Genomic DNA, 57,671 nt, shown 5'->3' with positions numbered 1-57,671 from the left:
ATGATATCTCCGATGAGGCTATTTTAGCGGCAATGGCGGGAACTCAAGGAACTGGTCGTCGTTTTGACCATTTAGGTGAATTCGATACTGGTAATGGTGTTGCGATGCTTGTCGATGATTACGGACATCATCCCACAGAGGTTGGCGTTACGATTCAAGCAGCGCGTTCTGGCTGGAAAGAGAACCGATTGGTGATGATTTTCCAACCTCACCGTTACAGTCGAACTCGTGATTTATACGATGATTTTGCTAACGTGCTTGAGCAAGTGGACGTATTAATCATGCTAGACGTTTATGCGGCGGGTGAAAAACCGATTGCAGGCGCAGATGGCCGAGCCTTGTGTCGGACCATTCGTAGCCGAGGAAAGATCGATCCTATTTTCGTACCAGACGCTCAAACCCTGCCTTCCGTGCTGGCTAATGTGCTTCAAGATGGTGACCTAGTGTTAACACAAGGTGCGGGTGATGTTGGTAAAGTAGCAAAACAGCTGGCGGCTCTTGAGCTAAATATTAATAGAATGCAGCAAGTGTCGTGAGATCCTACACAATGCGTGTTTGAGTCCCCAGATTGAGAAATTGATTAGATTGAGCTTGAAATTCTTACTATCAATGTTTGATAGTTTGAATAAGCTCAGTATAATCCCAAGGTTAAAGTAAGTGCTTTTACCTCTATTACGAAACGATAGGGAATAGAATTGCAAGCTAAGAAAAGGGATCGCGGACTTTGGTAGAAAGTGCTTTAAGTGAAGGCCGTTCAGTATCCAATTACCCACTAGTAAAAGAGCACGCTTTTGGCGCGACTTTTTTGCTGGTGGTTTTACTATTAATTGGCTCTCTTCTTTATTCAACATTAAGTTGGATGTGGGATGATCAACGACTCCCACTCTCAAAAATAGTATTGCAAGGTGATTTGAGTTACGTAACGGCACACGATGTACAGCGTGCTTTTGCTCAGTTGGATCATATTGGCACCTTTATGTCGCAAGATATTGATGCATTGCAATCGAGTGTTCAGGCTATTCCATGGGTGTCACAGGTATCCATTCGTAAGCAATGGCCTGACACAGTGAAAGTATTTTTAACGGAATATCACGCTTCTGCTATCTGGAATGGAAATGAACTGTTAAATGAATCTGGTGATGTATTTAATGGTGATGTTGGCCAACTGAAAGGTGAGCGAGTTAAGCTTTATGGACCTGACGGTACAAGCCAGCAAGTATTGAATATTTGGCAAGAGAATAACCCTCGCTTTCAAAGTTTAGGGTTAGCAATTACCTCTCTTGTGTTGAATGAGCGTAGAGCGTGGCAAATTATTTTAGATAATGGCATTCGTCTTGAATTAGGCAAAGAGTCGTTATCAGAACGTATTGAGCGATTTATCTCACTTTATAATGAATTAGGCGCAAAAGCTGAACAAGTGAGCTATATCGATCTTAGGTATGATACGGGAGCTGCCGTTGGTTGGTTTCCTAAGCAAGACTTAGAACAAGAGAGTACAGATGACTAAGACCACAGATGACAACATTATTGTTGGTCTTGATATAGGCACTGCAAGTGTTTCGGCTCTAGTTGGTGAGGTCCTACCTGATGGTCAAATAAACATCATTGGTGCAGGAAGTAGTCCTTCTCGAGGGATGGATAAAGGCGGCGTTAACGATCTTGAATCCGTTGTTAAATCGGTACAAAGAGCGGTCGACCAAGCAGAGTTAATGGCAGAATGCCAAATTAGTAATGTATTTATCTCCTTGTCGGGTAAGCATATTGCAAGCCGTATCGAGAAAGGGATGGGGACCATATCTGATGAGGAAGTTTCTCAGGATGATATGGATCGCGCCATACATACTGCCAAGTCAATCAAAATTGGGGAAGAACTGCGTATCCTGCACGTTATTCCCCAAGAATTTACGATTGACTACCAAGAGGGAATTAAAAACCCGCTTGGTTTGTCTGGTGTCCGTATGGAAGTGAGTGTTCATCTTATTTCCTGCCATAATGATATGGCGCGGAACATTATTAAAGCAGTGGAACGTTGTGGACTAAAAGTTGAACAGCTAGTGTTCTCCGGTTTGGCCTCAAGTAATGCCGTTATTACCGAAGATGAGCGAGAGCTGGGTGTCTGTGTTGTCGATATTGGCGCTGGTACAATGGATGTGTCTATTTGGACTGGTGGTGCATTAAGGCATACTGAAGTTTTTTCTTACGCTGGTAATGCGGTCACAAGTGACATTGCATTTGCGTTTGGCACCCCTGTCAGTGATGCTGAAGAGATTAAAGTTAAATACGGCTGCGCATTAAGCGAATTAGTGAGTAAAGATGACACCGTTAACGTCCCAAGCGTTGGTGGGCGTCCTTCTCGTAGCTTGCAAAGACAGACATTATCAGAAGTTATTGAGCCTCGTTACACTGAGTTAATGGGCTTGGTTAATCAGACGATTGATACTGTTCAAGTTAAATTGCGCGAAGATGGTATTAAGCACCATTTAGCTGCTGGTGTCGTCTTAACGGGTGGCGCAGCACAAATTGAAGGATTGGTGGAGTGTGCAGAACGCGTATTCCGCAATCAAGTTAGAGTAGGTAAACCTCTAGAAGTTAGTGGTTTAACCGATTACGTTAAAGAGCCGTATCATTCTACGGCTGTTGGCTTACTTCATTATGCAAAAGATAGTCAGATCAATGATGATGGTGAATATAGTGAGCCTAAGCGCTCTTCTGTATCGTCAGTGTCAGGAATATTCGGCAAGTTGCGTAACTGGATACAAAATGAGTTTTAACCTGAGTTGCAGGGAAAACGGAGACAACACATGTTTGAACCGATGATGGAAATGTCAGACGATGCAGTAATCAAAGTCGTTGGAGTTGGTGGTGGCGGCGGTAATGCTGTAGAACACATGGTGCGAGAGTCTATTGAAGGCGTTGAGTTCATCAGTGTAAACACAGATGCGCAAGCACTGCGTAAAACAAGCGTAAATAGCGTTATCCAAATTGGTGGCGACATCACTAAAGGCTTAGGTGCTGGTGCAAACCCGCAAGTTGGACGTGATGCAGCTCTTGAAGACCGAGATAGAATTAAAGAAATTCTGACTGGGGCCGATATGGTATTTATAGCCGCTGGTATGGGTGGTGGTACTGGTACTGGTGCTGCTCCTGTTATTGCTGAAGTGGCAAAAGAGCTAAATATCTTAACAGTTGCCGTTGTGACTAAACCTTTCAGCTTTGAAGGCAAGAAGCGTTTAGCCTTTGCAGAGCAAGGTATTGAAGAACTGTCTAAGCATGTTGACTCTTTGATTACTATTCCAAATGAGAAGTTGCTTAAAGTTCTTGGTCGTGGCGTGACGCTACTTGAAGCATTTGCAAGTGCCAATGATGTACTTAAAAATGCGGTTCAAGGTATTGCGGAGCTTATTACGCGTCCTGGTATGATCAACGTCGATTTCGCGGATGTTCGTACAGTGATGTCGGAAATGGGCCACGCAATGATGGGTAGTGGTATTTCTCGTGGTGAAGATCGCGCAGAAGAAGCAGCAGAAACTGCAATCTCAAGCCCATTACTAGAAGATATTGATTTAGCTGGTGCTCGTGGCGTACTGGTTAACATTACCGCTGGTTTAGACATGCGTTTAGATGAATTTGAAACTGTGGGTAACACAGTGAAAGCATTTGCATCTGATAACGCAACGGTGGTTATCGGTACTTCTCTAGACCCAGATATGACAGATGAAATTCGCGTTACTGTTGTTGCAACGGGTATCGGTACAGAAAAAAAACCTGATATCACATTAGTTGCAGGTGGAAAAGCGAAAGTGGCAGCAGTGTCACAACCGCAAGCGCCAGTACAACAAGCTGCGAAAGTAGAAGAAAAACCGGCACAACCTTTGCAAGAAAAAGTAGAGGTAAAACCACAGCCGACATCGCCAAATATGAGTCAACCTTCAGTGAGTGCGGGTCAAAGCGCAGCACCAAAGGCTGAAAAAGAGAGTGGATACTTAGATATCCCAGCATTTTTACGTCGTCAGGCTGACTAATTAGTAACCATTAATTTGACACTGTTCAAAATTATGGTAGCATTCGCGGTCGGTTAGCTAACCGATCGTGATTGTAGCACTGACAAAGAGGCAAGCAGATGATCAGACAACGTACTCTGAAAGAAATAGTGACAACAATCGGTGTGGGTCTCCATTCCGGTCGTAAAGTGACACTTACTCTTCGCCCTGCTGCTGCAAATACGGGTATCATTTATCGTCGTACTGACCTAAATCCACCTGTTGATTTTCCAGCAGATCCGGCGTCAGTTCGTGACACTATGCTATGTACAGCATTAGTTAATGATGAAGGCGTACGCATTTCCACGGTAGAGCACCTTAGTGCTGCACTTGCTGGTATGGGTATCGATAACATCATTATTGAGGTTGATGCACCTGAAATTCCAATCATGGATGGCAGTGCAAGTCCGTTTGTTTACTTGTTACAACAAGCTGGAGTTCAAACGCTCAATACTCCAAAGCGATTCATTCGAATTAAAAAGCCGGTACGTTTTGAAGACGGTGACAAATGGGCTGAATTTGTTCCATTTAATGGCTTCCGAATGGATTTTGAAATCGACTTTAATCACCCTGCGATTGAATCAGACGAACAACGCATGTTGTTTGACTTCTCTTCTCAAGGTTTTGTTAAAGAGATTTCTCGTGCTCGTACATTTGGTTTTATGCGTGATATTGAGTACTTACAATCACAGAACCTATGTTTAGGTGGCAGCTTTGATTGTGCGATTGTCCTAGATGAATATCGAATTTTGAATGAAGAAGGTCTTCGTTACGAAAATGAATTCGTTACTCATAAAGTTCTAGATGCTATCGGTGATTTATACATGTGTGGACACGCTATTATTGGTGAGTTCCGAGCTTATAAATCAGGGCATGGTTTGAATAACCAATTATTAAGAGCTGTGCTTGCTGACCAAGAAGCTTGGGAATGGGCTACTTTTGAAGAAGAAGCTGGTTCTCCAGTTGCATTTGCAGACCCTAATATGGTTTTAGCGTAAGTAGCACAAATTGAATTTAAAAAAGCCAGGTGTTGAAGCCTGGCTTTTTTGTATCTGAATCTTTATAGCGAAAATCGTTCCATGGCTATTTGTTTTTTTCTGCCATTTGAGCAATTTTCTCAAGGCGAGCTTTTATTTTCGGTGGTGCCATTTCTGCGATCATTAACAGAGAACCTGCTGCCGCATCAGAAATAGGTGGGCGAGACGGTTCCTTGTTTTCATGCTTCTCCTGCATCGTTCTATAAAGTGCTGGGTTTATTTTCACTTCAAGTCCAATTAGTCTGGCAAACCCCATATTTCTCAGTTGACTTAAAATCATCAGCCGATCGTAGTTTATCTTCATCTTTATCGATGCACTCGCAACTTCGATAACAAGATTACCGCCACGTAAGTTTGCGGCCCTACATTGGTTTGCAGTTCCTTTAGGTAAAATATCACGCAAGGCATTATTGATGGTCATTATCTCGGCGGCATGCTCTTGTAATTGGCTGAATCGAGATTCTGAAATGAGCGTTTGAGTAAGGGTTGGCCGATGATCACGCATGAAATTACTCATAAATAGAAGAGATATACGTGCAGTTTAGACGAGGAAGGCTTGTTGGTACACTGTTGTTGCAATCAAAGTTTGTCTATTCATTCGTCAATCGAGCATAAAAGTACAAAGTGCTTCAAACTATTGGGTTTAGCGATGGTTGTTCAACTCAAAATTACTTACACTACTGAGTACAAAATTCAGAATGAGCCTTGAAAATCAAAGTCTGTATCACAATATCAGTGAGAGATGATTTATCTCAGTATCCTTAGTTTAAAACTGGTAGAGACTGAAGGCATTAATACTAGATCGAAGACGATCTAAGAACGAGAGATCCACAGCAAATGATTACTAAGTTACTGACAAAGGTAATTGGCAGTCGCAATGACAGAACACTGCGCCGCCTTAGAAAAATCGTAAAAGAAATTAATAACTATGAGCCAACGTTTGAAGCATTATCTGACGAAGAGCTTAAAGCGAAAACGATAGAATTCCGTGCTCGCCTAGAAAAAGGTGAGAGCTTAGATAACCTGCTTCCTGAAGCTTTCGCAACGGTGCGTGAAGCATCAAAACGTGTTTATGGCATGCGCCATTTCGACGTTCAGCTTATTGGTGGCATGGTACTAAACAATGGCCAGATTGCAGAAATGCGTACTGGTGAAGGTAAAACACTTACCGCAACATTACCTGCATACTTAAATGCACTGCCTGGAAAAGGTGTGCATATCGTCACAGTGAATGATTACCTAGCGAAACGTGATGCGGAAACTAACCGCCCACTATTTGAATTCTTAGGCATGACCGTTGGTGTGAACGTTCCGAATATGGCTCCACCAGAAAAGAAAGAAGCGTACCTTGCTGATATTCTTTATGGAACAAACAACGAATTTGGCTTTGATTACTTGCGTGACAACATGGCTTTCCGCAACGAAGACCGAGTTCAACGTGCACGTTTCTTCGCTGTTGTCGATGAAGTGGACTCGATTTTAATCGATGAAGCTCGTACGCCATTGATCATCTCTGGTCCTGCTGAAGATAGCTCTGAGCTATACACCAAGATTAACACCCTGATCCCTCATCTTGAATTGCAAGAAAAAGAAGATTCAGAAGAGTATCGTGGTGATGGTCACTACACCATGGATGAGAAATCTAAACAGGTGTACTTAACTGAGACAGGCCAAGAGTTTGTTGAAGAGTTGATGGTTAAAAATGGTTTGATGGAAGAGGGGGATACTCTTTATTCACCAACCAATATCAGCCTATTGCATCATGTTAATGCTGCGCTACGTGCTCACGTACTGTTTGAGAAAGATGTTGATTACATCATCTCTGAAGAGGGCGAAATTGTAATTGTTGATGAGCACACAGGTCGTACTATGCCTGGTCGTCGCTGGTCTGAAGGTTTACACCAAGCTGTTGAAGCAAAAGAAGGTGTGAAGATTCAGAATGAAAACCAAACTCTAGCATCAATTACGTTCCAAAACTTCTTCCGTCTGTATGAAAAACTGTCGGGCATGACGGGTACTGCGGATACAGAAGCCTTTGAATTCCAATCTATCTATGGGTTAGAAACCGTTGTTATCCCAACGAACAAACCTATGGTACGTGATGATATGCCGGATGTGGTGTACCGTACTGAAGAGGATAAATTCAACGCAATCATTGAAGATATTAAAGATCGCGTTGAAAAAGGCCAACCAAGCTTAGTGGGTACGGTTTCGATTGAAAAATCAGAACTGCTTTCTAATGCACTGAAAAAAGCGAAAGTGAAACATAACGTACTTAACGCTAAATTCCACGAAATGGAAGCTGAGATCGTTGCACAAGCGGGTACGCCAAGCGCGGTTACTATCGCAACTAACATGGCTGGTCGTGGTACGGATATTGTACTAGGTGGTAGCTGGCAAGCTCAGGTTGAGAAGTTAGACAACCCAAGCAAAGAGCAAATCGCTGAAATTAAAACCGCATGGAAAATTGTTCACGATAAAGTTTTAGAATCTGGTGGTTTACACATCATTGGTACTGAACGTCATGAATCTCGTCGTATTGATAACCAGCTTCGTGGTCGTTCTGGTCGTCAAGGTGATGCTGGTTCTTCACGTTTCTATCTATCAATGGAAGATTCTCTGCTGCGTATTTTCACATCAGAGCGCATGGCTGGTTTGATTCAAAGCGGTATGGATGAAGGTGAAGCGATTGAAAGCCGCATGTTGTCTCGCTCTATTGAAAAAGCGCAACGTAAAGTTGAAGGCCGTAACTTTGATATTCGTAAACAGTTACTTGAGTACGATGATGTTGCCAATGACCAACGTAAAGTGGTTTATGAGCTACGTGATGAACTAATGAGTGCTGATGACATCAGCGAAATGATTGAACACAATCGCGAAGATGTCTTCACTACTGTAATCAACGAGTACATTGCCCCTCAATCTCTAGATGATATGTGGGATATTGCAGGTCTTGAAGAGCGCATGAAGAATGACTTCGATCTTGAGATGCCAATTCAGGCATGGCTAGATGAAGATGATAAACTTTATGAAGAAGCATTACGAGAGAAGATCTTAAACACGGCAGTTGAGACTTACCGTGCTAAAGAAGAGACTGTTGGCGCAACTGTTTTACGTAACTTTGAAAAATCAGTGATGCTACAAACCCTTGATACGTTGTGGAAAGAACACCTAGCGGCAATGGACCATTTACGTCAAGGTATTCACCTACGTGGTTATGCTCAGAAGAACCCAAAACAAGAGTACAAACGTGAATCGTTTGAGTTATTTGAGGATCTTCTTGAAGCACTAAAACTTGATGTGATCACTATCTTGAGCAAAGTTCGAGTTCAACAACAAGAAGAAGTTGAACGTATGGAAGAGCAACGTCGAGCGCAAGCAGAAGAAGCGGCACGTCGTCAGCAGTTCCAACATAAAAATGCGGATAACCAGTTATCTGATGAAGAGCATGCGGAAGAAGGTCACCAACCTATGGTACGTGAAGAGCGTAAAGTAGGTCGTAATGAACCATGTCCATGTGGCTCTGGTAAGAAATACAAACAGTGTCATGGTCAAATTGCATAATCCATGATCTGTTTTTAATAAATAAAAGAGTCGCTTAGGCGGCTCTTTTTGTAGGTAAAACATAGGAATGTACATGAAACGCGTCCATATCGTTGCAGCGATCATCTTTAACTCAGATAAAAGCCAAGTATTTATCACAAAGCGCCCGGACCACGTTCATAAAGGAGGCTTTTGGGAGTTCCCTGGTGGCAAAGTAGAAGGGGGCGAATCCATCGAGGATGCGATAAACCGTGAATTAAACGAAGAAATTGGTATTGAGATTGTTGAACAATCCTTATTCGAACATTTGGAGTTTGATTACCCGGATAAATCTCTAAAATTTGACTTCATCGTAGTGAGCCAATTTAAACATGAACCGTATGGCAAAGAGGGGCAACAAGGGGAGTGGGTGGCCGTCGAAAACCTAGCTAAGTATGCATTTCCTGAAGCGAATGTTCCAATTTTAGAGCGAGTTATAAAAGAATTTAGGCGGTAGTCATAGGGTTTAAAACTCTAGCACGGAGTAACGCTTTACGTTACATTGTGTTCATCATCACAAAAGGAGAACAACGCAATGGTTCGAATTGCGATTGCAGGAGCAGCAGGCCGAATGGGCCGAAACCTCGTAAAAGCAACACATCATCACTCAGGCGCTGCTGTTGGAGCTGGCTCTGAGCGTCCTGAATCTTCCCTTATTGGCGTCGATATTGGTGAACTCTGCGGTGAGGGGCATTTTAATGTTTCTCTGGTTGATAACTTAGAAAAATCAATTGATCAGTTTGACGTCATTGTCGATTTCACCGCACCAGTAAGTACTCTAGTTAACATCGAATTATGCCGTCAGCATGGTAAAAAACTGGTGATTGGCACAACGGGTTTTTCTGAAGAAGAGAAACAAGTGATCGCTCATGCTGCGAAAGAAATTCCGATCATTATGGCACCTAACTATAGCGTGGGTGTTAACTTAGTCTTTAAGTTGCTGGAAAAAGCCGCGAAAGTGATGGGTGATTATTGTGACGTGGAAATTGTAGAGGCACACCATCGTCATAAAGTTGATGCGCCATCAGGTACTGCGATTGGCATGGGAGAAGCTATTGCAGATGCAATGGGAAATGATCTCAATGATGTGGCAGTTTGGTCTCGCGAAGGGATAACTGGCGAACGTACAAAAGATGAAATTGGTTTTGCAACGATTCGCGCAGGTGACATTATTGGAGAGCACACGGCAATGTTTGCCGATATTGGTGAACGTGTTGAGATCACTCATAAAGCGACTGATCGTATGACCTTTGCTAATGGTGCCATTAAAGCTGCGGTTTGGCTAAATGAAAAGCCTGCTGGCTTCTATACAATGACTGATGTTTTAGGCTTAAATGACCTTTAAGTAGATAATTATGCGCTGAGATCTCTCGGCGCATAGAAATTCCCTACCTTTTTCTCACCACTCTTCTTCATATTTATTCACTAAAATCTCATTATATCCAAGGTTTTTACTTGTTGTTTTGGGTGTTTGGTGTCTATTTTTCGTTATTGTTCTTATAACTTGTATCAAATTATTTAAAGTAACGATTGCGTATTGTCTATTTGTTCTTATGATCGATTGTTAGTGTGTATTTTTATCCCAAATAATAGTTTTACTGGTTTTGAGCTGTTTATTACATCTAAATGTTCTGTTTTGGGGCTTTTAGGGTGAAAGTTCGAATTTCGCGTTAAAAAACCATATTTATTTTCGAGTGAATGTTGACACAAATCACGCTAATCAATAGAATACCGCCAATTTGTCTAATTTCCATAAAAACGCTGGTTAATCGCGTAAAGGAAGGTAGAATTGCAAATTAAATCAACTTTAATGCATTTTTATTCTGGAGGTTGCCTTGAGTAAGTCAGCACTGCTAGTCCTAGAAGATGGGACGGTATTCCACGGTGAGTCCATAGGCGCAGATGGTTCCGCTGTTGGAGAAGTCGTTTTTAACACCTCGATGACGGGGTACCAAGAAATCCTCACTGATCCTTCCTATTCCCAACAAATTGTTACCCTCACTTATCCCCATATAGGCAATACCGGAACCAATTCCGAAGATGAAGAATCCTCTTCTATCCATGCCCAAGGCCTTGTAATTCGCGATCTCCCCCTCATCGCTTCTAATTTCCGTAATGAACAATCCCTTTCTGATTATCTTAAATCACAAAATATCGTTGGTATTGCTGATATCGATACGCGCAAGTTAACTCGAATCTTGCGTGAGAAAGGCGCTCAAAACGGTTGCATCGTTGCTTGTGCTTCTTTGAAAGATAGCCATATCGATGAAGCTTTGGCGCTCGCGAAAGCAAAAGAATTTCCTGGCTTAAAAGGTATGGACCTTGCGAAAGAAGTTACAACAAAAGAAGCGTATCAATGGAAGCAGGGTTCGTGGACGCTTACGGGTGGCCTTCCTGAAGCGAAAGATGATAGCGAATTGCCATACCACGTTGTCGCTTATGACTTCGGAGCAAAGCGTAACATCTTGCGTATGCTTGTTGACCGTGGCTGCCGCCTAACGGTTGTTCCAGCTGAAACGTCAGCTGAAGAAGTATTAGCACTGAATCCGGATGGTGTCTTTTTATCAAATGGTCCTGGAGATCCAGAGCCATGTACCTACGCGATTGAAGCAACCAAAGTGTTCTTAGAAAAAGAGTTACCAATTTTTGGTATCTGTCTAGGACACCAAATACTGGCTTTGGCTTCTGGCGCTAAAACAGTAAAAATGAAGTTTGGCCATCATGGTGCAAACCACCCAGTGAAAGATTTGGATCGTGATATCGTGATGATTACTTCACAAAACCACGGCTTTGCGGCTGATGAAGCGACACTTCCTGAAAACTTGCGAGCAACGCATAAGTCTTTATTTGATGGCTCTTTGCAGGGAATTCATCGTACAGACAAACCAGCCTTTAGCTTCCAAGGTCACCCAGAAGCTAGCCCTGGACCAGAAGATGCAGCACCGCTGTTCGACCACTTTATTGAATTAATTAAATTGCATACAGCGTAAATCGGAGTAGTAGACAATGCCAAAACGTACTGACATTAAAAGCGTTCTTATTCTAGGTGCTGGCCCGATTGTTATCGGTCAGGCTTGTGAATTCGATTACTCTGGTGCTCAAGCCTGTAAAGCCCTGCGCGAAGAAGGCTACCGAGTTATTCTTGTAAACTCGAACCCAGCAACCATCATGACTGATCCAGATATGGCGGATGCGACTTACATTGAACCTATTCATTGGGAAGTGGTTCGCAATATCATCGCGAAAGAGAAGCCAGATGCAGTGCTTCCTACAATGGGTGGGCAAACTGCGCTTAACTGTGCGCTAGATTTAGAAAAGTACGGAGTGCTTGAAGAGTTTGGTGTTGAGATGATTGGTGCAACGGCTGACGCGATTGATAAAGCGGAAGACCGTTCTCGTTTTGATAAAGCAATGAAGTCGATTGGTCTTGAGTGTCCAACGGCTGATACCGCTAAAACAATGGAAGAAGCTTACAAAGTTTTAGATATGGTCGGCTTCCCTTGTATTATTCGCCCTTCATTTACTATGGGTGGTACCGGCGGTGGTATCGCTTATAACAAGGAAGAGTTTGAAGAGATTTGTCGCCGAGGTTTAGACCTTTCGCCAACGAATGAGCTGCTTATTGATGAATCTCTTATCGGTTGGAAAGAGTACGAGATGGAAGTGGTTCGTGATAAAAACGACAACTGCATCATCGTTTGTGCGATTGAGAACTTCGACCCGATGGGTATTCATACCGGTGACTCAATCACGGTTGCTCCGGCTCAAACACTTACGGACAAAGAATACCAACTAATGCGTAATGCTTCTCTTGCAGTATTGCGCGAGATTGGTGTTGAAACGGGTGGTTCAAACGTACAGTTTGGTATCAACCCGAAAGATGGCCGTATGGTTATCATTGAGATGAACCCACGTGTATCACGTTCATCTGCTCTTGCCTCTAAAGCGACTGGCTTCCCTATCGCGAAAATTGCCGCAAAACTGGCTATTGGCTTCACGCTAGATGAGTTAATGAATGACATCACTGGTGGGGCAACTCCAGCATCTTTCGAACCAACAATCGACTATGTTGTGACTAAGATTCCACGCTTTAACTTCGAGAAATTTGCAGGTGCAAATGACCGCTTAACGACACAAATGAAGTCGGTTGGCGAAGTGATGGCCATTGGTCGTAACCAACAAGAATCTCTGCAAAAAGCATTGCGTGGCCTAGAAGTTGGAGCGACGGGCTTTGATGAGATGGTTGATCTAGAAGCACCAGACGCGCTAACCACGATTCGCCATGAGCTAAAAGAAGCAGGTTCGGATCGCATTTGGTATATCGCAGATGCCTTCCGTGCCGGTATGTCGGTGGACGGTGTATTTAACCTTACCAATATTGACCGCTGGTTCTTGGTTCAAATCGAAGACATTGTGAAGCTTGAGCAAGACGTGAAAGCGAGTGGCTTTGCTGGCTTAAATAAAGAGATGTTGAATAAGCTGAAGCGCAAAGGTTTTGCCGATGCTCGCCTGTCTAAGATTCTAGGTGTTGCTGAAAGTGAAATTCGTCGTCTACGTGACCAATATGACATTCACCCAGTATATAAGCGCGTAGATACTTGTGCGGCTGAATTCTCTTCAGATACCGCGTACATGTACTCATCTTACGATGAAGAGTGTGAAGCGAATCCGACAGATAAAGAGAAAATCATGATCTTGGGTGGCGGTCCAAACCGTATCGGCCAAGGTATTGAATTTGATTACTGTTGTGTACACGCTTCTTTAGCACTACGTGAAGATGGCTATGAAACCATCATGGTTAACTGTAACCCTGAAACTGTTTCTACCGATTATGATACCTCTGACCGTTTATACTTCGAGCCTGTTACCTTGGAAGATGTATTAGCGATTGTTCGTGTTGAAAAACCAAAAGGTGTGATTGTTCAGTACGGTGGTCAAACACCCCTGAAACTGGCGCGTGAACTTGAAGCGGCTGGTGTGCCAATTATTGGTACAAGCCCTGATGCCATCGACCGAGCTGAAGACCGTGAGCGTTTCCAAGTGGCTGTAGATCGTTTAGGTCTTTTACAACCAGAAAACGCTACCGTAACGACGATGGAGCAGGCTGTTGAAAAGTCACGTGAAATCGGTTTCCCGCTTGTCGTTCGCCCTTCGTATGTATTGGGTGGTCGAGCAATGGAAATTGTCTACGATGAGCAAGATTTACGTCGCTACTTTAATGAAGCAGTGAGTGTTTCAAATGAATCACCAGTACTACTTGATAGCTTCTTAGATGACGCGGTTGAAGTGGATGTAGATGCCATTTGTGATGGCGAACGTGTTGTTATTGCGGGTATTATGGAACACATCGAGCAAGCGGGGGTTCACTCTGGTGACTCTGCATGTTCTCTTCCTGCTTATACTCTCAGCCAAGAAATTCAAGACGTGATGCGCGAACAAGTTGAAAAGCTTGCTTTCGAATTGGGCGTTCGTGGTCTTATGAATACTCAGTTTGCGGTTAAGAATAATCAAGTCTACCTCATTGAAGTTAACCCTAGAGCTGCGCGTACGGTTCCGTTTGTTTCTAAGGCAACCAGTGCGCCTGTTGCGAAGATTGCCGCTCGTGTAATGGCAGGTCAGTCTCTAGAGTCTCAAGGCTTTACTAAAGAGATCATTCCGCCTTACTACTCTGTAAAAGAGGTGGTATTACCGTTCAACAAGTTCCCTGGTGTTGACCCACTATTAGGTCCAGAAATGCGCTCTACGGGTGAAGTGATGGGGGTTGGTGCAACATTCGCTGAAGCTTATGCGAAAGCGGAACTTGGATGTGGCAATGTTTACCCAGAAGGCGGGCGTGCGCTTCTATCTGTTCGTGAAGAAGACAAAGAGCGCGTAGTCGATTTAGCTTCTAAGCTAATTAAACTGGGTTATCAGTTGGATGCGACTCACGGCACTGCGGTTATTCTCGGAGAAGCGGGCATCAACCCTCGCTTAGTGAATAAAGTCCATGAAGGTCGTCCCCATATTCTTGACCGTATTAAGAATAATGAGTACACCTACATTGTGAATACCGCCGCTGGTCGTCAAGCGATTGAAGATTCGAAAGTACTTCGTCGCGGAGCGTTAGCTGAGAAAGTGAACTACACGACAACGCTAAATGCAGCATTTGCGGTGTGTATGGCGCACCAAGAAGATGACCGAAATACAGTTACTTCCGTTCAGGAGTTACACGCAAAAATTTAAGCAAACGGATAGAGTTTCACTTTTGCTTATTCACTAATAGACAAAGCCCGCTGACATAGCGGGCTTTTTGTTTCTTTGGCCTTACTATCGCTATTTATTCAACGCAAACGTCGGAAGAGATAAGTGCCAGCGAATTGCGCCAAGTCGAATGAATAAGGTAACAAACACGCCTGCTAAAAATGCACTAGAGTTATCGAGGTTCATGGCAAGAGCGATAGTATGTACAGCGCCACCAGCAATACAAGCGGTCGCGTACACTTCACTACGTAAAACCATAGGGACTTCACGAGCTAAGATATCTCGGATAATACCGCCACCACAGCCAGTGATTACGCCCATGATGACGGCAACAAGTGATGAATCTTGATATATTAAAGACTTCTCTACACCAATCCCCACGAACGCAGCGAGGCCAATCGCATCACAAACGGGCAGTACCCACCAAGGTAGACGTTTAGGACGACGAACTAAAATCATCGTGAGTAAACAGGTGATTAAAATTACCCACAAATACGTGTTATCGGTGATCCAAAATACAGGGGTAGCACCAAGGGCCATGTCGCGGATAGTACCTCCGCCAATCGCAGTTACACTTCCAAGTACAATTACGCCAAAAGGGTCCATTTTTAGGCGTCCGGCGAGAATAACACCAGATATGGCAAAGATAGCAGTGCCAAATAAATCAATGAAGTAAAGCAGCATGGAGTCCATGTTACTGATCGCTCTTGTTAAGTTTACGGGACAGGATAGGACGCGAATTGTACGAGATATTTTCTTAAAAAGTTAGCGGTTTTGACGAGTGTATTCGAAGCGAGCGCACACTTCTTTAATTGCGTTTAGTGTTCTTGGGGTTGGTCTATTGATCCAGTCTGAATTTAATGACCACATATGCTGGTTTTTCACTGCGGGGATTTCAGCTTTCCAATTTGCCCATTGGCTTTGATCTTGTATTGCATGTTCAGAAGTGAAGATAACATCGGGTTGCTTTATCACCACTTGCTCAATACTGACTTGGGGGTAAGGCGCAGAACTATTAGCAAAGATATTCTCTCCACCGCAGAAACGAAAAATTTCACTCGGCCAATTACCTTGTGCAACCGTGATGATTGGCTTTTCACTGAGTTGATAGAAGTAGCTAACTGGCTGTGATACTTCATACTGTTGCTTGAGTTTCGCTAACCCTTTTCGGTACTGCTTCGCCGCTTGTAATCCAATATTGGGGTCATCTGAAAATTGACTCATCTGCTCGATGTTTTTTGCGATATCTTCCAATGTTTTCGTTTCAGAGTCGTAAATAGTAAATCCAAATTGACGAAGCTTATCTAGCTCTCTCGGCGGGTTTCCAGCAGGCCAAGCAAGGATTAAATCAGGTTGCAGAGCAATAATTCGCTCGAGTTTTATACCTTGATAATTCGCTACTTTTTCTAGCGATTTTGCCGCGTCTGGGTAATCACTATGCTCACTCACCGCGATCAGCTTATCGCCTAAACCTGCGGCATAGGCAATTTCAGTGGCATGAGGTGCTAGGCTAATGACTCTCTTGATTTTATTACCGTCAGTGGTTGGAGTCGCGGACATTGCAAAACTAGACCACAGTGCATTCGTACCTATGACAAAACAAGTTAATAGAGATGGTCGAGATAAAAGAGAAAACACGCTAGATACCTTGATAGAAAAGCAGCAATAGAGCACTTTGCACGAGGATCCAAATAAGAATTCTCCCCGCGAGTAATTTTTGCAATTGAGATAAATGCAGAGCGGATGGGGCGATACGTCCACCAAGCTTCGCTCTAATGGTTTTCTTATCGTTATAAATAGCAGGGCCGCCTAGAGATAATTCAAGCTTATGCCCTATTGCTGCCATTAACCAACCGGGGCCGGGTAATGGCCAAGTTTTTCCTTGCTCAAGCATGCCTTTAAAAGCGATGGTGGCTTTGTCACCGATGACAATCATTAAGCTGAAAAGGCGTAAGGGGATGAAATCTAGAATCGCCACACAACGAACGACAGGAATACCGAATGGCGAAAATTGATGTCGACTTGGGGACCATGCACGAGCAAGTTCTGCGGTTAGGCGATACATCAGTGCGCCAATTCCACCACCAATGGCATACCAAAATAGAACGCACACTACATTGCGACCATAGCCCATTATGATGGTTTCTGCGCCTGCTTTTCCAAGCCCTAATGTCGATAGGCTTTCTGTTTGACGGTTGACGATAGGGGCCAATAAGCGTCTTGCTAGTTTTTTATCTTCTTTAGCTAATGCTGAGACTAGTTGGTTTGCAAGCTTCTCATTATTACGCCAGTCAATGGCAATCAGTAAAAGAGCTAATTCAAAAAGTTGTGTTTGCCAAACTAACGGTTTAAGTGCCAGCATCACAGCAAGAGCGGGTAGGCACATGAGTAACCAAGCGAGGCTCCCAGATACAAGACTTTGTGAGTAGTTGTTATTGGTGTTGACTTTACTCGCTAGCAGTTCAGCGAATTTATGCCACAGCGTTGTGGGATGAGCGGAGTGCGGGATGGGTAAAATCAGGTGAAATAGCAGTGCTCCCCACATTACGAGGAGCACGCCATTTGCAAACAGTTGGTCAAATAACTCTTGCATCAATTAAGACTTACTTTAGGAGCTCAACCATTTTGAATACCATCTCTGATGAGCTTTGAGCCGCCAAAGGTAGGAATTCTTCAAAGCTCATTGGTGATTCTTTATCTGCTACATCAGAGATTGCACGTACCACAACAAATGGAACTTTGAATTGGTGACACGCTTGAGCAATAGCCGACGCTTCCATTTCAACCGCTACAACCGAAGGGAAGTGCTTACGAATGAATGCTTGGCGCTCAGGAGTGCATACAAAAGCATCGCCAGTACAGATGAGGCCGCGTACCGCGTGCTTATCATCCATTTGAGCCAGCGCTTGTTCAGCAACGGCCATTAGTTTCTCGTCAGCTTTGAACGCTGCAGGTTGACCTGCCATTTGACCGATTTCGTAGCCAAATGCCGTCACGTCAGCATCATGGTGGCGAACTTCAGTTGAAACAACCACATCACCTAAGTTTAGAGATGAGTCAAAACCACCGGCAGAACCTGTGTTTAGAACAACATCTGGTTGGTATTCGCTTAGTAGGATAGAAGTACCTACCGCTGCTGCAACTTTACCAATACCTGACTGAAGCAAAACAACGTCAACACCATTTAGTTGACCAGAGAAAAAGGTACAACCGCCTTTATTGATCTCTTGTGCATTTGAAATTGCGTCTTTAAGGATGGTAACTTCTTGTTCCATCGCACCGATAATACCGACTTTCATAGTGTATCTCTTTGAAAAATGACTGATTGAATTGGGGCGAAGTGTAGCATAAATCATGTGATAAATGACTAGGGAGAGTGATAATTAGTCATGCTCTCCCTTGCTATCATTGATGAATTACTGTGCGAGATTGTCGATGGTTATTTAATAAGGTTTTTACTGAGTAGCTCCGCTCTTAATTGCTCGACTCGTTTTCGATTCACACCAAAATCAGAGTAACCTACACGGGATTCCGATCGCACGATCAGAGTGTCGCCCGTAATTCTGAGTTCTAAATCGTCTACAAATCGCATTATTTTACTGGTCGATTCAATGCGTAGGTAGTCAGTTTCTTTCGTTGCTGTTTTAGCGCCTGGAAGCGTAAGTGCCACCGCTTCGATAGCATCCATCGTTGCATTAGGAGTAAGATGGAAAGGAGCAACTGAAAATTCATCACGACTATCTTGAGTGGATACACAGTTGGGTTTATCACCACATGGGGATGAAGTTCTATCTGTCATGCTGGCTATTCCTTGGCTGCAAGCGGTAAGTGTGGCTAAGCTCAAAACAATAAAGGCTACTTTTTTCATATGATTCCCTGTTTATCACTCCAATATGGTGGATAACGAAAAGGATCCAATGCGGATCCGTTTCGTACAGCTTATTCTTAAGTGGTTCAGATATCTAGATAATCTAGAATTCCTTCCGCCGCTTTGCGCCCTTCATCAATCGCAGTCACAACTAAATCGGATCCTCTTACGGCATCACCGCCAGCGAAGATTTTTTGATGACTGGTTTGATATTGAAACTCTTGTTCAGCAGGGGCCTGAATTCGTCCCCATTGATCAAGATTAACACCAAAAGGCTGTAGCCAATCCATCTTGTGTGGCTGGAAACCAAATGCCATGATCACCACATCAGCATCAATAATATGTTCGCTATCTGCAACGGGCTCAGGTCTACGTCGTCCTGCTGAATCGGCCTCACCTAGCGCGGTTTTTACCACTTTGACACCACAAACTTTCCCAGACGCATCGATCTCTATATTTAAGGGTTGAAGGTTGAATTTGAATTGAACCCCTTCCTCTTTTGCATTTTTTACTTCGCGTCTAGATCCGGGCATATTGGCCTCATCTCTACGGTAGGCACAAATGACGTTCTTCGCGTTTTGACGAATGGATGTACGAACGCAATCCATCGCGGTATCTCCTCCTCCGAGGACAACGACATTTTTACCCGCCATATCGATAAAAGGATCGTCGGTGTGGAGATCCATCACTTTATAAGTATTCGAAATTAGAAATGGAAGCGCATCATAGACTCCGGGAGCGTCTTCATTTTCAAGTCCCGCACGCATGTTTTTGTATGTTCCTACTCCGAGAAAAACCGCGTCGTAGTCATCGATTAAGGTTTGGAGTTGTACATCTTTTCCGACTTCCACGTTCATTTGGAACTCGACACCCATTTCGCTGAAAATTCGACGACGATTTTGCATCACCCCTTTCTCTAATTTGAATGATGGGATCCCAAAAGTCAGTAAACCTCCAATTTCAGGGTAACGATCAAAGACAACGGGTTTTACTCCATTTCGAATAAGAATATCAGCCGCAGCGAGCCCTGCTGGTCCAGCACCAATAATGGCGACTTTCTTATCTGTCATCTCAACATGAGACATGTCAGGTTTCCAACCCATCTCAAAGGCTTTGTCGTTAATATACTTTTCAATATTACCAATAGTGACAGCACCAAAATCATCATTTAGGGTACAAGATCCTTCGCACAGGCGATCTTGCGGACACACTCGACCACACACTTCGGGCAAGCTATTGGTTTGATGAGAAAGTTCTGCCGCTTCAATGATTCGTCCTTCATTAGCGAGTTTCAGCCATTGAGGGATGTAGTTATGTACTGGGCATTTCCATTCGCAATAGGGGTTTCCACAGTCCAAACAGCGATCTGCCTGAGCCGTCGCTTGTTGCTTGGTGAAAGGTTCGTAAATTTCTACAAACTCGATCTTACGAATTTTTACCGGTTTCTTCGCTGGGTCGACGCGTTTGACATCAATAAATTGGTATACGTTCTGGCTCATGATAAGACTCCTTCTATTACTGGGCTTGAACGCGTAGTTCTGCAGAGCTACGGCTTTGATGTCCGAGTAGCGTGCGCAGATCAGCGGCTTGAGGTTTAACAAGGTAGAACTTTGGAATCCATTCATCAAAGTTGGCTAATATGTTTTCGGCGTGTGTTGATCCTGTCTCTTCTAAGTGTTCGGCAATTAAGCCACGTAAATGTTCTTGGTGAATATAGAGATCCGCTAGAGAGACCGCTTCCACAGATTCGTTGTTTACTCGCCCTTGGAAATCTTGGTTTTGATCCATCACATAGGCAAAACCACCGGTCATACCCGCGCCGAAGTTCACACCTGTCGCCCCTAGGATTGCGACAATCCCTCCGGTCATATATTCACATGCGTTGTCTCCTGCACCTTCTATAACAGCGATAGTGCCTGAATTACGAACACCGAATCGTTCGCCTGCGGTGCCGGCCGCAAGTAGCTTTCCTCCGGTAGCACCATATAAGCAGGTGTTGCCAATGATGGTGGCGTCGTTGCAGTTGAATGCCGTGCCTAAATGGGGTTTGATAACGATTTTTCCGCCAGCCATGCCTTTACCGACGTAATCATTGGCATCGCCAGTAAGATACAGCTCTACGCCACCCGCATTCCATACACCAAATGATTGCCCTGCGGTTCCGTTAAGGTGCAGTTTAATCGGTGTTCCAGCCATGCCTTGATTACCATAACGCTGTGCGATCTCTCCTGAGATCCGAGCTCCGATGGATCTGTCGGTATTGATGACATCGTAGTAAAAATTGTTACTCTGTTTTGCTTCTATACTGATTAACGCATCATCTAAAATGGTTTGGTTGAGCTGCGCTTTATCGAAAGGAGCGTTTGGCTCTGTCCAAAATAGTGGATGCCCTTCAGGAGATACAGGAGCTTCGAGTACTGCTGATAGATCGAGCTTACTCTGTTTTGCGGTCATGCCTTGTACGGTTTCAAGTAAGTCGGTACGCCCAATCAAGTCTGTTAGCTTTTCGACACCAAGCTCAGATAGGTGTTCGCGTACCTCTTCGGCCAATCCAATGAAATAATTCATCACCATTTCAGGAAGACCTTTGAAATACTCTCTACGCAGAGTTTCATCTTGGGTTGCCACACCAGTCGCGCAGTTGTTGAGATGGCAGATCCGCAAGAACTTGCATCCCATTGCTACCATTGGCGCGGTGCCAAAACCGAAACTTTCAGCACCAAGGATTGCTGCTTTGATGACGTCTAGACCTGTTTTCAATCCACCATCGACTTGTAAGCGGATTTTGTGTCGCAGACCATTAGCGACGAGCGCTTGCTGGGTTTCAGCTAAACCTAACTCCCATGGACTCCCCGCATATTTCACTGAGGTGAGTGGGCTTGCGGCAGTTCCGCCATCGTAGCCTGAAATCGTGATGAGGTCGGCATAGGCTTTGGCAACGCCAGTGGCGATGGTGCCAACTCCGGGTTCAGAAACGAGTTTGACGGAGATTAAGGCTTTTGGATTCACTTGTTTGAGATCGAAAATCAGCTGCGCAAGATCTTCAATGGAATAAATGTCGTGATGTGGAGGAGGGGAGATTAACGTCACCCCTTGAACGGAATGACGTAATTTAGCGATTTCAGCCGTAACTTTATGCCCTGGGAGTTGACCGCCCTCTCCGGGTTTTGCGCCTTGTGCGACTTTAATTTGTAGTACATCCGCATTGACGAGGTAGTGTGGGGTTACGCCAAATCGACCGGAGGCAATCTGCTTAATGCGTGAATTTTTCTCAGTGCCAAAACGGCGAGGATCTTCACCACCTTCTCCAGAGTTAGAATAGCCACCTAAACGGTTCATGGCGGTGGCTAACGCTTCATGAGCTTCAGGACTCAAGGCTCCAATCGACATGGCAGCAGAATCAAATCGTTTGAATAGTTCAGTGCTCGCCTCAACTTGTTCGAGTGGCAGTGTCTGTCCTGTTTTCTTTAATTGCATTAAATCTCGCAGCATCGCGACTGGGCGAGAATTCACTTGTTTGGCAAAAGCTTTGTAATCGGAAGTCTCTCCAGATTTCACAGCTTGCTGTAGTGTACCTACCACATCTGGGTTGTAAGCATGGTACTCGCCGCCATGAACATACTTTAGTAAACCGCCATGTTCGATACTCTTTCTTTTTGCCCACGCTTTGCGAGATAGGTTGTGTAGGTCTTGTTGGAAATCATCAAAGGTAGCGCCTTGAATACGAGTCGTCACGCCTTTAAAGCAGAGATCTATCAACTCTTGGTGTAAGCCCACCGCTTCAAATAGTTGAGAGCAGCGGTAAGAGGCGATGGTTGAAATGCCCATTTTGGACATGATTTTGTATAGCCCTTTGTTGATGCCATTTCGATAGTTCAACATGACTTGGCTATAACTTTTCGCGATCCCACCTTCGTCAATCACCTTGCCTAAGGTTTCGTAAGCTAGATATGGATAGACAGCGGTTGCACCAAATCCAAGCATAACGGCAAATTGATGTGGGTCTCGCGCAGTTGCAGTTTCTACAATGATATTGGCATCACAACGAAGGTCGGTTTCAGCTAAACGAACTTGCACAGCCCCTACCGCCATCGCTGCTGGGATCGGTAATGTTGCTTTCTCAATATTACGATCTGATAGAACGATAAGAACGGTGCCTTCGCGGACAACTCGTTCAGCTTGATCACATACATGAATGAGGGCTTGCTGAAGATCTTTTTCGTCTGGGTTGTAATTTAGATCAACAATGGTATGTCGGTAGTGTTTATCACTAAGTGCCAATAGTTGCTGCATATCGGAGTGCAGTAACACGGGGGATTCAAAGCTTACTCGGTAAGCGTGTCCATCGGTTTCGCAAAAGACATTCATTTCCTGCCCGACGCTGGTGGCAAGTGACATCACATGCTTTTCACGCAAAGGGTCTATGGGAGGGTTAGTCACTTGGGCGAACTTCTGGCGAAAATAGTCTGTAACCAGTCGCTCTTTAGATGACAATACCGCCATTGGCGTATCGTCTCCCATTGAGCCTGTCGCTTCTTGTCCCATGTCTCCCAATACACGAATGACTTGATCAACCTCTTCATTGCTCATCGCAAATTGTTTTTGGTATGTTTTCAGATGATCGTTATCGAGAGATCGCTCACCGACTTGGTCATCTTTAAGATCTGAAAATGGCGTCAGTTTATGGACATTATTTTCCATCCACTCTCGGTAAGGGTGACGATTTTTTAGATCGTTATCGATCTCACTGGATTGCCATAGCTTACCACGACGAGTATCGACAACGAGTAATTCACCAGGCCCTACACGACCTTTTTCTGATACCTCATCAGGCGTGTAATCCCAGATCCCAACTTCAGATGCGAGAGTGATCAGGTTATCTTTTGTGATCACATAGCGAGCAGGTCGTAGCCCATTGCGGTCTAAATTACAGGCGGCATATCGTCCATCGGAAAGGACTATCCCTGCTGGGCCATCCCAAGGTTCCATATGTTTGGAGTTGAAATCATAGAAGGCACGTAGATCGGGGTCCATGTCTGGGTGGTTCTGCCAAGCGGGCGGAACCAGCATCCTCATCGCGCGGAATACGTCCATGCCTCCAGATAAAAACAGATCGAGCATGTTATCTAAGCTTGAAGAGTCTGAGCCTGTTTCATTCACAAATGGGGCGGCGGTTTGTAAGTCGGGCAGAAGTGGCGATGAGAATTTATAAGCACGAGCGCGAGCCCATTGACGGTTACCTTCAATGGTATTGATTTCACCATTATGAGCGAGATAACGAAACGGTTGAGCCAGTGGCCAGCGAGGTTGGGTATTGGTTGAAAAGCGCTGGTGGAACAAACAAATTGCGGATTCCATTCGCAGATCGGCTAAGTCTAAATAGAATCTTGGCAAATCCGCAGGCATGCAGAGCCCTTTATAAACAATGACTTGAGTTGATAGGCTGCAAATATAGAATTCATCATCATTTTGGATGCTTTTTTCGATGCGGCGACGAGCAATATACAGTCGGCGTTCTATGTCTCTTTCTCGCCATCCTGCGGGGGCTGAAATAAACACTTGTTGAATGCTGGGCAGAGATTCGGTTGCGATTGGCCCTAGAACATCGGCGTTAATCGGAACTTCTCTCCAGCCTGAAACGGTTAAAGTTTCTTGAGCGAGCTCTTTATTAATGATGTCGCGAGCAAGCTCTGCTTTCACTGGATCTTGATTGAAGAAGATCATCCCGATGGCGTATTGCTTGCCAAGTTTCCAATGGTTCTCTTCTGCAATGAGTCTTAGGTAGGTATCTGGCTTTTGTAGTAACAGACCGCAACCATCACCCGTTTTTCCATCGGCGGCAATGCCCCCTCGGTGAGTCATTCGATCCAATGCTGAAATAGCGGTGCGGACTAGTTTATGGCTTGCTTGGCCTTCCATGTGCGCGATGAGGCCAAATCCACAGTTATCTTTTTCAAGATTTGGATTATATAGAGCCATTGCAATTCTCCTTTTGCTTCCTGCTTCTTTAGCAGAGAAATGACTAACTATTCTTTATTGTTGTTATTTTCTCTATAGTTATGCACTTTTATTGACTTGTTGTTTTTAACAAAAATCATCATTTTTGTTTTCGATAGTTTCACAACGTATAGCTTATTATGCAAAAGGTCAAGTTATTGGTTGTTTGTTGCGCATTTTGAGTATTAACCAAATATTACCCTATCTATGTTTAATTGAATCAAAGAGATAGATGTTGTTTTATTTACAATTAATTAACCTAAAAGCATAGAAAGGCAGGGAGTTATGAGTATAAAAAAGGCCAGCACGAATGCACTGGCCAAAAGTCTGGAAGGACTTGTCGAACGTATTGTGACGCTAGCGTAAGTGAACGGCTTATCGGCTAGCGTTATTTACTTATTCTGTTCTCTTAAGCTGAAAGCATAAGTGAGTCAGATTTTGCTTCTAGGTTTGTGCCACCCATGAGGTAATTATCAACTTCGCGAGCGGATTCACGTCCCTCATTGATACAGCGTACCACTAACGATTGACCTGTTCGCATATCACCAGCTGCAAAAACACCTTTCTGGTTGGTCGCAAAACCATTCGTCGCAACGTTACCGCGTTCGTCAAGCTTGATATCAAGTTGAGCGAGAACACCCGTTGGTTCTGGATGTAGGAAGCCCATTGCTAGGAATGCCATATCACATGGAATGACACGCTCAGAATTTGCCACTTCATCAAACCCAGGACGTTCGCCTGGTTTTGCGTCTTGCCACACGATATCAGCGATACGAAGCCCAGTAACATTTCCGTTACCGTCAGAGATAAACTCTTTGGTCAAAATATTCCAGTGACGCTCACAGCCCTCTTCATGTGAAGTGGTTGTTTTCATAATCATTGGGTATTGAGGCCAAGGCATATTTGCAGGGCGTTTTTCAGGTGGAATTGGCATTATCTCAACTTGAGTAATACTTGCTGCGCCATGACGGTTAGATGTACCTACGCAGTCAGAGCCCGTATCACCGCCACCGATAACCACAACATGCTTGCCTTTGGCGTGGATCTCTTTGGTTTTCAAATCCATGTCATTGGCACGACGGTTATTTTGGCCTAAGAACTCCATCGCAAAGTGTACACCATTGAGTTCACGACCCGGGATAGGTAAGTCTCTTGGAACGGTTGAGCCGCCAGTTAATAGTACGGCATCAAACTCTTGACGAAGTTGCTGAGCATTGACATCAACACCAATATGTTGGTTCACTTTGAATTCAACGCCGGCCTCCGCCATCAGGTTGATCTTACGATCAATCACGTCCATACCCAGTTTGAAATCTGGGATACCAAAGCGCAGTAAACCGCCCACTTTTTCATCTCGTTCAAACACCGTGACTGAATGACCAGCACTGTTTAGTTGCTCTGCCGCAGCTAAGCCGGCAGGGCCAGAGCCGATGATAGCAATTGTCTTTCCTGTGCGAGATCGTGGTGTTTTCGGTTTTGCGTACCCTTCACGGTACGCCGTTTCCACAATCGTTTTCTCGATATTACAGATAGTGATTGGATCTTGGTTGATGCCAAGAACACATGCACTTTCACAAGGAGAAGGGCATACACGACCTGTAAATTCTGGGAAGTTGTTGGTAGAGCTTAGAATGTTCCAAGCTTCTTCCCAGCTATCACGATAAACCGCATCGTTAAATTCAGGGATGATGTTACCAATCGGACAACCGCTGTGACAGAAAGGAACACCACAGTCCATACAACGAGAGGCTTGAGTATTGATCTTGTCACCAAACTCTTCGTTAAGTACAAACTCTTTGTTATCTTCAATTCGAACCGATGGGTCGAGCTTTTTTGGAAGCTCGCGACCATGTTCTAAAAATCCAGTAGGCTTACCCATTATACTGCCTCCACTTCTTCCGTTTGTGCTTGCTCTGCTTCAGTCTTACGCTTTTGAAGAACGGCTTTGTAGTCACGTGGCATTACTTTCACCATCGTGGCTAGGCTTGCTTCAAAATTGTCTAGGAATGACTGAGCAACTTCACTTCCTGTGAGTTGAACTTGCTTGGTTAGCATCTCTTTCAGTAGTTCGCGATCTTCTGCTTCAATTGGGTCTAGGTCGACCAGTTCAGGGTTTAGCTTGGTATCAAAATCACCAGCTTTATCCCAAACGTAAGCGACACCACCACTCATACCTGCCGCAAAGTTACGACCTGTTGAGCCAAGGATCACTGCAACACCGCCAGTCATGTATTCACAACCGTGGTCACCAATGCCTTCAACAACGACTTTCGCTCCTGAGTTACGTACACAGAAACGCTCACCTGCCATGCCGCGAATGTAAGATTCACCAGACGTTGCGCCATAGAAACATACGTTACCCACTACAATGTTATCTTCAGCAACTATGGATGATTTTGCGTTAGGGTAGAGTACTAGCGTACCGCCTGATAGACCTTTACCCCAGTAGTCGTTTGCGTCACCTTCTACTTCGAACTTCACGCCTTTCGCAAGGAACGCACCGAAAGATTGACCTGCACTACCGTGGAACTTAACGTTCATTGGCTGTGGTAAACCTTGGTCTTTGTAAACCTTCGATATTTCATTCGACAACATAGTACCCGCTGAACGGTCGGTGTTGATGATAGGGAATTCAGCGTTCACTGCTTCGCCTTTTTCAAGTGCTGGAATAGCTGCTTGAATCAACTTACGGTCTAGTACGTCTTCTAAGTTATGGTTTTGTTGTGTCTGGTTATAAACGCCATCTTCTGCACGAGGCTGTTCAATATGCAAAACAGGTGACAGATCTAGGTTCTTGTATTTCCAGTGCTGAATGTCGTCACGAACTTTAAGTTTGTGAGATTGGCCGACCATCTCATCGATAGAGCGGTAGCCAAGTTCAGCCATCACTTCACGTAAACCTTCAGCCATGTACTGGAAGAAAGTCACAACGTCTTCTACGCGACCATCGAAACGTTCACGCAGTGTTTTGTTCTGTGTTGCGATACCAACAGGGCAAGTGTTTTTGTGACACTTACGCATCATGATACAGCCTTCAACAACCAGTGCGGCTGTTGCTACGCCCCATTCTTCAGCACCAAGCAGTGTTGCGACTGCAAGGTCACGCGGAGTTTTCATCTGACCATCAGACTGAACCACGATACGATTACGTAGGCCATTTTTCAGTAGTGTTTGGTGAGTTTCCGCTAGGCCCAGTTCCCAAGGCAAGCCAGTGTGACGGATAGAAGACATCGGAGATGCACCTGTACCACCATCAAAACCAGCGATGAGGACTACGTCAGCTTTCGCTTTCGCTACGCCTGATGCAATTGTACCAACACCCGCTTCCGATACTAGCTTCACGTTAACGCGACCATTACGGTTCGCGTTTTTCAGATCGTAGATCAGCTGGGCTAAATCTTCGATTGAGTAGATATCATGGTGTGGCGGTGGAGAAATCAGACCGACCCCCGGAGTCGAGTGACGTGTTGCACCGATCCAGTCATCAACTTTATCACCAGGCAATTGACCACCTTCACCTGGTTTCGCGCCTTGAGCCATCTTGATTTGTAGCTCATCTGCGTTAGATAGGTAGTAAGACGTCACACCAAAACGACCGGAAGCAACTTGCTTGATTGCAGAGCGTTCCCAGTCACCGTTTTCTTTGCGTTCGAAACGAGTTGGGTCTTCGCCACCTTCGCCAGAGTTCGATTTCGCGCCAATGCGGTTCATCGCAACGGCGAGTGTTGAGTGTGCTTCATGAGAGATAGAACCAAATGACATTGCACCTGTCGCAAAACGCTTAAGGATTTTTTCAATGGGTTCAACTTCTTCAAGTGGAATAGAGCCTGCTGGGTTCTTAACAAAGTCTAATTGGCTGCGCAGTGTTGCCGCATGATCGCCTTGGTCATCAACGGCTTTCGCGTACTTCTTGAACTGACCGTAGTCTTTGTTACGTGTTGATTCTTGCAGCAACGAAATCGTTTCAGGGTTAAACAGGTGCTTTTCACCACGTTGTTTCCACTGATAAACACCACCCACATCAAGAATCTGTACTGGGATTTCACGCGTTGGATAGCCAATGCGATGACGCACCATCACTTCTTTAGCGATGTCATCAATAGTTAGACCTTGAATACGTGAAACGGTACCAGTGAAGTATTTATCGACCACCGACTTACTTACGCCTAATGCTTCAAATATTTGAGCTCCGTGGTAAGACTGCAGCGTTGAGATACCCATCTTCGAGAAGATCTTCAGTAGACCGCCGTTGATAGAGTTACGGTAGTTTTCGAATAGATCTTTGATGTTGGTTTGTGGATCGAGCTTCTTAGTGCGCTGTAGATCCACCATAGTTTCGATAACTAAGTATGGATTAACTGCGTTTGCGCCGTAGCCGATTAGCGTTGCGAAGTGGTGTGTTTCACGAGCATCACCCGTTTCAACCACAATGTCACACTTAGCTCGTAGACCTTTACGGATCAGATGGTGGTGAACCGCGCCAACCGCAAGCATCGCTGGAATCGCTGCATGGTTCGAGTTCACTGCACGGTCAGTCAGAAGGATAATAGAGTAACCGTCAATAACCGCATCTTCTGCGTATTGGCAGATACGCTTAAGTGCGCGTTCTAGCTTACCTTCGTCTTCACTGGCTTGGAATACGATGTCTAGCGTCTTCGCTTGTAGGTGCTCGTTATCGATAGCACGTAATTTTTCAAGCTCAGAGTTTGATAGAACGGGAGATTCAAGCTCTACTTTCTGACAGTGTTCTGGTGACTCAGCAAGTAGGTTCTGATCTTTACCTAAGTAAGTATTCAGAGACATCACCATACGCTCACGGATCGGGTCGATCGGCGGGTTAGTTACCTGAGCAAACAACTGTTTAAAGTAGTTGGATAGATGTTGAGACTGGTGCGAAAGGATCGCTAGTGGCCAGTCAGCGCCCATTGCAGAAAGAGGCTCTTTGCCATCTTTCGCCATCGGCACGATGATTTCATTTACTTCTTCTGAACTTACACCGAACGCTTGCTGTTTGTGTAGTAGCTTTTCTGGTGTCGGTTGGCTGAATTCGTTTTCTGCATCAGGCAGTTTGTTGAGGTTCAGAAGGTTATCTTCAACCCATTTCTCGTATGGTTGCGCGTTGGCAATGCCATCTTTCACTTCTTCATCAGAAATGATGCGACCTTGTTCTAGATCTGCAACGAAGATACGCCCTGGCTGAAGACGACCACGGAACTCAACGTTTTCCGGCTCAATTTCTACCACACCAGATTCAGACGCCATCACTAGGAAGTCATCTTTGGTCACTGTGTAGCGAGAAGGTCGTAGGCCATTACGGTCTAGTGTGGCACCAACTTGAACACCATCGGTGAAACAGACAGATGCCGGGCCATCCCATGGTTCCATTACATTCGCGTGGTACTGGTAGAACGCACGACGAGTTGGATCCATATTTTTATTTTCTTGCCACGCTTCCGGGATCATCATCATCAAGGCATGTGGCAGGCTGCGACCAGAAAGAACCAGAAGCTCTAGTGCCATATCGAAGTTAGATGAATCCGAACTGCCTTCCTGACAAATAGGAAGAAGCATGTCGATTTCGGCTTTGGTGAAAAGATCAGATTCAATGATCGCTTCACGCGCTTTCATCCAGTTCAAGTTACCACGAACCGTATTGATTTCGCCGTTATGCGCGATGTAACGGAAAGGCTGAGCTAAACGCCAGCGTGGGAATGTATTGGTAGAGAAACGAGAGTGAACAAGCGCTAGGGCACTCACCATCGTTGGGTTTTGAAGATCTAAGAAATATTGAGGCACTTGCTCAGTCGTTAGCTGACCTTTGTACACTACCGTCTTGTAAGACATCGAATTGATGTAGAAGTCATCCCCAATATTTGACACGCTTTCTAGGCATACACGAACGGTGTAGTTACGTAGAACATACAGTTTACGTTCAAGCTCTTCTGGAGTGCTCCCCGGTCCGCCAGAAATAAACACGTGCTCAAATTGAGGTTCAGTGCTTAATGGATCTGCACCAATCATTGAATTGTCAGTTGGAAGTTCACGGTAACCGATAACTTCTAACTCAAGGCGTTGTGCATTGCGTTCTAAAATGTCACGACACTGCGCACGCTTATGCTCATCTTTAGGGAAAAGTACAACACCAACACCATATTTTTCAAAAGATGGTAGCTTAATCCCAAGCTTTACGGCTTCTTCTAGTAAGAATTCGTGAGGCTTTTGTAGCAGGATACCTGCACCATCTCCAGAACACGGATCGCAGCCTTGACCGCCACGGTGTTCCATACGTGCAAGCATATCGAGTGCTTGAGTTACTACATCATGAGATTTGCGATTCTTTAGATGCGCAACAAAACCGATACCACAAGCGTCATGCTCCAGTTCAGGAGTATACAGACCCTGTGAGTTCTGCTCTTGATCTACCATAGATACATCCTTCCAGTTTAATCTAGGCGCACTTTGCCTAAGCGAGTGAACCTTGTCCTTTTATATTTATGAATCTAAACCAGCCTATGTGTGTGGCTAGCTTGAGTCCTTTCTGTCTTTCGCAGGAAAAATTTTGCGAAAAAAACAATCCTTAGTGATATCCGTTTAATTGAAGCCACAAACTAGTGGTTTATATAGGTGGGAGCTAAATATCACCGACTTATCCGCATATGCACGTGTAATAAAAGTCACAAAAAATGCGAATAAGTGTAAGTATCCTACAATTTTGTTTTATTAAACTCCAACGAAAGTTGCCCTCTGTAGACCATTTTTTTCGCGCGAAAATGAATATATCGAGTAACATTTGTGCAACATTAGGTAAATAACGCTTATTTAATGCATGTTTATTGATATTTGTTAGGTTGAATTTAAATACCTGTTGCTAGTATCGCCGGATTTATTTTGCAGGGATGTAATTTACTTTCATGAATCAAACTGAGATTCATTCTTATTTGTTCAACGAGTTTAAATATGCAATTACATGAGTTAGTAAACACTTTGGGTCAAGATCTTCAGCGTCGATATGGTGAGAAAGTACATAAATTGACGTTGCACGGCGGTTTTAGCTGCCCTAATCGAGATGGGACGATTGGTAAAGGAGGGTGTACATTTTGTAATGTGGCCTCTTTTTCTGACGAACAGACTCAAGTAAAAAGCATTGTTGATCAACTGCAAGATCGTGCGGGTGAAATTCACCGTGCAAAAAAATACCTCGCGTATTTCCAAGCCTACACGAGCACTTACGCGGAAGTGCAAGTATTAAGAAATATGTACGAAGAAGCATTAAAAGCAGCGGATATTGTTGGTCTATGCGTAGGCACCCGGCCTGATTGTGTACCTGATGCGGTACTAGATTTGCTCTCTGAATACGTCAATCAAGGTTATGAAATTTGGCTAGAGCTTGGTTTACAAACAGCAAACAACGATACGTTGAAAAGAATTAACCGAGGCCATAACTTTGAATGTTATGCAGAAATAACCAAACGAGCTCGCGCATTAGGCATTAAGATTTGCACTCATTTGATTGTAGGCCTTCCTAAAGAAACCAAAAAAGACAACATTGAAACGTTGGAAAAAGTACTCGAAGTGGGCACTGATGGTATTAAGTTGCATGGTTTGCATATTGTGGAAGGAAGCACGATGGCTAAAGCATGGAAAGCGGGGCGATTGGAAGCGCCTGAGTTAGAAGAGTATGTGGATATCGCCAGTCATATGATCCGCATGACGCCTGCTGATATTGTATTTCATCGAGTCTCTTCTGCGGCTCGCCGACCAACACTGCTTTCTCCATTATGGTGTGAAAACCGTTGGTTAGCGATGACTGAAATTGGTCGAAGTCTAAATCGACAGGGAGCTCAAGGAAGCTTAACTGAAGAGGCTTTTGTCTATACCAAGCCACAGTTACTTTCGACAAAATAGCTGACGAAATAAAGATAACTGACGTATAAGCTGATATATTGTTTAATAGTTAAGAAATAATATATGGATACGTTATTTAATGGATCAATTGTGGCACTGGTTATGGCAGCCAGCCTTTGGATACGGCGCTGTCATTCTCGTCATTATAATATGCATTTTTAGCATATGGTTTACTTATAACCATTACCAGCGCCAATTGAGCATATTGATCCAAGGCTCTCCTCTTGCGCTTATGCTTGTCAGTGAAAAGACAGGTGAATTACTACTTACTAATCAACACTCTATGCAATTACTAGGCATTCGCTTAGTCGGTAATATGCACCTGATGCCAGAATCAATTCCTTCCGATTATTTCCTCTCGTTTTTTGATGGTTTAACCGAAAAAAAATTTAGAGGATTAAATAGATCATGGCCAGTATCCAGTGATGAATCGGTAAAGATCAGCTTTTCAGGTCGAAAAGTGGCTTACCAAGGAGAAAGCGTGTGGTTAATTTATGTAATTGAACGTGAAGCCACCAACGAAGAGCATAAGCAAGAGCTAGCAAAATTAAGCGTGGCCAAAACGGCACTCAATTCGTTGAGTGAGCTTATCTATATTAAAGATAGTGACGATAAATTATTAGCCACTAACCGTGCGTTCGACTCTTTTTGGCTGAATCGACTTGATGAAGGCGATGTTAAGATTGAAGAAGGCGTAAGAAATCGCACCAGCTCTAAAAGGTGGACTATTTCACCTGAAGGCCGCAGTTGCTTGCTTGAAACTAACCAAAGTGTATTGATGTCTGAAGAAGGGAAACCCTTAGGTACCCTTTGCATCAGCCATGATGTAACGGAATGGCACAATATTCAGCAGAATTTACGTGACGAAATGGAACGGCGTAAAGATACTGAAGTCGCGTTGGCACAGCGTGATACCATTCTGCAAAACATCTTAGAGTCTAGCCCTGACTCAATCGGTATCTTCAATGAGAATATGATTTATCAAGCGTGTAATGAACCATTTGTTCACGCATTGGGGATAAATCATGTCGACGATCTTATCGGTAAACGATTACAAGATGTCATTCCTGATTCAATGTATAGCCGATTATCTGAAACGGATAGGCAAGTTTTACACGAAGATAAATCACTCAGGTACATTGATAAAGTTCGATCTAGCAGAGGGGAGTTTACTTGGTATGACGTGGTTAAGTCGCCATTTTGGGATCCTGCATCAGGTACTAATGGTGTGCTAGTTATGGCTCGTGATATTTCAGAACGCTATCTTGCTGAACAGAAACTGGAAAAAGCTAACTTAGAGCTCGAACGTTTAAGTTTTATTGATAGCTTGACTCAAGTGCCTAACCGTCGCCGTTTTGATGAACAACTAAGCACATTATGGCCCCATCACTCCCGAGAAAGATTACCGATTTCTATCATGCTTTGTGATATTGATTACTTTAAAGGATACAACGATCTTTATGGGCATCAAAAGGGCGATGATGCATTAGTGCAAGTGGCGAATGTCTTTAAGCAAATTTTGAATCGCTCATCCGATTGTGTTGCAAGATATGGCGGCGAAGAGTTTGCTTTCATTCTGCCAAATACGACGCTTGAAGGAGCGAAGTTAGTCGCGCAACGGATACATGCCCAGATCGAAAGCTTACAACTCGAACATGATGACTCACTGATCTCCGACCATATTACCATCAGTATTGGCTTGATTTCGTGTGTTCCTAAGTTTGATGAACTTGCAGAAGTTGCGGTTGCGAATGCTGACAAAGCGTTATATCAAGCGAAAGCTCAAGGCCGGAATCAAACGTGTATCTATTCTGCAGGCAGTGACGAGCAGTGATAACGTTCATTTGATTTACAGTTATACCATTCCATGTGATGGGCTTAGCTTACCTGTTGAGTTTAAACAGGTTAGAATGTTCTGAGTCTTATCGCATGGAGCCGTTGATGAAACCCATGAAAAACCTCGCCCAATACTACGTTGACCTGTTGGTTAAATTGGGCATTCTCCGATTTTCTATCTTATTAGCCCTCGCGCTTGTCGCTTTAGCCGTTGTTGTCCAAGTTGGTATTACCTTAGCGTTGAAAGGTGGCGTTGGCGATATTGATATCGTTCGCTCTGTCTTCTTTGGTTTACTGATTACTCCGTGGGCCGTCTATTTCCTTTCAGTTGTGGTTGATCAGCTCGAAGAGTCTCGTCAACGTCTCTCTAAACTCGTCTCTAAATTAAAAGATATGCGTTCTCGCGATCAAGAACTTAATCTGCGTTTACAACAAAATATTGCAAAACTTAATCAGCAGATTGAGGAGCGAGAGAAAGCGGAAGAAGCTCGAGAAGAAGCAATTAAAGATCTTGAGAATGAAGTGTATCAAAGAGAGCGGACTCAAGTTGAACTTGCAGAAAGAACGGCGCTACTGCGCTCATTTATCGATGCTTCCCCTGACCTGATCTACTACCGTAATGCAGATGGGGTATTTTCTGGCTGTAACCGTGCAGTTGAAGAGTTGACGGGTAAAAAAGAGCAGCAACTGGTGGGGCTGACCCCATGGGATGTCTACAGCAAAGAGATCGCGCAACAAGTAGTAGAGACCGATGAGAAAGTCTTTAGTGATAATCAAGCTCTGACTTATGAGCAGTGGCTAGAGTATCCAGATGGGCATAAGAGCTACTTTGAACTTCGTAAAGTGCCATTTTATAACAAAGATGGACGTCACCTTGGCTTGGTTGGCTTTGGTCGAGACATTACAGAGCGTAAGGAATACCAAGAGACGCTTGAAAAAGCGAGCCGTGACAAAACCACTTTTATTTCCACTATTAGTCATGAACTCAGAACACCGTTAAATGGTATCGTTGGTTTAAGTCGGATGTTGTTAGAAACTCAACTGACTGACGAGCAACGTAAGCATATGCAAACCATCAAAGTGAGTGCGGTCACTTTAGGCCATATCTTCAATGATATTATCGATATGGATAAATTTGATCGTCGTAAACTTGAGCTTTTACCCGTGCCGCTGAATTTTGATGATTTTGTGTCAGAGATGGAGAGCATTTCCGCTCTCATGGCTGAGCAGAAAGGCTTAAGGTTTGATCTTGAAAGATTGAGTGACCTACCCACCGCAATAAAAGTAGATGCCACGCGTTTACGCCAAGTACTGTGGAACCTGATTAGTAATGCGATGAAATTCACCAAAGAAGGTGGTGTCGTCATGAACGTCAGTGCTGATATTGGTGACGAATTTGCCGATATCACCATGGAAGTGGAAGATAGTGGTATTGGGATACCGGAGCATGAAATTGATAAAATCTTTGCCATGTACTACCAAGTTAAATCAGGAAAAGACAATTTACATGCGGTGGGAACAGGGATTGGTTTAGCGGTTTCAAGACAACTGATTAATTTAATGGATGGAGACATAACCCTGACAAGTGAGGAAGGGTTTGGTAGTACATTTACCGTCAATATCCGAGTTCCTTTGGTTCAAGAAGGTACTCCTATTCGCAAGCAACCACGAGCTCAACAAAGTCTTAATATTTTTATGGTTGAAGACATTGAATTGAATGTCACCGTGGCGCGTTCGTTGCTGGAAAACTTAGGGCACCAAGTTACTGTCGCGATGACTGGTGAAGAGGCCATTGCTAATTTCCAACCTGATGCTTACGACTTGGCCTTACTGGATATTCAATTACCGGATATGACAGGTTTTGATGTCGCGAAATATTATCGAGAGCATTACCCTCAATTACCACCGCTGGTTGCTCTGACTGCTAATGTGATAAAAGACAAGCGTGAGTATTTTGAAAATGGCATGGATGAAGCGATCAGCAAGCCTTTAACTGTGAAGGCCATTCAAGATGCTATTACAGAGCTTATTGAAATAGAACAAGCGGTTGAATCAACAGAGTCAAAATCAGAGGTTCACCCACCCGTGCTAGAACAAACCAAGGCGCGTGAACCAACAGAAATTGAAATTAGGCTGCTGGATCTGACCATGTTGGAATCGTATATCGATATTGTTGGCACGAAGCCTGTGTTTGATAGTATTGCTATGTTTGAAGATATGATGCCCAGCTATTTAGAGATTCTCGATTCAAATATGATAGCTAAAGATAAACCGAGTATTGTATCGGAAGCTCATAAAATCAAAGGTGCGGCTGGCTCGATTGGACTAAAGCATATCCAAAGTGTTGCTCAAAAAGCTCAAACACCGGATGCTCCAGCATGGTGGGAAAATATCTCTGATTGGGTAGAAGAAATAAAGAATGAGTATCAGCATGATATTCAAGTATTAAAAGATTGGCTAAACCAAAGGTAACGTTATGAAAAAATTAACACTCGCATGCATGCTTGTATTAGCAGGTTGTTCAACAGCACAAGTTGATTGGCAGCAAGATAGTCAGATGTTAGTTGCTCAGTCGGAAGTTAAATTAAGCAGCAATTTGTGGGTCAATAAGATGCCACAGATTGGGGAGGCACAAGAGCAGACGTTAAATGGTTCTATCTATTTAAAATCTGATACTAGCTTACCTGCGACACTTGAGTTGAACAGCGTGACCTTACGCCAAGGAGAGAACCTATGGCTTTTAGATGGAGATGCGATAGAAGTGAGAACTCACAGTGAAAACTCGTGGGAAATCGCTTTTCAGTGGCAATTAGATGTACTTCCAAACCTGCCGATTGATATCGCCGTAGAAACGAAAAACGAAGACAAGGTGGAGTGGTTAGTCGAGAAAGGTGTCAATATTGACGCTATTTACTAAGACCTAAGCTCTAAACTTAAGATCTAAAACCTAAAACCTAAAATCTAAGCCTTACGTTTTAAGGGCTCAGATCTAAAAAAGGGATGATGCTTTCGCATTATCCCTTTTTTGATACTCTGTTTTCAGTGAAATCTATTCTTCTAGATCGCCACAGAAACGGTAACCTTCACCGTGAATCGTTGCAATGATTTCAGGAGTACCTGAAATAGATTCGAAGTGCTTACGGATACGACGGATCGTTACATCAACAGTACGATCGTGTGGTTTTAGCTCACGGCCTGTCATTTTCTTCAGTAAGTCTGCGCGAGTTTGGATTTTTCCAGGGTTCTCACAGAAGTGCAGCAATGCACGGAATTCAGAACGAGGCAGTTTGTAGCCTTCGCCGTCAGGGCTTACTAGAGAGCGGCTATTGATATCTAGGATCCAACCGTTGAACTCATACTTCTCTACGCTACGTTTCTCTTCTTGAACTGTGTTAGCACTCATAGAGCGGTTCAATAGGTTACGCGCACGGATAGTTAATTCACGTGGGTTGAATGGTTTAGTGATGTAATCATCAGCACCAATTTCAAGACCAAGGATCTTGTCGACTTCGTTATCACGACCCGTTAAGAACATTAACGCTACGTTTGCTTGTTCACGGAGTTCACGAGCGAGTAATAGACCGTTTTTGCCAGGTAAGTTGATATCCATGATAACCAAATTAATTTGATTGTCAGATAACACTTGGTGCATCTCTTCACCATCACTAGCCTCAAAAACAGCATATCCTTCTGCTTCAAAAATGCTCTTAAGAGTGTTACGAGTTACTTGCTCATCTTCAACGATAAGAATCTGCGGGGTTTGCATTGGCGGTACCTAAATTTGTGACGAAATTGTGCTAATAGAATAAATTCTAGGCAAAAATATAACATACAGGTAATGTTTTTTTGATAATAAACTAAAGTTTTCAAAAATACACTTACTTAAGCTATCCGCCATCCATGGAAAGTTGCCAAAGAACGAGGTTTCCGTTACGTCTTTCATTATTCTGCCAGTTAATGAGCGGATTCTATAATCTTAACAGCTTGCTAACAATGCTAGAATGTTAATTCCATTCACTTTGTTGATTTATATCAAGAGATGAAATGTAACAAATATTAATAGTATGCAGAAAATCCAAAACATGTATCAATATGACTGAATGATAGCTTGAGTTGCGCTCTTATTCAGAGATGAATTTAGCTTCTAATTAATGATATAATTGTAATTAGCCTATAAAGCACTGTAATTTAATCTGTTTTTTATGTTTTAAATTATATATTACTGCCTCTATAAATTGAAAATACAGAATAAGAAACCAATATCAATAAGAAATTTTTCTGAATTTAGAGTACAGTTATTTGTCTTAGGTAACGAAACCGTAAATTTCTTAATAAGATTATAGACGTTTTAACGAGTTTGACCTCAGTCCAATTTTTTAGTTTTCGATCTTTGCTTTTGCTCTACTCTGACCGAAAACAGACTTTTTTTATCCTAGGATTGCGATAAGGAAAGACGCCAGATGTGAAAAATGATGGCGTAGTAAAATTTAAAGTTGTTATTAGTCCTATAATTTATAGGGATAATAACTTCTGAACTCATGGAGGAATGATGAAAGATATAACCCCTGATATTTGTGATCAGTATGAAGATAAGGTCACACTACTCAACTTACCACTACAAAACTTCGGCCAACGAGATGCCTTTTGGGGCGAGATTGTGACGGTAAGGTGCTATCACGATAATTCAAAAGTTCGCGATATATTAGACCAAAACGGCAAAGGGAAAGTGTTATTTGTTGACGGCAATGGTTCATGCCAAAAAGCGTTACTTGGGGATCAATTAGCGATCAAAGCGATTGAGAATCATTGGGAAGGCATCATTGTTTATGGTGCTGTAAGAGACGTAGCTATGCTCTCTCAAATGGATCTCGGGATTAAAGCGTTAGGTAGTTGCCCATTTAAAACGGAGAAGCGCGGAGCAGGTGATACGCAGGTGACGCTGACGATACAAAATCAGTTAATTCAACCGGGTGATTATATTTATTCCGACTGGAATGGGATACTCACATCAAAGGATTTACTTTCATTTTAAAAACGGAAGTATATTAAAAACGAAAGCCTAAACCGACTTCAATACCTTGCTGCCACTCTTGGTAATCGAGAGTGGCATGTAAATCTAGATTGTCAGACAAGCGCATTCGACTTGAGATCTCAGCAGCCATCACACCTTGTTTCTCATTATTTATCTCAACGTTTGTCGAGCGCAGAGTGCTCTTCACAATGATCCGCTCACTCACCTTATAACTGACGCCACTAAGAAAACCATTATCGCTGCCAAGTGCAGAATTATTGACATGAGCCCCCACATACAAATCCACAGAGTTAAATAGATTGTATGAGTAACCACCATCAATGTTCCAGACATCAAATTTTTCGTTGAACTGATTTTCACTAGAAAGGAAAAACTGGTGCGGAGAGGCATTCAGCGAAGAGGGAAGTTGTGGAAGTGTGGTTGCGAAACAAGCAGGCGCAATCAAGGTTAATAGACAGATCAATAATCTCATTATCCACTCCTTGATTGATTTTGTACTAACGGCACAAATTATTATTTTTATGAGCATGCTTTCACTCTATGAATCTAATTAAAGCACAATGGAAAAGTGATTGCTGTAAAAATCATATAGCAATTAGTTATTAACTTATGTGTCTTTGACAATGCTTTGTTTGAGCTAATTAGAAGCGATAAAAAGAGCTTTCAACCGATAATTCTAGTTAAATATGAAAAAAAATCAGTTTTTAATTGACTAAAGTTTGTAAAATCGGTAAACGTAGAGTTACGCAATCGCAAAGAGTATAGAGAATTATCATATGCTTCATAACAGCCAACTAGTAATGACCACCACCATTATTATTACCGATATTATAAATGTTGGGGCAGGCTGCTAAGCGAAATTTTTCAAAAAAAGGCCTGTATCTAACGAGATACGGGCCTTTTTTTTAGGTCATTTTTACGATTTTGGAGAAAGGGATGCGAGTTTTAAAGTTTGGAGGATCATCGTTAGCAGATGCAGATCGTTTTTTACGAGCTGCGGATATCATTGCTAATAATGCTCAACAGGAAGAGGTTGCGGTTGTTCTATCTGCACCAGGAAAAACGACCAATAAATTAGTAGCAGTGATCGATGGAGCTTTACGCAATGGCGAAGCCGAGCTGCAAATTGCGGAGCTTGAGTCATCATTTCAAGAGCTATTTATCGCCATTAAGGCTGTTCTGCCTAATATCGCAAACACGGCGTTTGATAATCAAGTTAAGACCTCATTATCGCAACTACGCCAATTTGTGCATGGTATTAACTTACTGGGTATGTGCCCAAATCATGTTAATGCACGCATTATCAGTAAAGGCGAGCGAATCTCTATTCAGCTAATGAAAGCGGTATTAGAGGCAAAAGGGCAAGCTGCCAACTTGATTGATCCCGTTCAATATCTATTTGCCAAAGGTGATCACCTTGAAGCTATGGTTGATGTTGATGTTTCTACTCAAAACTTTCGTCAGAATCCACTTCCTAGCAGTAGCGTCAGCATTATGCCTGGTTTTACCGCCGGTAATGAAAAAGGTGAATTAGTCACTTTAGGTCGTAATGGTTCTGACTACTCAGCTGCTGTATTAGCAGCATGCTTGCGTGCAGATTGCTGTGAGATCTGGACGGACGTGGATGGTGTTTATAACTGTGACCCTCGCTTGGTTGATGACGCTCGCTTGTTAAAATCACTGAGCTATCAAGAAGCGATGGAGTTATCCTATTTTGGTGCTTCAGTATTGCACCCTAAAACCATCGCACCGATTGCTCAATTCCATATTCCATGCTTAATCAAAAATAGTTTTAATCCACAAGGTGCTGGGACACTTATTGGTCAAGATACAGGTGAAGATAACCTCGCAATTAAAGGGATCACCACGCTAAGTAACCTAACAATGGTTAATGTATCGGGCCCAGGAATGAAAGGCATGGTAGGCATGGCGAGCCGTGTTTTCGGTGCGATGTCCTCTGCTGGTGTTTCTATTGTCCTGATTACGCAATCTTCATCCGAGTACAGTATCAGTTTCTGTATTGAAGAAATGGATAAACTGCGAGCACAGCAAGTTCTACGTGACGCTTTTGAATTGGAACTTAAAGATGGTCTTTTAGAGCCCGTAGAGTTTATTGATGATGTCGCCATTGTCACTCTTGTTGGGGATGGTATGCGCACTTCTCGTGGTGTGGCTTCTCAATTCTTTGCTTCTTTGGCTGAAGTGAACGTCAATATTGTCGCGATTGCTCAAGGCTCTTCAGAGCGAGCAATTTCAGCGGTGATCCCAGAAGATAAGATCAAAGAAGCGATCAAAGCTTGTCATGAGAACTTATTTAACTCTAAACATTTCCTTGATGTCTTCGTTGTTGGGATTGGTGGTGTCGGTGGTGAGTTAGTCGACCAAATTCAGCGTCAACAAGCAAAATTGGCGGACAAAGGCATTGTGATCCGTGTTTGTGGTTTGGCGAATAGTAAAGGTTTACTGCTTGATAGTGAAGGATTGCCACTTGAACACTGGCGAGACCGAATGAAAAGCGCAACAGAAGAATTCAGCCTTGCAAGGCTCATTTCACTTGTTCAGCGCAACCATATTATCAACCCTGTCTTGGTAGATTGCACATCCAGTGAAGGGATCGCAAAGCAATACGCTGATTTCCTTGGTGCAGGTTTCCACGTTGTCACACCAAACAAAAAAGCCAATACCGCAAGCATGGCTTACTATCACCAATTACGAGATGTGGCGAGAAGCTCGCGCCGTAAATTGATGTATGAAACAACGGTAGGTGCTGGGCTTCCTGTTATCGAAAACCTGCAAAACCTGATTTCAGCGGGCGATGAGCTTGAGAAATTCAACGGTATTTTATCTGGGTCTCTCTCTTACATCTTTGGCAAACTTGATGAAGGCATGACATTAAGTCAAGCAACGAACATAGCAAAAGAGAATGGATTTACGGAACCTGACCCTCGTGATGATCTATCTGGTATGGATGTCGCGCGTAAATTGTTGATCCTCGCTCGTGAAGCGGGTATGGCTCTTGAACTGGAAGATGTTGAAGTGGACCAAGCTCTACCACCTGGTTTTGACGATTCAGGAAGTATCGAAGAGTTCATGGCGCGCTTACCTGAAGCGGATGAATATTTCAAACAGCAGTTAGCTGCGGCCGAAGAAGAGGGTAAAGTTTTACGTTATGTCGGTGAAATTAACGAAGGGAAGTGCAAAGTTCGTATCGCTGCTGTGGATAGCGACGACCCAATGTTTAAGATTAAAGATGGTGAGAACGCCTTAGCCTTCTATAGCCGCTATTATCAGCCGATCCCGTTAGTATTACGTGGCTACGGTGCGGGAACCGAAGTTACCGCTGCAGGGGTTTTCTCTGATGTAATGCGTACCCTTGGCTGGAAGTTGGGAGTTTAACCATGAGTTCTACGAATAACGGTGTTGTCGTTTACGCACCAGCATCTATCGGCAACGTAAGTGTTGGCTTTGATGTACTGGGTGCCGCGGTATCGCCAATTGATGGCTCGCTGCTTGGTGACCGAGTGTTGGTACAAGATGGTGAGCAAGCCTTTAGCTTAAAAACTGCAGGTAACTTTGTCTCTAAGCTGCCTGAAAATCCACAAGATAATATTGTGTATGATTGCTGGGTTGTGTTTGCTCGCGAGTTAGATCGCAAAGGGGTAGCGCTTAAACCTCTTGAAATGACGCTTGAGAAAAACATGCCAATTGGTTCGGGGCTAGGATCGAGTGCCTGTTCGATTGTTGCTGCCCTCGATGCGCTCAATCGTTTTCATGAACAGCCACTAAATGAGACTGAACTTTTAGCCCTAATGGGAGAGATGGAAGGGAAGATCTCTGGTGGTATCCATTATGACAATGTCGCCCCTTGTTATCTTGGTGGCGTGCAACTTATGCTAGAAGAGCTCGATATCATCAGCCAAGAAGTACCATGCTTTGATGATTGGTTCTGGGTGATGGCATATCCGGGAATTAAAGTATCGACTGCGGAAGCGCGTGAAATTCTACCGTCTCAATATCGCCGCCAAGATATTATTGCACACGGACGTCACCTCGCAGGCTTTATTCATGCGTGTCACTCGAATCAACCTCAGCTTGCCGCGAAGATGATCAAAGACGTGATTGCTGAACCATATCGTGCGAAACTGCTACCGGGTTTTGCTGATGCGCGTAACTATGCGACATCAGCCGGAGCGCTTGCCACAGGAATCTCAGGCAGTGGTCCAACGCTATTTAGCATTTGCGAAACACAAGATGTCGCAGAGCGCGTTGCTCTTTGGCTCGAACAAAATTACGTACAAAATAAAGAAGGATTCGTTCATGTTTGTCGTTTAGATAAGCAGGGTTCGATCGTTACAGGAAGTTCACTATGAAGCTGTACAACATCAAAGAAAATGACGAGCAAGTCTCTTTTGGCCAAGCCGTGCGCCAAGGGTTAGGTCGTAATCAAGGTCTATTTTTTCCATCAGTATTACCAAAGTTTGACGATATTGATGCACTACTTGCAGAGGATTTTATCCCTCGTAGTAGCAAAATATTATCAGCACTGATTGGTGATGAACTGTCAGCTGAGACAGTCAATGAACTGGTGGATGCTGCATTCCAATTCCCAGCACCGATTAAAAAGGTAAAAGAGGGAGTGTACGCACTGGAGCTATTTCATGGGCCGACACTAGCGTTCAAAGATTTTGGTGGTCGTTTTATGGCTCAATCTTTGGCAGCGGTATCCGATGGTGGAAAGATCACTATTCTTACTGCTACGTCGGGTGATACAGGCGCTGCGGTTGCTCATGCTTTCTATGGTATGGAAAACATTAATGTTGTGATCCTATATCCGAAAGGCAAGATTAGCCCTCTGCAAGAGAAGCTTTTCTGCACGTTAGGTAAAAATATTCACACAGTAGCCATTAATGGTGATTTTGACGATTGCCAAGCATTAGTGAAGCAATCATTTGATGATGCCGAACTGCGTAAAGAGATAGGTTTAAATTCGGCGAACTCAATCAATATTAGTCGCTTAATGGCTCAGATTTGTTACTACTTCGAAGCGGCTGCTCAAATGACAAAAGAGCAGCGTGAAAATCTAGTGATCTCAGTACCAAGCGGCAACTTTGGTAACTTGACCGCTGGGTTGTTGGCAAAATCGTTAGGGCTACCTGTTAAGCGCTTTATTGCGGCAACCAACGAAAACGATACTGTGCCTCGTTATTTAGAGACTGGTCAATGGGATCCAAAACCAACGGTAGCGACAACATCAAATGCAATGGATGTAAGCCAACCGAATAACTGGCCTCGTATAGAAGAACTTTGTCAATTGAAAGGCTGGGGTTTGGATACGTTAGGTAAAGGTAAAGTATCAGACGAGCAGAGTGCGCAATCTGTACGTGACCTACAAGCTCAAGGTTACTTATGTGAGCCGCATGGCGCGATAGCTTATCGTCTGCTTGATGAGCAACTTCAGGCTGATGAAACAGGACTATTCCTTTGTACGGCTCACCCAGCTAAGTTTAAAGACGTGGTTGATGATATTTTAGGTACAGACATCGAACTGCCAGCGCCTTTAGCAAAACATGCGGCATTAGCGCTATTATCGGAAGATCTAGAAAATGATTTTGATGCTTTGAAAGTGGTATTACGTAACGCTCAAAAGTAAGCGCAAGTGACAGATAAACAAACGGCACTCAATTGAGTGCCGTTTTTCTATTTGATGCTACACCAACCTAAGGTTGAGATAGCTGAGTATCAATTATAGAGATTCAGTAAAAGTACGTGCGATTACGTCTTTTTGCTGTTCAACGGTTAAAGAGTTGAAACGTACAGCGTAGCCAGAAACACGGATTGTTAACTGTGGGTATTTTTCTGGGTGCGCAACTGCATCTTCAAGTGTTTCACGTTTTAGAACGTTAACGTTAAGGTGTTGACCACCTTCGATTAGCGGTGCGCTTTCAATTGCAACTTCACGGCTTTCGTACTCACCTAGTTCTGCTGCTGCAACAACTTGGTCAGCTTCGTAGCCTGCAGAAGCAACAACACAGCGAGCTTCATTTTTTTCGCTGTCTAGTAGCCAGATTGAGTTTAGTAGCGCGTCGTTTGCAGCTTTAGTAATTTGAATACCTTGAATCATCACTATCTCCTAGTCCACTTCTGTGGTGTTTATTGTGGTGTTAACTTTCGAATTTTATTGAGCAGGGTATTATATATCCAATATCCGACATGATAGTATTGATTTAGATCAAATTACAACTAAAAACCATTATTTTTTCAAGGTTGTTTTATTGCGCTGAATCAATAAAACCTTTAAAAACATGCTGGTTACAATTTATTTAATAATATAAAAAATAGTTAACAACTCATTTTGTTGTAAACTTACTACAAAATGAGTCTAAATTTTGAACTCAATCAAAGAATAACAACCGGTTAGAGACTAAAACTGAAAGTACAAAGTGATTAAAGAACATGAAAACTTCAAAGCAAATAACGAAATATATTGGTGCACATGTCTCGGCGGCAGGTGGTGTTGATCAAGCTCCACTGAGGGCACGAGAGTTAGGAGCAAATGCTTTTGCTCTGTTTACTAAGAACCAAAGACAGTGGGTAGCAAAACCACTTGAAGCGGCAACGATCAGCGCATTTAAAGCGAATTGCAAAATGCTGGGCTTCTCTGCAGAGCAAATTCTGCCCCATGACTCATACTTGATTAACTTGGGCGCTCCAGAAGAAGAGAAGCTTGAGAAATCGCGCGCGGCATTTATAGATGAAATGGAGCGATGCCAACAGTTGGGGCTAACACTGCTTAATTTCCATCCCGGTAGCCATTTAAAGAAAATCTCAGAGAGCGAATGTTTGTCTAAGATTGCAGAGTCAATAAATTTAGCTCATCAAGCAGTGCCTAATGTTGTCGCCGTTATCGAGAATACGGCTGGTCAAGGAACAAACCTTGGTTGGCGTTTCGAGCATCTCGCTGAAATCATTGATCAAGTAGAAGATAAATCGCGAGTTGGTGTTTGCTTAGATACCTGCCACACATTTACTGCTGGGTATGATTTACGAAGTGCAGAGGCTTGTGAAGCGACGTTTGCTGAGTTCGATCATGTTGTAGGCATGCAATATTTAAGGGCAATGCACCTAAATGACTCGAAAGTAGAATTTGCGAGCCGAGTGGATAGGCACCATTCATTGGGTAAAGGAGAAATTGGTTGGAGCTGTTTTGAATATATCATGGCTGATGAGCGTTTTGATTCTATCCCTTTGATTTTAGAAACAATAGATTCAACCATTTGGAAAGATGAAATTCAGCAGCTAAGAAAATTTCATTTGGATTCAATTCGCTAATTGACTGACGCATAAACTTGGCATCTTTTTTTCATGTCTTTTATACGGCACTCTCCTGCTCAGTATTTATTAGCAGGAGGGGCTGAATGAGTAGGATCTGATTTAGTTGAATGTAGTGGAGGATGCCATATGCAAGATTCAAACGGTTTAATAGGAATATCGAAACCGACAGTGAGACCCCTGTCCCCAACATCACGTTTGCCGATCCCTAATCGGCATATCACTGGCCCAAACCCACACCGTTGCCCAACTCGCCCTCGACCCTAAAATTAATTCTCTACTAATGTACATGCCGCAGCGTAGAATAGGGCAATGTTTATTTTTCGAGAATTACAATGAACCCTTTTAGCTGTTGGAATGATGTCATTGAGTCTGAAAAGCAGAAAGCGTATTTTCAGGCTCTGGTTGAGTTTGTCGGATCACAACGAAAGCAAGGTAAATCGATTTACCCTCCTGAATCTGATGTGTTTAATGCCTTTGAGCATACTGAGATTAGCAAGGTTAAAGTGGTTATTTTGGGGCAAGATCCATATCACGGTGCAAATCAAGCACACGGTTTATGTTTCTCAGTGCTTCCGGGAATAAAAACACCGCCATCACTACGAAATATGTACAAGGAACTGGCTGAAGATATTGATGGATTTGTAATTCCAGATCATGGCTATTTGACCTCTTGGGCAGATCAAGGTGTATTGCTGCTTAATACTGTCTTTACGGTTGAAGAAGGGTTGGCTCACTCTCACTCGAAATGTGGCTGGGAAACGTTTTCTGACAAGGTCATTGAAGTACTGGATGCTCAAGGTGATGGCATTGTTTTTCTATTATGGGGAGCGCATGCTCAGAAGAAAGGTCAAATGATCGATCGTGAGCGTCACCATGTTCTGTCTGCTCCACACCCTTCACCACTTTCAGCCCGACGTGGATTTTTTGGTTGTCAGCATTTCTCTCAAACTAATCAATTACTTATTGATAGTGGAAAACAACCGATTAATTGGCATCTTCCTGTAACGTTATAGTTCATCATGTTTGATAAAGTCTGCTTAAAAAGTTAATTGGCTGTTTTTCGACCAAAATCAAAGCAGGATGAGTCCTCTTTATATACACTTACTTTTAGTGAGTATAACGGAGGCTTACAATGATGATTGAAAGGATTAGACGAGAGCATGGCTATATGGTTCGCCTGTTAGCCATTTTAAGTACTAAACTCAAGCAGTTGAATAACGATCAACCAATCAACTACAGCTTAGTAAAAGAGGTAGTCGATTACTTAGCGAATCATTCAGAAAAAATACACCACCCTAAAGAAGATGTTCTATATCACTATTACCAAGAGCATTACGGTCATCAACAAGAGATCGAAAACCTTGAATCTCAGCATGTCACGTTATCTGAAAAAACACATGAATTCTTAGGCGTCGTGGAAATGATTTTGCAAGATGCCGTTGTTCCACGTGAAGTCTTTACTAAACAACTCCAAGAATTTATTACTGACCAGCATGAGCATCTCGATTTTGAAGAGAAAAAGATCATCCCTCTGATTAATCGAGCGTTTACAACGGAAGATTGGCAACAAGTCGAAGCGTTGTGGGAACAAGAAGATAATGACCCAGTATTTGGGGAGACGATTGCAGATCGGTATTTACAACTGGCAGAAAGAGTTCGGCAGACTGAGCGGGAATGCATTTAGTTGACGCGCGATACTTTCAGCTAAGTGAGATGAGACTAAGCAGGTTGTCTTTAAGGAAGATTGCTTTTCAGTTCACTGTAATAGTTGATTTGGCTAAATAGAAAGAGGCGCATATGCAGCGCCTCTTTTATATTGATCGTTGGGGTGAGTTAGAGAGCAAGGGAAACCAGACTCTCTAGTTAACGGTTAAAGCTCAATATCTTCATATTTGTAATCTAGACATCCATCAAGATCCATCAGCTCTTTTTGGAGACGTTTTTTATCGTTAATCGCTTCAATTTCTCGCCATTTACGCTTGGCGGGTTTGGTTTTTGTTGAGCGAGTTGGAGGTGTAAAGCTATCCATAACATGTTCTAGTTGCAACCCTTCCATAAGCTACCTCATTTGCTTAGTTATTCTTCCTTCTCGGAAGCTGTTTATTAGCATATTTTCGAGCAGTATAACCTTGATATGTTTCTCATTTGTTTCTTTTTCATTACGTTTTCGTACTATTTTTCACTGAGCCGCACACTTTTTACAATGTGATTTGGTTAAAAATTATCCAAACGAGTCGATGTTCGTGATTAAATTTGTAGGCTCTAATTGTTAACTAATCGTGTTTAATTAGGCGTATTTGGCGTGGTGTGTGTTTTGTTTCTTATAGCCTAATTCAGAATGGATGTGGGATGGGTCAATATAATTTGAGAGATTTGGCTGACACCTTGGTTTGCCTACTTTTATTGCTCACATAAGGAATGCCATTCTCATAAGAGGGCGAACACCTATCTTGTGGTGTTTATGTGATTATTTGTGTCTGGAATTGAAAGTAAATGTTTCCTGTTGTGTTAACGGTAGGTGACGTATTGGTAAGAATTAACATACGTTATGCGCTCGATCTCTTATTGATTTTTCCCCAATCAAGCTGCATTATCCGCCCGTCAAAATACACTGATACGTAAAATGGATGCATGAAGCGACAATTTACATTCTAACTTGCAATAAAACGCAATATAACCAATGCCAAACACAACATTGACACATGGCATAAGCGAGTTAGAGGAGGGCTAGGAAGCAGGATCAGTGCAACTCTATGTGAGGTTCAAGTGACAGATTTAATCAATTTAATGAATGATCTCCTTTGGGGATCGATTTTAGTTTATCTTTTGGTTGGTGTAGGTATCTACTTCACTATCCGCCTTGGGTTTATTCAGTTTCGCCATTTTGGTCACATGTTCAGTGTCCTAAAAGACAGCCGTAAAGCGGACAGTGCTGGTATCTCTTCTTTTCAAGCGCTTTGTACCAGTTTAGCAGCTCGTGTTGGTACGGGTAACATGGCTGGTGTGGCTGTTGCTCTTACTGCTGGTGGCCCAGGTGCTATTTTTTGGATGTGGCTAATTGCGATGCTTGGTATGGCAACATCATTTGCCGAAAGCACATTGGCGCAGTTATACAAAACTAAAGATGACGATGGTAACTACCGTGGTGGCCCTGCGTACTACATGGAAAAAGGGTTAGGAATGCGTTGGATGGGGGTTCTATTCTCTATCTTCCTTATCATCGCTTTCGGCCTTGTTTTCAATGCAGTTCAAGCGAACTCAATTGCTGGCGCGATGAAAACGGCTTTTGGTGTTGAAGAAATTTATGTCGGTATCGGTATTGTTCTTCTTTCTGCTGTTGTAATTTTTGGTGGCATCAAGCGTATTGCACGTACTGCCGAGCTGATTGTTCCTGTGATGGCATTAGCTTACTTAGGTATTGCTCTGTTCGTGATGTTCATGAACCTTGAAAAAGTACCAGAAGTGTTGGCGCTGATTTTCAAGAGTGCGTTTGGTTTCCAAGAAGCGGCTGCGGGTGGTTTAGGCTACGCGATTGCTCAAGCTATGATCCAAGGTATTAAACGTGGTCTGTTCTCGAATGAAGCGGGTATGGGTTCTGCACCTAATGCTGCGGCGTCGGCAACACCATATCCACCACACCCAGCATCTCAAGGTTATGTTCAGATGCTAGGCGTATTTATGGACACTATTGTGATCTGTTCAGCGACGGTTGCGATTATCCTAATGTCGGGTGAATATGTTCCGCACGGCGAAATTACGGGTATTGAGCTGACTCAACGAGCATTGACGGCTCAAGTGGGTCCATGGGGCGGTATTTTTGTTGCCGTTGCAATCTTCTTCTTCGCCTTTACGTCGATCATTGCTAACTACTCATACGCTGAAACGAACTTGATCTTCTTAGAGCATAATCATAAAGCGGGCATTGGTATATTCCGTGTCGTGGTTCTTGCAATGGTGATGTTTGGTTCAATGGCGACCCTGCCAACGGTTTGGGCGCTTGCAGATGTATCAATGGGGCTGATGGCGATAGTGAACTTGGTGGCGATTATCTTGCTATCAGGGATCGTGATTAAGCTTGCGAAAGATTACAACCAGCAGTTGAAAGCAGGCAAACTACCCACTTTTAATGCAGACGATTTCCCTGAGCTAAAATCTCAGCTTGAAGATGGCATTTGGGATAACAACAAAAAAGACTAACTGTTTCGAATTACTGAAATAGTTAAATAAAAGCCATGTTGCAGTCAGTTAATGACGCAGCGTGGCTTTTTTTATACTCTAAGAAAAATATTACTATAAGGTACAAGTCATGCTAATCGTTGTTTCACCCGCTAAGACGTTGGATTATGAGTCTCCACTTGTCACTGAACGTTTTACTCAGCCTGAATTTATTGAACATTCGGCAGAGCTGATTGAAGAGTGTCGTAAGCTTACCCCTACCGATATATCAGCATTAATGAAAGTGAGTGATAAAATCGCTGGCTTGAACGTGGCGCGTTTTGAACAGTGGCGTGAAGAGTTTAGCCTTGAGAACGCCCGACAAGCTATTTTGGCTTTTAAAGGCGATGTTTATACTGGGCTCGATGCTCAAACGTTGAGTGATGGCGACTTTGACTATGCACAGTCACACTTACGTATGCTCTCGGGCCTCTATGGTTTGTTAAAGCCGTTAGATTTGATGCAGCCTTACCGCTTAGAGATGGGAACGCGGTTAGCCAACGCTCGTGGCACTAACTTGTATCAGTTCTGGGGTGATCTCATTACCGATAAGTTGAACCAAGCATTAGAAGCGCAAGGCGATAATGTGCTGATCAACTTGGCGTCGAATGAATACTTTAAAGCGGTCAAGCCAAAGAAATTGAATGGCGACGTGATTACGCCAGTATTTAAAGATTGTAAGAACGGCCAATATAAAGTGATCAGCTTTTATGCGAAGAAAGCACGAGGCTTGATGGCGCGTTACATTATTGAAAACCGTATTGAGTCGGTTGAAGAGCTTGTGAAGTTTGATGTGGCGGGTTATTACTTTGTAGAACAAGAGTCAAACGCTAAAGAGTTGGTATTTAAGCGCGAAGAGCAGAACTAATTTAGTTTTTTTGGCTAAGTTCTCAGCTCAAGCGAGCTTCGTTTCAATTTAGATGAACTCAATAAAAAGGCCGATCAATGGTTATTGATCGGCCTTTTTGTCTCTTTCAATTTAGCAACGAGGCAGACGCTTGTGTCACAAGACCGATAACCTCATCTTTTCAAATCGAACTACTTTTTCTTTTTCTTCGCGCTTTTCTTTTTAGCGACGGCTTTTTTGTCGTCTTTTTTCACTTTCTTTTTCTTACTGAAAGTCGGCTTTTTATGCGTTGGTCGCATGCCTTCAATGAAACGCTCTTTAATGCTCTCTTTGGTGTAACGAGCAACACGTTCAATCATTGGTTGGTCATGGGCTTCAAGAATCGAAATCGCATTACCTTTCTTACCAGCACGAGCGGTACGGCCAATACGGTGCAGGTAGACATCGGCAGTACGAGGCATATCGTAGTTGATAACGTGGCTTACGTCCGGAAGGTCGATACCACGCGCGGCAACATCGGTTGCCAATAATACGTTGATGCTGCCATCACGGAAACGAGACATAGCACTGTTACGACGATCTTGTGGCATTTCACCTTGGATCCAAACACATGGGATCTTGGCACTTTCTAATTGAGAACGGAGTTCAGCCAAACGATCGCGGGTTTTCAAAAATACGATAGTGCGTTCCGCTTGCTCTGTGATGATGTGTTTCAGTAGCGCAAGTTTGTGATCTGGCGTATCGGCACGGTGATACCACTGAGTGATCTTCTTACGTTCACGTAGTGATGATTGTGCATCGATTTCAGCAGGGTTTTTAAGAAGATCTTCAGTAAAGCCTTCAACGCCTTTGCCTTCTAGTGTTGCTGAGAATAGCAACGTCTGTTTACGCCAGCGACATTCAGCAGCAAGGCGGTCAACAACCGGTGCAAAGCCCATATCAAGCATGCGGTCAGCTTCATCTAAGATCAGCCATTCAATGGCACGGCAATCAAAACGCTCAGCTTCAATGTACTCCATTAAGCGGCCTGGTGTTGCAACCACGATATCTTGAGTCGTGCCAAGAATATCAGCATGCTCTTGGTACATGACGCCACCGGTAATGGTGAAGACATTTAAACTGGTGTATTTCGCCATTTCACGAGCTTGATCGGCAACCTGCATAGCAAGCTCACGAGTCGGAGTAAGAATAAGGACACGCGCAGGGCCGCCTTTCTTACGTGGGAAATCGAGTAAGTACTGCAAAGCGGGCAGAGCAAAAGAGGCAGTTTTACCTGTGCCTGTCGGGGCTGATGCTAAAACGTCTTTTCCATCTAACGCTTGTGGGATCGCTTCTGCTTGTACTTGTGTTGGGCGTTCGTAGCCCATTTCGTCGATTGCTTTTAGCAGATCTTGGTCAAGATCGAGTTCTGCAAAGGTTCTGATCACTGTTGTTTCTCCACAAGCAATAATGTTCTCCACAAGCCATTTCATTTACGGCATGGAGGATAAAAAAGAATAGTCGGGCATTATAGAAGCATTAGTGATTAGGATCACATGATATTTCTACATCTTGAGATAAAAATCTTTGGTTAACGCAATAAAGTCATCGCTATAACCGTTTGCGCCGTGAATCGTTAAACATTCCACCGACGTTTCTTCCAGTTGTTTACTTAATTCGAATAAGATCCGATGTTCAGGTTTTCGCTCTGAAGGCTTAACGGTACAAATTCGACTTAAAAACCAGCCCATCTCTTTCGCCATATCAATGAAAGCTTGGCCTTCCACTTTTGGCAGAATAAAACTCGCTTTTCCTTGTTCAGAAAGTAGTGCGTGGCTGCGTGCTAATAGATCGCGATGCGATAGGGTGTCGGTATGACGGGCAGTGGCTCGCTGGGTATGTTGTGACTGTTCGCCATTATTGAAGTAAGGCGGGTTACAGATGATGGCATCAAATGTGTGACTGAAATCTTGAGTAAGAATATCCCCAAGTAAACCCTTAATGCGCGGTGACCAAAGTGATGATTGGAAATTGTGTGTTGCCGCTTGAATTGCATGTTGATCAATATCGATAGCTTGGAGCTTGGCATTTGGAAAACGTTGAGCACACATGAGAGCGAGTAATCCTGTCCCTGTTCCTAAATCCAATATTGTTTGTGCTTGATGTGGCTCGAACCACGCACCGAGTAGAACGCCATCGGTACTAACGGGCATACCACTTTGCCCCCCATTGATTGAGAATTGTTTAAAATTGAAGCTCTTAGTTTTTAACGTGCTACTTTTCATGTTTATTCTGGCGCTTTGATTAATTTAAGTAATTACATCTAATGTTAAACAAATGTTTGGTTGAATGTTCTGGTTGTTATCGGTTTTGGGTCTTTTATGATCCAAATATAATACTGGATATTTTTTCAGAGCCAGTGATATTCACTGCTTTTGAGGTGAATATGTAAATTAATATGGTGTTTTTTTCTTGAGACTTGCGGATTGATGAGTGTTTGGTCATTATGCGGCTCTATTTTCTTGATGCTACCTCGCATTTTTGAGTGGTTCATTTCCGAAAGTAAACACAACATTTAATAAATTATAAGTATAAGGGTTATCTGTGAAACAGAGTTTAAAATTAACAGATATAATTGCATTGGGCTTCATGCTTTTTGCTTTTTTCTTGGGTGCTGGCAACATTATCTTTCCACCTCTAGCGGGTCAGCTAGCGGGTGAAAACCTATTGCCTGCAATGAGTGGCTTTTTATTAACAGCGGTAGGTCTTCCTTTGGTTACCATTATTGCTATTGCTGTTGCGGGTGGCACATGGGGCCATTTGACTAAAGACTTGCCAAAGCAAGCTGCGACTATCATGGCGGTTCTGATCTTTATCATTATCGGCCCTGCATTTGCAGCACCTCGTACCGGTCTTGTTGCCTACGAGATGGCAGTTAAACCATTCATTATCGATGCCGCTCAAATTGATTTAACGATCTTCTCTATCATTTTCTTTGCTATCGCGATGGGTTTCGCTTGGACGCAGGGCAAACTGATTGATGTTATTGGTAAAGTATTAACACCTGCACTTTTTGTCGGTCTTATTATTTTAGCTGTTGCCGTATTCACAAACCCTCAAGGTGCGATGATTGCCGCTCAAGGGGATTACCTGACTCAGCCGTTGACGAAAGGTTTCCTTGAAGGCTACAACACAATGGATACGTTCGGTTCATTGATGTTTGGTATGCTAATTGTTGATGCCATGCGCAGTAAAGGCGTAACAGAGCGTGCTGCAGTAACTAAATACCTGATCAGCGCAGCGTGTATTGCGGCTGCTGGTTTAGCATTTGTTTATATCTCACTGTTCTACCTTGGCGCGACAAGTGCAGCAGTAGCAAGTGGTGTCGATAACGGCGGTGTTGTTCTTAGCCTATACGTTCAAGCTCTGTTTGGACCATCTGGCCAGATTGTTCTGTCTGTCATCGTAATGCTAGCGTGTTTAACCACAGCCATTGGCCTGATCTCAGCATGTTCTGATTACTTCAGCTCATTGACGCCACTGTCTTACAAAAAATGGGTCATCATCAATGGTGTGGCTTGTGCAATAGTGGCAAACGTGGGTCTAGCTCAGCTTATTTCACTCTCTGTACCTGTGCTGTTTGCACTGTACCCAGTGGCGATTGCATTGGTTGCACTTACCTTTATCCGTAAGAAGCTACCAAACCCGCAAATGGCGTACCGTGCTGTGATTTTAGTCTCTCTGATGTTCGCTATGATTGATGGCGCTAAAGTGGCTGGCGTTGATGTTTCTGCGCTAAATATGCTGCCTTTATTTGACATCGGTATGGGTTGGTTATTACCGACAGTGACCGCGATGGTTTGCATGTTCTTTGTAGGTAAATCTCAGCAAGAAGAGTTAGTAGAAGAAGTGGCATAACGTCATTCTGAATACTAAAAAAGGGGTTGATGTGTTAAGCATCAACCCCTTTTTTATTTGGCGTAGTTATTTATAGAGAGTCGTGGAACTCAACTAAAATTTGTTCACACCAAGATTCAATTCGTTGATCGCTTAGCTCATATTGAGAATCTTCATCTAACGCTAGACCAACGAAGTGAGAGTTGCCTTCTGTGAGAGCTTTTGATGCTTCAAATTCATAGCCTTCATTTGGCCAGTAACCAATAAACTGTGCGCCGCTACTTTTGAGTTCATCATGAAGTAGACCCATCGCATCAAGGTACCATTCACCATACCCTTCTTGATCGCCCAAACCAAAGAGAGCGACGCATTTATCTTTCAGTGGAACGCCACCAACCTCTTGCCAGATCGCGCTCCAATCTTCTTGAATTTCGCCAAAATCCCAAGTCGAGATGCCTAAGATTAAGAGATCATAATTGCCCATTTGGGAAATATCACAATCTTTGACATTAAAAATATCGACGAGATCTTCCCCGATAATTGCCCGAATTTTTTCGGCAGCCATTTCGGTGTAGCAAGTGGTTGAGCCGTAGAACAGTCCAATTTTCATAGCGCATCGTTGGTTTTGAGAAGTGATGGCGAATTCTACCCATATTTTGCGGATGATTGCAGTGAATATCCGCTCTAGTTCTCTTTTTTATAGTAATTACCGAAGCTCTGCCTTAATCTGAGGCGATAATGACAAAGGATTTACGGTAGTAAAAAATCTAGATGACTTCGAATAATAACAATGAAGATAAGCTGCAAAATCAGAGTGGTGATTTAGGGATAGTTGAACAGTTCTTAGATACCATGTGGATGGAGCGAGGTTTAGCTGAAAATACATTGGTTTCTTATCGCACGGATTTATCGAAATTAATTAAGTGGATGGGTGAGCACAATTATCGTTTAGGGTTCATCAGCTTATCGGGTTTACAAGAGTATCAAGCTTGGTTGGTTGATCAAGATTACAAACAGACATCACGAGCTCGAATGCAGTCGGCGATTCGGCGTCTTTTTCAGTACTTACATAGAGAAAAGCATCGAGCGGATGATCCAAGTGCACTGCTTGTTAGCCCTAAATTGCCTCAGCGTTTACCGAAAGATTTAAGCGAAGAGCAAGTTGATGATTTGCTGAATGCGCCCGATCCTAACGATCCGATTGAACTTCGAGACAAAGCGATGCTCGAACTCTTGTACGCGACAGGTTTACGTGTGACTGAACTTGTTAGCCTGACCATGGAAAACATCAGTTTGCGCCAAGGCGTAGTAAGAGTGATAGGTAAAGGGGGCAAAGAACGTTTGGTTCCTATGGGGGAAAATGCCGTTGATTGGATTGAAACCTTCATCGAGCAGGGGCGTCCATTGCTATTAGGAGAAAAAACGTCAGACGTGGTTTTCCCTAGCCGACGAGCAAGGCAAATGACGCGACAAACATTTTGGCATCGAATAAAGCATTATGCACTGATTGCTGAAATTGATACTGAGTTGTTATCTCCTCACGTATTGCGCCATGCATTCGCCACACATTTACTAAACTATGGTGCAGATCTAAGAGTGGTTCAGATGTTACTAGGACATAGTGACTTATCGACCACGCAAATTTATACTCATGTCGCGACAGAAAGACTAAAACAGATTCATCACGAGCACCATCCAAGGGCTTAACTCGACTATTTTTTAAGGTGATTTTCATGAGCGTATTACGCCGACTAACTCTTTTAACACTGCCATTTTTTGTTGCAGCTTGTAATGGTGCAGATGGCACAACGGCTGAAGCTTCGACGGCGAAAGTTGATTCTCAACAAGTGACAACGACAGCGTT

43 protein-coding genes and 1 other annotated feature (2 of these 44 cut by a window edge) are annotated in these 57,671 nt (G+C 43.4%); of the genes, 26 read left to right on the top strand and 17 right to left on the bottom strand.

Annotated features, from left to right (window positions below):
• The 5 genes from murC to lpxC form a co-directional block, all read left to right on the top strand.
• Positions 1-536, top strand: partial view of a UDP-N-acetylmuramate--L-alanine ligase gene (gene murC / locus F0249_RS06825; RefSeq protein WP_171756204.1) — the final stretch only. The gene continues 928 nt to the left of window position 1, outside the view; only the last 536 of its 1,464 coding nucleotides appear in the window; the start codon falls outside the window, past its left edge; it ends in the stop codon at positions 534-536.
• A 188-nt stretch (positions 537-724) separates the two neighbouring features.
• Complete coding sequence (locus F0249_RS06820; RefSeq protein ID WP_017051071.1) at positions 725-1,507, top strand: cell division protein FtsQ/DivIB; 783 nt, start codon at positions 725-727, stop codon at positions 1,505-1,507.
• Positions 1,500-2,771 carry a cell division protein FtsA gene (gene ftsA / locus F0249_RS06815; protein WP_017051070.1) on the top strand — a complete coding sequence of 424 codons (1,272 nt, stop codon included), beginning with the start codon at positions 1,500-1,502 and terminating at the stop codon, positions 2,769-2,771. Before F0249_RS06820 ends, ftsA begins: the two co-directional genes overlap by 8 nt.
• A gap of 30 nt (positions 2,772-2,801) precedes the next feature.
• Positions 2,802-4,022, top strand: coding sequence for a cell division protein FtsZ (ftsZ, locus tag F0249_RS06810; RefSeq protein ID WP_017051069.1), 1,221 nt, complete (start codon positions 2,802-2,804; stop codon positions 4,020-4,022).
• 98 nt (positions 4,023-4,120) lie between these two features.
• Positions 4,121-5,038 (top strand): UDP-3-O-acyl-N-acetylglucosamine deacetylase, encoded by a 918-nt coding sequence (gene lpxC / locus F0249_RS06805; protein ID WP_017051068.1) that lies wholly within the window; start codon positions 4,121-4,123, stop codon positions 5,036-5,038.
• A gap of 85 nt (positions 5,039-5,123) precedes the next feature.
• Here the strand turns inward: lpxC and F0249_RS06800 are convergent, their stop codons facing one another.
• Positions 5,124-5,582, bottom strand: a complete 459-nt coding sequence (locus F0249_RS06800) for a DUF721 domain-containing protein (RefSeq protein ID WP_017051067.1) — start codon at positions 5,580-5,582, stop codon at positions 5,124-5,126.
• A gap of 332 nt (positions 5,583-5,914) precedes the next feature.
• On the opposite strand from F0249_RS06800, the gene secA reads away from it, so the two are divergent.
• The 5 genes from secA to carB all read left to right on the top strand — a co-directional run bounded on the left by secA (position 5,915) and on the right by carB (position 14,881).
• Positions 5,915-8,641: a preprotein translocase subunit SecA gene (gene secA / locus F0249_RS06795; protein ID WP_113799439.1), complete on the top strand. Its 2,727-nt coding sequence runs from the start codon at positions 5,915-5,917 to the stop codon at positions 8,639-8,641.
• Between the two features lie 73 nt (positions 8,642-8,714).
• Entirely contained in the window at positions 8,715-9,116 is a 402-nt protein-coding gene (gene mutT / locus F0249_RS06790) for an 8-oxo-dGTP diphosphatase MutT (protein ID WP_113799437.1), read from the top strand.
• A 78-nt stretch (positions 9,117-9,194) separates the two neighbouring features.
• On the top strand, positions 9,195-10,004 hold the full coding sequence (gene dapB / locus F0249_RS06785; protein ID WP_171756203.1) for a 4-hydroxy-tetrahydrodipicolinate reductase: 810 nt from the start codon (positions 9,195-9,197) through the stop codon (positions 10,002-10,004).
• 490 nt (positions 10,005-10,494) lie between these two features.
• Positions 10,495-11,649: a glutamine-hydrolyzing carbamoyl-phosphate synthase small subunit gene (gene carA, locus F0249_RS06780; protein WP_171756202.1), complete on the top strand. Its 1,155-nt coding sequence runs from the start codon at positions 10,495-10,497 to the stop codon at positions 11,647-11,649.
• A 16-nt stretch (positions 11,650-11,665) separates the two neighbouring features.
• Positions 11,666-14,881 (top strand): carbamoyl-phosphate synthase large subunit, encoded by a 3,216-nt coding sequence (carB, locus tag F0249_RS06775; RefSeq protein WP_171756201.1) that lies wholly within the window; start codon positions 11,666-11,668, stop codon positions 14,879-14,881.
• A gap of 90 nt (positions 14,882-14,971) precedes the next feature.
• Here the strand turns inward: carB and F0249_RS06770 are convergent, their stop codons facing one another.
• From F0249_RS06770 to gltB (F0249_RS06730), 9 genes are all read right to left on the bottom strand, one after another.
• On the bottom strand, positions 14,972-15,592 hold the full coding sequence (locus F0249_RS06770) for a TRIC cation channel family protein (protein WP_113799429.1): 621 nt from the start codon (positions 15,590-15,592) through the stop codon (positions 14,972-14,974).
• Between the two features lie 72 nt (positions 15,593-15,664).
• Positions 15,665-16,459: a vitamin B12 ABC transporter substrate-binding protein BtuF gene (gene btuF, locus F0249_RS06765; protein WP_253825284.1), complete on the bottom strand. Its 795-nt coding sequence runs from the start codon at positions 16,457-16,459 to the stop codon at positions 15,665-15,667.
• Between the two features lie 79 nt (positions 16,460-16,538).
• Complete coding sequence (locus F0249_RS06760; protein ID WP_113799425.1) at positions 16,539-17,492, bottom strand: cobalamin biosynthesis family protein; 954 nt, start codon at positions 17,490-17,492, stop codon at positions 16,539-16,541.
• A 10-nt stretch (positions 17,493-17,502) separates the two neighbouring features.
• On the bottom strand, positions 17,503-18,198 hold the full coding sequence (gene mtnN, locus F0249_RS06755) for a 5'-methylthioadenosine/S-adenosylhomocysteine nucleosidase (RefSeq protein WP_017051058.1): 696 nt from the start codon (positions 18,196-18,198) through the stop codon (positions 17,503-17,505).
• A gap of 140 nt (positions 18,199-18,338) precedes the next feature.
• Positions 18,339-18,767: a DUF1499 domain-containing protein gene (locus F0249_RS06750; RefSeq protein ID WP_017051057.1), complete on the bottom strand. Its 429-nt coding sequence runs from the start codon at positions 18,765-18,767 to the stop codon at positions 18,339-18,341.
• An 86-nt stretch (positions 18,768-18,853) separates the two neighbouring features.
• Positions 18,854-20,266, bottom strand: coding sequence for an FAD-dependent oxidoreductase (locus F0249_RS06745; protein ID WP_113799421.1), 1,413 nt, complete (start codon positions 20,264-20,266; stop codon positions 18,854-18,856).
• Positions 20,267-20,282: 16 nt separating this feature from the next.
• Positions 20,283-24,746 carry a glutamate synthase large subunit gene (gene gltB, locus F0249_RS06740; protein WP_171756199.1) on the bottom strand — a complete coding sequence of 1,488 codons (4,464 nt, stop codon included), beginning with the start codon at positions 24,744-24,746 and terminating at the stop codon, positions 20,283-20,285.
• 427 nt (positions 24,747-25,173) lie between these two features.
• Positions 25,174-26,643, bottom strand: coding sequence for a glutamate synthase subunit beta (locus tag F0249_RS06735; RefSeq protein ID WP_171756198.1), 1,470 nt, complete (start codon positions 26,641-26,643; stop codon positions 25,174-25,176).
• A complete protein-coding gene (gltB, locus tag F0249_RS06730) occupies positions 26,643-31,190 on the bottom strand; it encodes a glutamate synthase large subunit (RefSeq protein ID WP_171756197.1) in 4,548 nt (1,515 codons plus the stop codon). The genes F0249_RS06735 and gltB (F0249_RS06730) overlap by 1 nt, the downstream gene beginning before the upstream one ends.
• Positions 31,191-31,721: 531 nt before the next feature.
• Here gltB (F0249_RS06730) and F0249_RS06725 point away from each other — a divergent pair.
• The 4 genes from F0249_RS06725 to F0249_RS06710 all read left to right on the top strand — a co-directional run bounded on the left by F0249_RS06725 (position 31,722) and on the right by F0249_RS06710 (position 37,422).
• Positions 31,722-32,669 carry a TIGR01212 family radical SAM protein gene (locus F0249_RS06725; protein WP_171756196.1) on the top strand — a complete coding sequence of 316 codons (948 nt, stop codon included), beginning with the start codon at positions 31,722-31,724 and terminating at the stop codon, positions 32,667-32,669.
• A gap of 79 nt (positions 32,670-32,748) precedes the next feature.
• Positions 32,749-34,503, top strand: coding sequence for a GGDEF domain-containing protein (locus F0249_RS06720; protein ID WP_113799411.1), 1,755 nt, complete (start codon positions 32,749-32,751; stop codon positions 34,501-34,503).
• A 107-nt stretch (positions 34,504-34,610) separates the two neighbouring features.
• Positions 34,611-36,977, top strand: a complete 2,367-nt coding sequence (arcB, locus tag F0249_RS06715; RefSeq protein ID WP_113799408.1) for an aerobic respiration two-component sensor histidine kinase ArcB — start codon at positions 34,611-34,613, stop codon at positions 36,975-36,977.
• A 4-nt stretch (positions 36,978-36,981) separates the two neighbouring features.
• Positions 36,982-37,422, top strand: coding sequence for a hypothetical protein (locus F0249_RS06710; RefSeq protein WP_017051049.1), 441 nt, complete (start codon positions 36,982-36,984; stop codon positions 37,420-37,422).
• A gap of 132 nt (positions 37,423-37,554) precedes the next feature.
• Here F0249_RS06710 and arcA read toward each other — a convergent pair whose 3' ends face one another.
• Positions 37,555-38,271 (bottom strand): two-component system response regulator ArcA, encoded by a 717-nt coding sequence (gene arcA / locus F0249_RS06705; RefSeq protein ID WP_017051048.1) that lies wholly within the window; start codon positions 38,269-38,271, stop codon positions 37,555-37,557.
• 783 nt (positions 38,272-39,054) lie between these two features.
• On the opposite strand from arcA, the gene F0249_RS06700 reads away from it, so the two are divergent.
• The gene (locus F0249_RS06700; RefSeq protein WP_017051047.1) at positions 39,055-39,537 is read left to right on the top strand and encodes a putative 4-hydroxy-4-methyl-2-oxoglutarate aldolase; all 483 of its coding nucleotides are present in this window, start codon (positions 39,055-39,057) and stop codon (positions 39,535-39,537) included.
• Between the two features lie 13 nt (positions 39,538-39,550).
• On the opposite strand, the gene F0249_RS06695 is transcribed toward F0249_RS06700, so the two are convergent.
• On the bottom strand, positions 39,551-40,009 hold the full coding sequence (locus F0249_RS06695; protein WP_017051046.1) for a hypothetical protein: 459 nt from the start codon (positions 40,007-40,009) through the stop codon (positions 39,551-39,553).
• A 317-nt stretch (positions 40,010-40,326) separates the two neighbouring features.
• Positions 40,327-40,444 (top strand) — a sequence feature (Thr leader region).
• A gap of 29 nt (positions 40,445-40,473) precedes the next feature.
• Here F0249_RS06695 and thrA point away from each other — a divergent pair.
• Genes thrA through thrC form a run of 3 tightly spaced genes read left to right on the top strand, consistent with a single transcriptional unit; the run spans position 40,474 to position 45,187 of the window.
• The gene (gene thrA, locus F0249_RS06690) at positions 40,474-42,933 is read left to right on the top strand and encodes a bifunctional aspartate kinase/homoserine dehydrogenase I (protein ID WP_171756195.1); all 2,460 of its coding nucleotides are present in this window, start codon (positions 40,474-40,476) and stop codon (positions 42,931-42,933) included.
• A 2-nt stretch (positions 42,934-42,935) separates the two neighbouring features.
• Positions 42,936-43,907: a homoserine kinase gene (thrB, locus tag F0249_RS06685; RefSeq protein WP_017051044.1), complete on the top strand. Its 972-nt coding sequence runs from the start codon at positions 42,936-42,938 to the stop codon at positions 43,905-43,907.
• Positions 43,904-45,187 carry a threonine synthase gene (gene thrC, locus F0249_RS06680; protein ID WP_113799396.1) on the top strand — a complete coding sequence of 428 codons (1,284 nt, stop codon included), beginning with the start codon at positions 43,904-43,906 and terminating at the stop codon, positions 45,185-45,187. The genes thrB and thrC overlap by 4 nt, the downstream gene beginning before the upstream one ends.
• A 93-nt stretch (positions 45,188-45,280) precedes the next feature.
• Here the strand turns inward: thrC and grcA are convergent, their stop codons facing one another.
• Entirely contained in the window at positions 45,281-45,658 is a 378-nt protein-coding gene (gene grcA, locus F0249_RS06675) for an autonomous glycyl radical cofactor GrcA (RefSeq protein WP_017051042.1), read from the bottom strand.
• A 332-nt stretch (positions 45,659-45,990) separates the two neighbouring features.
• On the opposite strand from grcA, the gene nfo reads away from it, so the two are divergent.
• From nfo to F0249_RS06660, 3 genes are all read left to right on the top strand, one after another.
• Complete coding sequence (gene nfo, locus F0249_RS06670) at positions 45,991-46,866, top strand: deoxyribonuclease IV (RefSeq protein ID WP_171756194.1); 876 nt, start codon at positions 45,991-45,993, stop codon at positions 46,864-46,866.
• A gap of 335 nt (positions 46,867-47,201) precedes the next feature.
• The gene (gene ung, locus F0249_RS06665) at positions 47,202-47,882 is read left to right on the top strand and encodes a uracil-DNA glycosylase (protein WP_171756193.1); all 681 of its coding nucleotides are present in this window, start codon (positions 47,202-47,204) and stop codon (positions 47,880-47,882) included.
• 119 nt (positions 47,883-48,001) lie between these two features.
• On the top strand, positions 48,002-48,553 hold the full coding sequence (locus F0249_RS06660; protein WP_017051039.1) for a hemerythrin domain-containing protein: 552 nt from the start codon (positions 48,002-48,004) through the stop codon (positions 48,551-48,553).
• Between the two features lie 186 nt (positions 48,554-48,739).
• Here F0249_RS06660 and F0249_RS06655 read toward each other — a convergent pair whose 3' ends face one another.
• Positions 48,740-48,925, bottom strand: coding sequence for a DUF3545 family protein (locus tag F0249_RS06655; protein WP_017051038.1), 186 nt, complete (start codon positions 48,923-48,925; stop codon positions 48,740-48,742).
• Between the two features lie 710 nt (positions 48,926-49,635).
• Here F0249_RS06655 and F0249_RS06650 point away from each other — a divergent pair.
• Together F0249_RS06650 and yaaA are read left to right on the top strand one after the other, a co-directional pair.
• Positions 49,636-51,066: a sodium:alanine symporter family protein gene (locus tag F0249_RS06650; protein WP_113799390.1), complete on the top strand. Its 1,431-nt coding sequence runs from the start codon at positions 49,636-49,638 to the stop codon at positions 51,064-51,066.
• Positions 51,067-51,175: 109 nt separating this feature from the next.
• Complete coding sequence (gene yaaA / locus F0249_RS06645; RefSeq protein ID WP_171756192.1) at positions 51,176-51,952, top strand: peroxide stress protein YaaA; 777 nt, start codon at positions 51,176-51,178, stop codon at positions 51,950-51,952.
• A 170-nt stretch (positions 51,953-52,122) separates the two neighbouring features.
• Here yaaA and srmB read toward each other — a convergent pair whose 3' ends face one another.
• Together srmB and F0249_RS06635 are read right to left on the bottom strand one after the other, a co-directional pair.
• On the bottom strand, positions 52,123-53,358 hold the full coding sequence (gene srmB / locus F0249_RS06640; protein WP_113799637.1) for an ATP-dependent RNA helicase SrmB: 1,236 nt from the start codon (positions 53,356-53,358) through the stop codon (positions 52,123-52,125).
• Between the two features lie 117 nt (positions 53,359-53,475).
• Positions 53,476-54,195 carry a tRNA1(Val) (adenine(37)-N6)-methyltransferase gene (locus F0249_RS06635; protein WP_171756191.1) on the bottom strand — a complete coding sequence of 240 codons (720 nt, stop codon included), beginning with the start codon at positions 54,193-54,195 and terminating at the stop codon, positions 53,476-53,478.
• A 319-nt stretch (positions 54,196-54,514) separates the two neighbouring features.
• Here F0249_RS06635 and brnQ point away from each other — a divergent pair, with 319 nt between their 5' ends.
• The gene (brnQ, locus tag F0249_RS06630; RefSeq protein ID WP_171756190.1) at positions 54,515-55,828 is read left to right on the top strand and encodes a branched-chain amino acid transport system II carrier protein; all 1,314 of its coding nucleotides are present in this window, start codon (positions 54,515-54,517) and stop codon (positions 55,826-55,828) included.
• Between the two features lie 70 nt (positions 55,829-55,898).
• On the opposite strand, the gene fldB is transcribed toward brnQ, so the two are convergent.
• Complete coding sequence (gene fldB, locus F0249_RS06625; protein ID WP_113799382.1) at positions 55,899-56,417, bottom strand: flavodoxin FldB; 519 nt, start codon at positions 56,415-56,417, stop codon at positions 55,899-55,901.
• Between the two features lie 161 nt (positions 56,418-56,578).
• On the opposite strand from fldB, the gene xerD reads away from it, so the two are divergent.
• The gene (gene xerD / locus F0249_RS06620; RefSeq protein WP_171756189.1) at positions 56,579-57,514 is read left to right on the top strand and encodes a site-specific tyrosine recombinase XerD; all 936 of its coding nucleotides are present in this window, start codon (positions 56,579-56,581) and stop codon (positions 57,512-57,514) included.
• 26 nt (positions 57,515-57,540) lie between these two features.
• A protein-coding gene (locus tag F0249_RS06615) for a thioredoxin fold domain-containing protein (RefSeq protein ID WP_171756188.1) crosses the window boundary here: on the top strand, positions 57,541-57,671 show its start. Its footprint extends 664 nt past the window's final position; the window shows 131 of its 795 coding nt (coding positions 1-131); the start codon lies at positions 57,541-57,543; the stop codon falls past the right edge of the window.

The sequence above is a fragment of the Vibrio sp. 03-59-1 genome, from assembly GCF_013114135.1.
GTDB lineage: Bacteria > Pseudomonadota > Gammaproteobacteria > Enterobacterales > Vibrionaceae > Vibrio > Vibrio cortegadensis.
Note: the sequence above shows the minus strand (reverse complement) of the source record. Positions and strands in the feature narration are given on the sequence as shown.

What these genes read in the sequence shown, in the direction of transcription:
- ftsA (WP_017051070.1), top strand. Translation starts at nt 1,500, where the DNA reads ATGACTAAGACCACAGATGACAACATTATTGTTGGTCTTGATATAGGC.
- ftsZ (WP_017051069.1), top strand. Translation starts at nt 2,802, where the DNA reads ATGTTTGAACCGATGATGGAAATGTCAGACGATGCAGTAATCAAAGTC.
- lpxC (WP_017051068.1), top strand. Translation starts at nt 4,121, where the DNA reads ATGATCAGACAACGTACTCTGAAAGAAATAGTGACAACAATCGGTGTG.
- F0249_RS06800 (WP_017051067.1), bottom strand. Translation starts at nt 5,582, where the DNA reads ATGCGTGATCATCGGCCAACCCTTACTCAAACGCTCATTTCAGAATCT.
- secA (WP_113799439.1), top strand. Translation starts at nt 5,915, where the DNA reads ATGATTACTAAGTTACTGACAAAGGTAATTGGCAGTCGCAATGACAGA.
- mutT (WP_113799437.1), top strand. Translation starts at nt 8,715, where the DNA reads ATGAAACGCGTCCATATCGTTGCAGCGATCATCTTTAACTCAGATAAA.
- dapB (WP_171756203.1), top strand. Translation starts at nt 9,195, where the DNA reads ATGGTTCGAATTGCGATTGCAGGAGCAGCAGGCCGAATGGGCCGAAAC.
- carB (WP_171756201.1), top strand. Translation starts at nt 11,666, where the DNA reads ATGCCAAAACGTACTGACATTAAAAGCGTTCTTATTCTAGGTGCTGGC.
- F0249_RS06770 (WP_113799429.1), bottom strand. Translation starts at nt 15,592, where the DNA reads ATGGACTCCATGCTGCTTTACTTCATTGATTTATTTGGCACTGCTATC.
- btuF (WP_253825284.1), bottom strand. Translation starts at nt 16,459, where the DNA reads ATGTCCGCGACTCCAACCACTGACGGTAATAAAATCAAGAGAGTCATT.
- F0249_RS06760 (WP_113799425.1), bottom strand. Translation starts at nt 17,492, where the DNA reads ATGCAAGAGTTATTTGACCAACTGTTTGCAAATGGCGTGCTCCTCGTA.
- mtnN (WP_017051058.1), bottom strand. Translation starts at nt 18,198, where the DNA reads ATGAAAGTCGGTATTATCGGTGCGATGGAACAAGAAGTTACCATCCTT.
- F0249_RS06750 (WP_017051057.1), bottom strand. Translation starts at nt 18,767, where the DNA reads ATGAAAAAAGTAGCCTTTATTGTTTTGAGCTTAGCCACACTTACCGCT.
- F0249_RS06745 (WP_113799421.1), bottom strand. Translation starts at nt 20,266, where the DNA reads ATGAGCCAGAACGTATACCAATTTATTGATGTCAAACGCGTCGACCCA.
- gltB (WP_171756199.1), bottom strand. Translation starts at nt 24,746, where the DNA reads ATGGCTCTATATAATCCAAATCTTGAAAAAGATAACTGTGGATTTGGC.
- F0249_RS06735 (WP_171756198.1), bottom strand. Translation starts at nt 26,643, where the DNA reads ATGGGTAAGCCTACTGGATTTTTAGAACATGGTCGCGAGCTTCCAAAA.
- gltB (WP_171756197.1), bottom strand. Translation starts at nt 31,190, where the DNA reads ATGGTAGATCAAGAGCAGAACTCACAGGGTCTGTATACTCCTGAACTG.
- F0249_RS06725 (WP_171756196.1), top strand. Translation starts at nt 31,722, where the DNA reads ATGCAATTACATGAGTTAGTAAACACTTTGGGTCAAGATCTTCAGCGT.
- F0249_RS06720 (WP_113799411.1), top strand. Translation starts at nt 32,749, where the DNA reads ATGGATCAATTGTGGCACTGGTTATGGCAGCCAGCCTTTGGATACGGC.
- arcB (WP_113799408.1), top strand. Translation starts at nt 34,611, where the DNA reads ATGAAACCCATGAAAAACCTCGCCCAATACTACGTTGACCTGTTGGTT.
- F0249_RS06710 (WP_017051049.1), top strand. Translation starts at nt 36,982, where the DNA reads ATGAAAAAATTAACACTCGCATGCATGCTTGTATTAGCAGGTTGTTCA.
- arcA (WP_017051048.1), bottom strand. Translation starts at nt 38,271, where the DNA reads ATGCAAACCCCGCAGATTCTTATCGTTGAAGATGAGCAAGTAACTCGT.
- F0249_RS06700 (WP_017051047.1), top strand. Translation starts at nt 39,055, where the DNA reads ATGAAAGATATAACCCCTGATATTTGTGATCAGTATGAAGATAAGGTC.
- F0249_RS06695 (WP_017051046.1), bottom strand. Translation starts at nt 40,009, where the DNA reads ATGAGATTATTGATCTGTCTATTAACCTTGATTGCGCCTGCTTGTTTC.
- thrA (WP_171756195.1), top strand. Translation starts at nt 40,474, where the DNA reads ATGCGAGTTTTAAAGTTTGGAGGATCATCGTTAGCAGATGCAGATCGT.
- thrB (WP_017051044.1), top strand. Translation starts at nt 42,936, where the DNA reads ATGAGTTCTACGAATAACGGTGTTGTCGTTTACGCACCAGCATCTATC.
- thrC (WP_113799396.1), top strand. Translation starts at nt 43,904, where the DNA reads ATGAAGCTGTACAACATCAAAGAAAATGACGAGCAAGTCTCTTTTGGC.
- grcA (WP_017051042.1), bottom strand. Translation starts at nt 45,658, where the DNA reads ATGATTCAAGGTATTCAAATTACTAAAGCTGCAAACGACGCGCTACTA.
- nfo (WP_171756194.1), top strand. Translation starts at nt 45,991, where the DNA reads ATGAAAACTTCAAAGCAAATAACGAAATATATTGGTGCACATGTCTCG.
- ung (WP_171756193.1), top strand. Translation starts at nt 47,202, where the DNA reads ATGAACCCTTTTAGCTGTTGGAATGATGTCATTGAGTCTGAAAAGCAG.
- F0249_RS06660 (WP_017051039.1), top strand. Translation starts at nt 48,002, where the DNA reads ATGATGATTGAAAGGATTAGACGAGAGCATGGCTATATGGTTCGCCTG.
- F0249_RS06655 (WP_017051038.1), bottom strand. Translation starts at nt 48,925, where the DNA reads ATGGAAGGGTTGCAACTAGAACATGTTATGGATAGCTTTACACCTCCA.
- yaaA (WP_171756192.1), top strand. Translation starts at nt 51,176, where the DNA reads ATGCTAATCGTTGTTTCACCCGCTAAGACGTTGGATTATGAGTCTCCA.
- F0249_RS06635 (WP_171756191.1), bottom strand. Translation starts at nt 54,195, where the DNA reads ATGAAAAGTAGCACGTTAAAAACTAAGAGCTTCAATTTTAAACAATTC.
- fldB (WP_113799382.1), bottom strand. Translation starts at nt 56,417, where the DNA reads ATGAAAATTGGACTGTTCTACGGCTCAACCACTTGCTACACCGAAATG.
- xerD (WP_171756189.1), top strand. Translation starts at nt 56,579, where the DNA reads ATGACTTCGAATAATAACAATGAAGATAAGCTGCAAAATCAGAGTGGT.